The following is a 57671-nucleotide window of genomic DNA, read 5'->3' on the forward strand; positions in this document are numbered from 1 at the left end:
GGCGCCGGCGGGACTGGCGGGCTACTCAACAGCATTTTCACAACCTCCGGGGGCCACGGAGTCGGTGGCGCCGGGGGTGACGGCGGCAGCGGTGGCGCAGCCGGCAACGGAGGCAACGGCGCCAACGGCTCATACGCGATCAACAACGGCGTCGGAGGCCGGGGCGGCGACGGAGGGAACCCGGGCACTGGCGGCGCCGGAGGGGCAGGCGGCAACGGCGCCAAAGCCGGCAACGGCGCCCAAGGCTCAACCGGCCTCAGCCCCCACAGCGGCGGCAACGGCGGCAACGGCGGCCAGGGCGCTGACGCCTTCATTACGAGCGGAAACGGCGCTAACGGTGGAGCGGGCGGAAACGGTGGCGCTTACGGCAATGGTGGCGCCGGTGGTGCCGGCGGTAACGGCTTGTACGGCAGCCCCGCATTCTCCAGCATGACCCCCGGTAACGGCGGCAACGGCGGCGTAGGTGGGACCGGTGGTGCTGGCGGCCAGGGCGGAACGCTTGGCGGTGACGGCGGCGCAGGCGGCGCCGGCGGCCACGGCGGAAACGGCGCCGCGGGCGGTGACGCGTTCAAGGCCTCCGACGGATTCTTTGCGGGCTCCAACGGCCAAAACGGGGCCAACGGCGGCAACGGGGGCGCCGGGGGCGCCGGGGGTGACGGCGGCATCGGCGGAAGCGCGGTTGTCGGCAAGGCGGGCGCCCACGGTGCCGGCGGTGCCGGTGGCAATGGCGGCAACGCCGGAATCGGCGGTGATGGCGGCAACGGTGCCGACGGCACATGGAGCGTCAACAACGGCATCGGCGGCAAGGGTGGCAACGGCGGCAATCCCGGCACCGGTGGAGCGGGTGGCACCGGCGGCAGCAGCGGTGGTACCGCACACGGCGCAAACGGCACCGCCGGAACCGCTCCCACCAGCGGCGGGAACGGCGGCAACGGCGGTCGAGGTGCCGACGCCAGCACCGGCCCCGGCAACGTGACGGCACCCTCCGGCGCGGCAGGTGGCAACGGCGGCGACGGTGGGCTCTATGGCAACGGCGGCAACGGCGGCGCAGGCGGCAAGGGCGGCCAGGGCACCGCGGGGCAGTCGTCGGTCATCGGTGCACCGCCGGCGCCCGGCGGCACTGGCGGCACCGGAGGCACCGGAGGCACCGGAGGTGCTGGCGGCAAGAGTGGCGCGCTCGCCGGCACCGGCGGCAACGGCGGCGCGGGCGGTGCCGGCGGCACCGGGGGCAACGGCGGCAGCGGCGGGAAAGGGTTCGACGGATTCGTGCCAGGCGGCAACGGCGATGACGGCTTCGATGGCGGCGCGGGCGGCCGAGGTGGTCAAGGCGGGACGGGCGGGGCTGGCGGATCAGGCGTGAACGGCTCGGGCAAACAGGGCGTCGGCGGGAACGGCGGACAGGGCGGAAACGGCGGCATCGCCGGAGGCGGCGGCCGCGGCGCCGACGGCTCGTTCAGCAACGGCGGCAACGGCAATGGCGGCAACGGCGGCAACGGCGGCGACCGCGGTGCCGGCGGACAAGGCGGCAGCGGCGGAGCAGGCTCCGCCAAGGGCGCCGACGGCGACTGGGGCAGCTCCCCCACCAGCGGCGGCAACGGCGGTAATGGCGGCAATGGCGCCAACTCCACCAACCCCGACGTCGCCGGCGGCGCCGGCGGCAACGGTGGTCACGGCGGCCTCGACGGCAACGGCGGTAACGGCGGCAATGGCGGCAACGGCGCCAACGGCGGCAACGGCACCAACGGCACCGGCGGCGCCGGCGGCACCGGATCTGCGGGAGGCGCTGGCGGCGCAGGCGGCAACAGCGGAGTTCTACACGGCGACGGCGGCAACGGCGGCAAGGGCGGCATCGGCGGAAATGGTGGCACCGGCGGTGCCGGCGGCACGGGCAGCAACGGCGGCAATGGTACGGCCAGCAACAATTCCGGCGGTGCTGGCGGCAATGGAGGCACCGGCGGTCAAGGCGGTGCCGGTGGTGACGGCGGGACGGGTGGTTCCGCGGGCAAGACCCTCAACCTCAACGGCGGAAAGAACGGCAGCCAAGGAGCTGGTGGAGCCGGCGGCTCGGGCGGCAATGGCGGCACCGGCGGGAATGGAGGCAACGGCGGCAACGGCGCTGACGCAACGGTGGCGACGCCGGGGGGCGGCTCCGGCGGGCAAGGCGGTGAGGGCGGCGATGGCGGCAAAGCTGGTGCCGGCGGTAAGGGCGGGTCGGGCATCACTACGGGTGCGACCGGCAAGAGCGGCGTGCAGGGCAATGGCGGCAACGGCGGCAACGGCGGTGCCGGCGGCAAGGGCGATGTCGTTGGCGTCTTGGCTGCCACTGGGGGCAACGGCGGCGCTGGGGGCCAGGGCGGTGATGGCACCAATGGTGGCAACGGCGGCGCAGGCGGCAGCGGCGGCAACTCTCTCGGACAGTCCCTGTCCGAGCCCGGCGCAGGCCGGAATGGGGGCGTCGGCGGCAACGGCGGAGGTGGCGGTAAAGCCAACAACGGTGTGGGCGGTAACGGCGGTGCCGGCGGCAACGGCGGTCGTGGCAGTAACGGGGGAGGATTCCACGGCGCAGGGAACGGCGGGCGCGGCGGCGTCGGTGGGGCGGGCGGAAATAGCGAACTCGGCACAGCTGGCAACGGCGGTGCCGGAGGAACGGGTGGCGGTGGCGGCACCGGAATAGACAGCGTGTTCGGCATCACCCCGGGCGGCAGCGGGGGTAGGGGCGGTTCTGGCGGCAACGGCGGTGCTCTGACGTTCGGTTCATTCGCACTGCCGGGCGACCCCGGTGAGCCTGGGTACTTCGGCTCAGGCCCCGATGGCATCTTCGGTGGTAACGGCGGCGGCGGTGGATCCGGTGGAGCCGGTGCCAGTTGACGACAGGCCAGTCGCCGACGCCAGGAGCGCCGAAACCACGTCGACGACCACGGCACAGCTGTGAACTGCCCTCGGCAACCAGGGCTCACGCGTGCTATCGCGGTCGACGTCAGCGACATTTCCCGGGTGTCCCGGGTGGTATACCGCGCAGCCGCCGTTTGGCTCAACACGCCGATGCGTCAGACCCAAGACTGCATTTGCGCCGAACGTGTCGTCCACACCGACGGTCGGTGATGCCGGCCGTTGCTTCATGGTCCGGTGAGGCTCGGGCCAGGTGATCCTCTGCGAGGGGAAGCGCGGGCTGACCGGGCTGATGCCGTTGGCGCGGGCGGCACTGATCGCGCCGGGCGCAAGCATCGTCGGCAGGTGATGGGACTGGCCGCACTCGTTCCGGGCGCGCGCCTAGAACTGGCGATTGCTGAGCATCCTGGTCGCAGGTGACCGGTTACACGCCGACGCGCGGAATCACACCGGGCCTTTGCTGGACCACATGAGAACCGCCACCGCCGCCGATCATTCGCCCGGGCATCCCGCCGTTGGCTCCACCGCCCGTCGGCATCGGCATCATCGGCATCCCGGCGCCTGCACCGGCCGCTGCCTCGGCATTGGCGAGTGTCGCGGCGCCGCCCAGGCTCGTGCCCGGTAGCGCAGCACCCACCCGCCCGTCCGGCGCCGACCCGAGCCAGCCCTGCGGCACCGACAACCCACCGATCGTGCGCGCCTGACCCAGCCCAGCCGCTGCGCCGAACCCGGCGCCACTCCCCGGCTTGACGGCCTCCACCGCCGCGACGGCAGACATTGCCGACGGCTCCGAAGCGCCGGCCAGTGGGTCGGTTGCCGGCGCCCCGCCGCTGCTGAGACTGGAAAGCGGCGTCAACGCCGTGCCGACCGACGTCGACACCAGCTGAACGCCCTGCGACAACGCATCCAGCGGGATCGCCTGCGCCACCCCCGCCGCCTGTGAGGCCAACCCCGCAAGATCAGCGGGCAGTGCGGCGAACGGCGTCAAGGAGACGGCCACCGAGACCGCATCCGCGAGATAGCCCAGCATGGCGATGACATCCTGAACCCACATGTCGATGTAGACGAAATCCGCGGCCGCAATCGCCGGTGTGTTCTGGCCCAAAAAGTTCGTCGCGACCAGTGCCAGCTGCTGCATCCGATTGGCCGTCACCTCCGCCGGATGCACCGTCGCGGTCCGAGCGGTCTCGTACGCCGCAGCCGCGGCCCGGGCCTGCACGGCGGCGCCCTCGGCAATGGTCGACGTGGCTCCCAGCCACCCGGCGAATCCCGCCGCGATGCCGCCCATCGCCATCGCCGCGGCGCCGGCCCACCAGCCATCGGCGAGGTCCGAAATCACCGAGTCGAAGGAGGACGCCGATGCCCGCAGCTCAGCGGCCAACCCGTCCCAGGCGGCGGCCGCCGAGTACAACGGCCCCGATCCTGCCCCGGTGTACATGCGCGCCGAGTTCACTTCCGGCGACAGCATCTCGAACCCCATCACGTCCACCTATCCTTCGTCGTCCGCCGTCTCAGAAAATACATATTCGTATACGATACGTCAATACATTGTATGTTAGTATGCATCTGATACTCATATGAATCTTATGAAGGCGAAGGGCCGATGACCTCAGCAAGCACCGCGAAGGCGACGCGGGTAACCAAGCGCCGCGCCGAAACCCGGGGGCGTCTGATCGACGCGGCGATCGACGTGTTCGCCGAGAAGGGTTACGGCCAGGTGACCATCAGAGATGTGTGCACAGCCGCCGGCTACACCCGCGGGGCGTTCTACTCACAGTTCGAGAGCCTGGAAGAGCTGTTGTTCGTGATCTATCACCAATGGACGACTCAGATCGCCGAACAGGTGCGCGGCGCCGTCGAGGCCGGTGACCCCGTCAATGATCTGCCCGCGATCATCGCGCGCATCGTGGAGACGCTGCTGCTCGAACGTGAGTGGCTGTTGATCAAGGCCGACTTGTTAGCGGTGGCCGCCCGCAATCCGGCGTTGGCCCAGCGCTGGTCGGTCCATCGCGGCAAACTGCGGGTGACCATCGAGGAACTGCTTGCCGCCCGTGGCGCCGGGCCGCACGAGCCGATCGGTAGCGCGAGCGATACGGCCCAGGCCATCATCGCCCTCTACGACGGTCTGGCCACCCAGCTGTTGCTCGAAAACGACGAGGGTGCAGCCCGCGCCCGGCTCATCCAGATGCTCAATATGGTCCTGATGCCGACGCGCACCGCCCCTGAGATCCCTTGATTTGATGACACGGCGCCCCCCAATGTGGCACGTCACGTATCAGATGTGGCAATGTATCGGCTACATCTAATAAGGGGGTGCGCATGCCAACAGCGACTACCGCGGCGAAGCCGCCGCGCGTCACCAAACGCCGCGCCGAAACCCGCGCCCGCCTCATGGAGGCGGCGTTCCGGGTATTCGCCGAAAAGGGCTACGGACACGTGACCATCGAGGATGTGTGCGAAGCCGCCGGCTACACCCGCGGCGCGTTCTACTCGCAATTCGAGAGCCTCGAGGAGTTGTTCTTCCTGCTGTACGACCAGTGGGCGGGACGCACGGCGGACCAGGTCCGCGCCGCCATGGAGGGCGCCGACGCTGTCGTCGATCTGCCCGGAGTCGTGGAGCGCATCGTCGACACCCTGCTTCTCGAACGCGACTGGCTGTTGATCAAATTCGACTTCTTGCTGTATTCCGCCCGCAATCCCGAGCTGGCCCACCGCTGGGAAGTCCATCGCGCACAGCTGCGCAAGGTCATCGAGGAACGCCTGATCGCCAGCGGTATCGGCTTCCACAAGGCCATCGACAGCGTCACCGACACCGCCCGGGCAATCATCGCCGCGTATGACGGGGTGAGTGTCCAGCTACTGCTCGACAGGGACCAGGCCGCCGCGCGCGCCTGGCTCACCCAATTGATGAACGTGGTGCTCACTCGGGACTAAGCCGCCAAAACAGCCCTTCCGATGCGTTCCTGAATATGATACATTTGTGTATCGAATCGTTCGGGTGACGAACTCAGGCGCAGAAAGGCTGTCTCATGGACGCTGATGTCATCGTTATCGGTGCGGGTCTGGCGGGACTGGTCGCCACCCACGAACTGACCCGGCGCGGCAAGAAGGTCGCGGTGGTCGATCAGGAGAACGAGGCCAATCTGGGCGGCCAGGCCTTCTGGTCATTCGGCGGGCTCTTCCTGGTCGACACACCCGAGCAGCGGGTGCTGGGAATCAAGGACTCCTTGGAGCTGGCGTGGAACGACTGGTCGGGCAGTGCGGCATTCGATCGCCTCGACGACGAGGACGTGTGGGCGGCGAAGTGGGCCCGCTCGTACGTCGAATTCGCCGCCGGCGAAAAGCGGTCCTATTTGACCGACCTCGGCATCAGGTTCATGCCCACAGTCGGCTGGGCCGAGCGCGGGGACCTGCGCGCCGACGGCCACGGTAACTCGGTTCCGCGCTTTCACATCGCGTGGGGCACGGGCACGGGAATCGTTGAGCCCTTTGTGAATTCGGCTCTGGATGCCGCACAGGACAACTTGGTGACGTTCTATCACCGTCACCGCGTGGACGAGTTGGTGTTCACCGACGGCGCGGTCACCGGGATCAAAGGCACGGTGCTGGCGCCCGACGACGCGGTGCGGGGTGCGCCGTCCAACCGCAACGTGGTCGGCGAATTCGAGCTGTCGGCCCAGGCGGTGATCATCACCACCGGCGGGATCGGCGGCAACCACGAAATGGTGCGGCGGTACTGGCCGGAACGCATGGGCACTCCCCCCGCGTCGATGATCACCGGCGTTCCCGAGTACGTCGACGGGCGCATGCTCGACATCGCCCACGACAGCGGCGTCCGGCTGGTCAACCGGGACCGGATGTGGCACTACACCGAAGGCGTCCGGAACTGGGACCCGATCTGGCCTAAGCACGCCATCCGCATCATCCCCGGTCCCTCGTCGATGTGGTTCGACGCGCTGGGCCGACGGCTGCCCGCCCCCTTCCTGCCCGGCTACGACACCTTGGGCACGTTGAAGTATCTGCGTACCAACCCCGAGATCGCGAAGTACGACTACTCCTGGTACGTGCTGACGCAGAAGATCATCAAGAAGGAGTTCGCGTTGTCGGGCTCGGAACAGAACCCCGACATCACCGGGAAGAGCCTGATGAAGGTGCTGCAGCAGCGCTTCTTCAACAAGGACGCCACAGGTCCCGTCGAGGCGTTCAAGGCCCATGGCGCCGACTTCGTGGTCGCCGACAACATCGAAGACCTCGTCGCCAAGATGAACGCCCTGACCGACGAGCCACTGCTGGATCCGGCCGGGATCCGCGCGCAGATCGAATCCCGCGATCTGCAGATCGCCAACCCGTTCTGCAAGGACGTCCAGGTGCAGGGCATCCGCAACGCCAGGCGCGCGCTGGGCGATCGGCTCGGCCGGGTCGCTACGCCGCACCGCATCCTGGACCCCAAGGCCGGACCGCTGATCGCCGCCAAGTTGCACATTCTGACGCGAAAGACGTTGGGCGGCATCCAAACTGATTTGTCTTCCCGTGCCATGGGCAACCACGGTCAGGCCATCCCGGGCCTGTACGCGGCCGGGGAGGTCGCCGGATTCGGTGGCGGCGGCGTGCACGGATATAACGCGTTGGAGGGGACGTTTCTGGGCGGCTGCATCTTCTCCGGCCGGGCCGCCGGCCGCGGCGCCGCGGACGATCTCTGATCCGCGCGATTGGGGGGTGCGCCTCCCACCGCCATTGCGCTCAATCAGGCAAGATAGGCGCATGGACACTGGTGTGAACTCACCTCGGGTCTTGGTGGTCGACGACGACTCCGATGTGCTCGCCTCGCTGGAACGTGGGTTGCGGCTGTCCGGATTTGAGGTGTCCACCGCGGTCGACGGCGCCGAGGCCCTGCGCAGCGCTACCGAGACGCGGCCCGACGCGATCGTGCTCGACATCAACATGCCCGTGCTGGACGGCGTCAGCGTCGTCACGGCGCTCAGAGCCATGGACAACGACGTGCCCGTCTGCGTGCTGAGTGCCCGCAGCTCCGTCGACGACCGGGTCGCCGGCCTGGAAGCGGGTGCCGACGACTACCTGGTCAAGCCGTTCGTCCTGGCCGAGTTGGTCGCGCGCGTGCGGGCCCTGCTGCGCCGGCGCGGCGCCACCGCCACCTCGTCGTCGGAAACCATCACCGTGGGTCCGTTAGAAGTCGACATCCCCGGCCGGCGCGCCCGGGTCAACGGCGTCGACGTGGACCTGACCAAGCGGGAGTTCGACCTGCTCGCCGTGCTCGCTGAGCACAAGACGGCGGTGTTGTCCCGCGCGCAGCTGCTCGAACTGGTGTGGGGCTACGACTTTGCCGCCGACACCAACGTCGTCGACGTCTTCATCGGATACCTGCGGCGCAAGCTGGAAGCCAACGGTGGGCCGCGGCTCCTGCACACCGTCCGGGGAGTCGGCTTCGTGCTCAGGATGCAATGAGCGCGGCAGGTGCCCGATGGTGGCCGTGAACATCCTGTCCCGAATCTTCGCGCGCACGCCGTCGCTTCGGACCCGGGTGGTGGTTGCGACGGTTATCGGGGCCGCCATTCCGGTACTGATCGTCGGCGCCGTGGTCTGGGTAGGCATCACCAAAGACCGCAAGGAACGTCTGGACCGCCGGCTGGACGAGGCTGCGGGGTTCGCGATCCCGTTCGTCCCCCGCGGCCTGGACGAGATCCCTCGATCCCCCAACGATCAGGACGCTTTGATCACCGTCCGCCGCGGCAACGTTATCAAGTCGAACACCGACATCAATCTGCCCAAGCTGCAGGCCGACTACGCCGACACCTTCATCCACGGGGTGCGCTACCGGGTGCGCACGGTCGAGATCCCGGGCCCGGAACCGACCTCGGTCGCCGTCGCCGCAACCTACGACGCGACCTACGCCGAAACCAACAACCTGCATCGACGGGTGCTGCTGATCTGCACCCTGGCCATCGGCGCGGCGGCCGTATTCGCTTGGCTGCTAGCCGCTTTCGCGGTGCGACCATTCAAACAGCTGGCGGAGCAGACGCGGTCGATCGATGCGGGCGACGAGGACCCGAGAGTGGAAGTGCACGGCGCGAGCGAAGCCGTGGAGATCGCCGAGGCCATGCGCGGCATGCTGCAACGTATCTGGAACGAGCAGAACCGCACCCAGGAGGCGCTGGCCTCGGCCCGCGACTTCGCGGCGGTCTCCTCGCACGAGCTGCGTACCCCGTTGACCGCCATGCGGACCAACCTCGAGGTCTTGGCCACCCTCGACCTGCCCGATGACCAGCGAAAAGAAGTGCTGAGCGACGTGATCCGCACGCAGTCACGGATCGAGGCCACGCTGAGCGCGCTCGAGCGGCTGGCCCAGGGCGAATTGTCCACCTCCGACGATCACGTGCCCGTCGACATCACCGATCTGCTCGACCGCGCCGCCCACGACGCCACCCGCATCTACCCCGATCTCGACGTGTCCCTGGTCCCCTCCCCGACCTGCATCATCGTCGGGATGCCGGCCGGGTTGCGGCTGGCCGTCGACAACGCTATTGCCAACGCCGTCAAACACGGTGGCGCCACCCACGTTCAGCTCTCGGCGGTCAGTTCGCGGGCCGGAGTCGAGATCGCCATCGACGACAACGGCAGCGGGGTGCCGGAGCAGGAGCGGCAGGTCGTGTTCGAGCGGTTCTCCCGGGGCTCCACGGCATCGCATTCGGGGTCAGGCCTGGGGCTGGCTCTGGTCGCGCAGCAAGCACACCTGCACGGCGGAACGGCGTCGCTGGAAGGCAGCTCGCTGGGTGGGGCGCGGCTGGTGCTGCGCCTTCCCGGACCGAGCTAGGTTTTACGAGTGCTGTTGCGCCACGGTGTGAAGAACGCCCGGGCGGCGAACTCCTCGTCCTGGAACCAGACCTGGGCCTCCGTGTCCTCGTAGCCCTCATCGTCGGGCGAGTAGAACAACCGGGAATCCATGCGCCCCTTGATCGTCCACCCGTCCGGACCGCTGCCGTCGAGGTTGGCGCGCATGGACCCGGCGCCGTAAGGTGCGTACGGCATCAACGGCAGGACGATGGTCTCCGCCTCGCTGCTAGCTGGAATCTTCTCCGTCAAAGCGTCTTTGGGAACCGGCCTGCGCCTGGGCGTGGCGCCTTTCGGCCTGGCCTTCCTGGCCGCGGCAGTCTTCTTTACCGGCCTCTTGCGGGCGACGGGAATGCGTTCCGTCGCAGGGTCTTTGGCGACGGGGATTCGTTCCGTCACGGCATCGCCGGAGACGGGTCTGCGTTTTCTCGGTGGCGCCTTGGAGACGGCTTTCTTCTGCGCCGGTCCGGGTTTGGGGTTGGCTCTGGAGGCGGGCAGCTTCTTGGTAGGCGCTTCGGCGGCAGGCGCTTTCATCACCGGCTCGGGTTTGGGTCGCTGCCTGGGTTCGGCAAGTACCCAGGCCGGCATCTGGGTTCTGGCGGGCCGGGCTGTCAGCGTGAACGTCAGCACCATGCCCAGTCCGAATGACACGGCGGCCAGCCACCAGTGCACATGGGCGATCATCGCTTCACTCCGATCCCGGGCCACTGCGACGGAGGTCCAGGCCATTGCGGTTGCGGCAACGGGGTTTCCGGCTCGGGGTCTGATGATGCGGCATCTTCGGATTCGGACTTGTCGGGCCCGGGCCACTGGGACGCGGGACCGGGCCACTGCGGCTGGGCCAACTCGGGCTCGGGTGCCGCCACATCCGCCACTTCCGGCTCGGGCTCGGGCTCAGGCTCAGGCTCGGGCTCAGGCTCAGGCTCAGGCTCAGGCTCGGGCTGGGGCTCGGCAACCTCGGCCTCCTCGGCCTCCTCGGAGTCCCTCGTCTCCGGACCAGGCCACTGAGACGCGGCGCCGGGCCACTGCGGCTGGACCAACTCGGGCTCAGGCTCTGCCACTTCGGCCACTTCCGGCTCAGCCTCGGGCTCGAGCTCAGGCTCAGGAGCCTCGGCGACCGGCTCGGGCTCCTCGTCGTCCCTCGTCTCCGGCTCAGTCCACTGAGACGCGGCGCCGGGCCACTGCGGCTGGGCCAACTCGGGCTCGGGTTCTGCCACCTGAGCAACTTCCGGCTCTAGCTCTGGCTCAGGCTCGGGCTCGGGCTCGAGAACCTCGGCGACCGGCTCGGCCTCCTCGGAGTCCCTCGTCTCCAGACCAGGCCACTGAGACGCGGCGCCGGGCCACTGCGGCTGGACCAACTCGGGCTCTGCCTCTGTCACCTCGGCCACTTCCGGCTCTGGCTCAGGCTCGGGCGCGACCGATTCGGGTCCCAGCTCCGGCGCCCCGGCACCCTCAGCACGCTCGGCAACCTCAGCGGGCGGCTCTTGCGACTCCGGCCAGAGCAGCTGCTCGAACGTCTCCCCCTCCTGCCCGGCCGACGCGGGTACGGGCACCGGCAACTGTGGCTCGGGCGCTGTCTCGATCTCCGAGGTGGGGGCCGACTGGGAGATCTCGGGCAATGATTGGAGCGCCATCGTGTCGGGCTCGGCGAACTCCGGCTCAGCCGACACGGGCGCGGACTCGGACTCCGGCCTGAGTGGCTTGATCAGCACAGCGGCGATCCCGTAGGCAACGGCCGACCCGGCCACAAATGCGGCCAGGTAGACCACCCACTGGACCAGAAAACTCATGGTTGATTCCCCCTAGCCGACCACAAGTTCTGCGCGACGGTTCTTGGCACGCCCCTCGGCCGTGTCGTTGCTGGCTATCGGATTGGCCGAGCCCAGACCTTTGGCAGTGACGCGATCCCGGCTCACGCCGTTGGCGATGAGGAACTCGGCCACCAGGTTGGCCCGCTGAATGCTCAGCGGAATGTTGATGCCTTCGGCGCTCGCGTTGTCGGTGTAGCCGTTGACCGTGATACGTGCGACCGGGCAGGCCTTGAGCTGGTCGGCCACCCGGAGCAGGATCTGGGTATCGTCCTGGGTGAGACTCACCCCGTCGGTGCCGAACGCGAGCGGACCTCCGGTCATCTTGTTGAGGACCGCCTGCAGGTCCTTGCATGCACCGGGTCCGGGAGGCGGCACGGAGGTACCTGCCTGCGGAATATTCGGGGTGATCTGACCCCTGGCGACGATTGCGTTGGCGACGTTCACCCCGGGCCACGCGTTGACCACCGCCCGTTCCACGGCGTCCTTCTGATCGGGGGACGCGGTGCCGCCCAACGTGACGGTGTCCCGCTCGACCTTAAGACTGAAGTCGGGGATCGGCGCGCCGGCAGTGAAGACCGGTTCTGCCACGGCGAAGTCGAGGGTGCGCACCAGCGGGTCGATATGAATCTGGTCAACCACACTGACCCCGGGCGCCGTAAGCGCTTTGAGCGATTTCATCAGCGCCGCCTTGGCGGTGTCGTCCGGGACGTCGCCGATGAGCGTAATGCTGTTGCCGCTGCGGCTGACGGAGAGCAGCGACAGCGACAGCCGCGGAGCGTTGGACGTGTTCGGCGGACCGCCCGGCGTGGCGGTCAGCGTCGGCAGGTCACCGGTCGGACCGTTGACGCCCATCGGTCGTTCGTATGCGCCGAATCCGATCATCGCCAACAGCAGCGGAATGACCGTGACACCGATCAACCAGGGCCGGCCCGGCCGCTGACGGTGGTACCTCGGGGTGAGTTGAGCCTGGTTGATTTGACGGGCGGGCGCCGGCGCTTCGTCCACCCCCACATCTGGACCCACCATCGCTCCTTCACTCAAACCGCCGTTGTTTGCGCTTCCAGGCGATATGAGCCTACCGAGTCCACATACGATACCGAGGCAACGTGGGGCAGACTGATGTGATGGCCAACGGAAGCAAACCGACGGACAGCGACGCCCTGGCACATATCCGCGAGCTGGTCGCTCAGGAGAAGGCCCTGCGTGAGCAGGTGCAACACGGCGAGATCTCGACCGACGAGGAACAGGAGCGGTTGCGCGGCCTGGAAGTCGAACTCGATCAGTGCTGGGACCTGCTTCGGCAGCGCCGGGCGTTGCGCGAAACCGGCGGCGACCCGCGTGAAGCCGCGGTGCGTCCGGCTGATGAGGTCGAAGGCTACCTCAATTAGCGCGTGTCAATGGCTGACGCCGATCTCGATGTAGTCATCGTCGGCGGCGGTCACAACGGCCTGGTCGCCGCCGCCTATCTGGCCCGGGCGGGCCTTCGGGTACGGCTGCTCGAACGATTGCCGCAGATCGGCGGTGCCACCATATCGGCCCAGGTCTTCGACGGTGTCGACGTCCGGCTGTCGCGCTACTCGTATCTGGTGAGTTTGCTGCCGCCGCGCATTCTCGAGGACCTCGGAGCGGGCGTGCGGCTGGCCAGGCGCCCCTACTCGTCCTACACGCCGGACCCGGGTACCTCTGGACGCACCGGCCTGCTGATCGGCTCACCTCACAGCTTCGCCGCCATCGGAGCGGCCGACGATGAGGGCGGTTTTGCCGCTTTCTACCAGCGCTGCGGGCTGGTGACGCAGCGCCTTTGGCCCACCCTGCTCGAACCCCTGCGCACCCGGCAGCAGGCTCGTCGACTCGTGGTGGGTGACGGTGATCCCGAGGCGATGGCCGCGTGGCGTGCCATGATCGATGAGCCGATCGGGCACGCCATCACCGACGCCGTCGCCAGCGACGTGGTTCGTGGGGTCATCGCCACCGACGCGCTGGTGGGTACCTTCGCGCGCCTGGACGACACGTCCCTGCTGCAGAACATCTGCTTCCTGTATCACGTGCTCGGTGGTGGCACTGGTGACTGGCATGTGCCGATCGGCGGCATGGGTGCAGTGTCCTCGGCCCTGGCCGCCGCGGCCCGCCGCCACGGTGCCGAAATATGCACGGCCGCTGAGGTTTTCGCGGTCAATCCGGACGGCGAGGTGTCCTACCGCAGCGGCGGGGACGAGCATCGGGTCCGCGGCCGATTCGTCCTGTCCGGTGTCGGACCCGCGGTGCTGGCCGGCCTGCTGGGTGAGCCGGTGCCACCGGTGGCGCCGGGTCCACAGGTCAAGGTGAATATGGTGCTGCGCCGGTTGCCTCGCCTGCGCGACCGGAATGTGACTGCGGAACAGGCCTTCGCCGGCACGTTTCACGTCAATGAGACCTGGTCGCAGCTCGATGCCGGATACCTGCGGGCTGCGGCGGGCCAGCTGCCGGATCCCTTACCGTGTGAGGCCTACTGCCATTCGCTGACCGACCCGAGCATCGTGTCGCCGGCACTGTCCGGCGTGCAGACCATGACGGTGTTCGGCTTCCATGCCCCGGTGTCCGGTTCGCCCGAACCGGACCGGTGGCGCGAGCGGCTGGCCGACGCGGTGCTGGCGTCGTTGAATTCCGTTCTGGCCGAACCCATTCAGGACGTGCTGCTGCCCGACGCACACGGACGCCCGTGCTGGGAAACCACCACCACGCTGGATCTGCAGGACCGGCTGGGGATGACCGCGGGCAATATCTTCCACGGCGCGCTGTCGTGGCCATTCACCGACGACGACGATCCGCTGGACACCCCGGCGCGTCAGTGGGGCGTGGCCACCGCGCACGACCGGATCATGCTGTGCGGCTCAGGCGCCCGCCGGGGCGGGGCGGTCTCGGGCATCGGCGGGCACAACGCCGCGATGGCGGTGCTGGCCTCCCTTTAGCTGCGCGAGCTGGGGGCACCTCCCGCGAGCAGACGCTAAGGCCCCCGTTTCGGCGCGGAAACGGGGGCCTTAGCGTCTGCTCGGCGGAAATTAGCGACCGTCGATACCGACGTAATCGCGCTCGGTGTAGCCGGTGTAGATCTGGCGCGGACGCCCGATCTTGCTGTCACCCTCGTCGTGCATCTCGCGCCAGTGCGCGATCCAGCCGGGCAGCCGGCCCAGCGCGAACAGCACCGTGAACATCCGCACCGGGAAGCCCAGCGCGCGGTAGATCAGGCCGGTGTAGAAGTCGACGTTCGGGTAGAGCTTGCGCTCGATGAAGTAATCGTCGGTGAGCGCCGCTTCTTCCAGCTGCTTGGCGATGTCCAGCAGCGGGTCGCCGCCCAGCTTCGCCAGAATCTTGTCGGCCTGCTCTTTGACGATCCGGGCCCGCGGGTCGTAGTTCTTGTAGACGCGGTGACCGAAGCCCATCAGCTTCACGCCGGCCTCACGGTTCTTGACCTTGCGGACGAACTCACCCACGTCGTCGCCGCTCTCGCGGATCTGCTCGAGCATTTCGAGCACAGCCTGGTTGGCACCACCGTGCAGCGGACCCCACAGCGCGTTGATGCCGCCGGAGATCGACGTGAACAGGTTGGCCTGCGAGGACCCAACCAGCCGCACAGTGGACGTCGAACAGTTCTGCTCGTGGTCGGCGTGCAAGATCAGCAGCATGTCCAGGGCGCGAACCACCTCGGGGTCGGCGTGGTAAGGCTCGGCGGGCAGCCCGAACGTCATCCGCAGGAAGTTCTCCACGAGGGTGAGCGAGTTGTCCGGGTAGAGGAACGGCTGGCCCACCGACTTCTTGTACGCGTAGGCGGCGATCGTGGGCAGCTTGGCCAGCAGCCGGATCGTGGACAGCTCGACCTGGGTGTTGTCGGTGGGGTCCAGCGAATCCGGGTAGTACGCCGACAGCGCGTTGACGGTGCTGGACAGCACCGGCATCGGGTGGGCGTTGCGCGGAAATCCGTCGAAGAACCGCTTGAGGTCCTCGTGCAGCATGGTGTGCAGCTGGATGCGCTGGGTAAATTCGGCCAGCTGGTCGGTGGTGGGCAGTTCGCCGTAGATCAGCAGGTAGGAGACCTCGATGAACGTGGACTTCTCGGCCAGCTGGTCGATCGGGTAACCGCGGTAGCGCAGGATGCCCGCGTCGCCGTCGATGTAAGTGATGGCGCTCTTGCAGGACGCGGTGTTGACGAAGCCGTTGTCGAACGTGGTGTGCCCCGTCTTCGACAGCAGCGGACCCAGCGCAATGCCGTCGGCACCTTCGGTTGCATGGACGACCTTGAGGTCGATCTCGCCCCCCGGGTACTTCAGAGTTGCGGTGTCGTCGGTGTCGCCCACGAGAACCCCTTTGCGCTCAGGCTTGATATGGCTGCCCGCCCTAGGTCCGCCATCGGTGCACTAGGTGCGTATAGGTGAAGGTAGTCGTTATCTCGACGGCGTGCCCTCCCGGGGTCGGATCTGCATGTCAAGCGCCTGACAGAGGACCCCGAACTCTCCTCAACGTGCAGGTTGGCGTCCTATCCTTGGGCAATGACGGGGTGCGGGTCATGCGGTAATGACCTGCGGGAGCAGGCCAGATTCTGCGACCAGTGCGGCAGTCCCAGGACGTCTATGGGTGACACCGCCAAGTACAAGCAGGTGACGGTGCTGTTCGCCGACGTGGTGCGCTCCATGGACATCGCGGCCGTGCTCGACCTCGAGCGCCTCCGCGAGGTCATGACCGAGCTCGTACAACGCTCGGCGGCGGTGGCCCAGCGCTACGGCGGGACAGTCGAGTACAACGGCGACGGCGTGATGGCCCTGTTCGGCGCACCGGTCGCACTCGAAGATCACGCCCTGCGCGGCTGTCTGGCAGCCCTGGCCATCCAGCAGGAAGCCACCAGGCTGGCCGCCGAGGTGGCCCGCCGCGACGGCGTAAACCTGCAACTGCGGGTCGGGCTGAACTCGGGTCGCGTCATCGCCGGCGACATCGCCCTGGGCTACGCCGCGACCGGAGAGACGGTCGGATTCGCGCAACGAATCGAATCGGCGGCGGGCCCGGGTGAGGTGCTCCTGTCGGAGTCCACCGCGCGACTGGTCGAGCACGCCGCCGTTTTGGGCGAGCCCGACTGGGTGCCGATCAAGGGAGCCGACCAACCGGTGTGTGTGCGCCGGCTGCTTGCGCTCGGCCGGCGCGACGGCATGCGGGATCGCGCGGAGACCATGCTGGTGGGTCGGCGCTGGGAGATGGCCGCCTTGGACGCCATGGTGCAACGAGCGATCGGGGGCCGCGGCGGCGTGGTGACGGTGATGGGAGCACCCGGCATCGGCAAGAGCCGGTTGGCCCGCGAAGTCGCGGCGCTGGCCGCCGAGCGCGGCGTCGATGTGTACTGGACATTCTGTGAGTCGCACGCCTGCGACGTCTCCTTCGGCGTCGTGGCGCGGCTGTTGCGCGCGGCCAGCGGTGCTACCGACCTCGACGGCCAGGCTGCCCGCGCCCAGTTGCGGGCCACGGTGCCACCGAATATCAATCAGCAGGACCTGCTGTTGCTCGACGATCTGCTGGGCATCGCCGACCCAGCGATCCCGCTACCTCAGATCGACCCTGATGCGAGGTGGCGGCGGTTGACGGACCTGGTCAACACCACCTCGCTGGCACGGACTACGCCCGCGCTCTTCGTCATCGAGGACGCGCACTGGATCGACGCGGTCAGCGAATCAATGGTGGCCGACTTCCTCACGGTCATACCCCGCACCCCTTCGTTGGTGCTCATCACTTACCGCCCGGAATACCAGGGAATGCTGACCCGGCTACCCGGCGGCCAATCAATACCGCTTGCGTCCCTTACCGATTCGGACACCGCCGCGCTACTGGACGAACTACTGGGATCGGACCCCTCGGTGGGCGACCTGGCACCGGTCATCGCTGAGCGATCTGCAGGCAACCCGTTTTTCACCGAGGAGATGGTGCGCGAGCTGGTGCAACGCGGTGCGCTGTCCGGTGAGCGTGGCAGCTATGTCTGTTCCACCGGTATCGCTGAGCTCAGCGTGCCGGCCACGGTGCAGGCCGCGATCGCGGCACGCATCGATCGACTGGATCCCGGCGCCAGGCAGACGTTGAACGCGGCTTCGGTGATCGGGGCCCGCTTCGAAGCCGACCTGCTCGGCGCCCTCGGCATTCAGCCGCAAGTCGAAGAGCTGCTGCACACCGAGCTGATCGACCAGGTCCGATTCACCCGCAACGCCGAATACGCCTTCCACCACCCGCTGATCCGGGCCGTGGCCTATGAATCACAACTGAAGGCCGACCGCGCCGAGTGGCATCGCCGACTGGCGGTTGCCATCGAATCGACCAGCACCGTGACAGCCGAGCAGAACGCCGCGCTGATCGCCGAACATCTGCAGGCCGCTGGTGACCTGCCCGCGGCGTACACCTGGCACATGCGCGCGGGCGCGTGGTCGGCCAACCTGGACGCCGGCGCGGCTCGGGTCAGCTGGGAGCGCGCCATCCGCATCGCTGACCTGCTTCCCGCAGACGAACCCGATCACCTGGCAAGGAGGATCGCCCCTCGGACCATGTTGTGCGCGATCAGCTGGCAGGCGATTCAAGAAACCCGGGGACTTTACGAGGAACTGCGGGAGTTGTGCACGGCGGCCGGCGACAAGGTGTCGCTCGCCATCGGCATGACCGGGCTGGAAACCGAGCTCATGTTCGCTGCGCAGACGGGTGAGGGGTCACGACTGGCATCCGAACAGATGGCGCTGCTCGCGTCGATCGATGATCCGGCCCCGACAATTGGTTTGGCATTCATCGCGTTCAACAACTGGTTCGACGCCGGTGAGTTCGGCGAGATACTGCGATGGTCCCAGACCGTCATCGAACTGGCCGACGGCGACCCCGCCAAAGGAGCCGAATTCGGTTTCGGATCACCACTCGCGGCGGCGCTCGCCTGGCGTGGGGTCGCAGGGTGGTGGCTGGGCCGTCCTGGCTGGCGGCAGGACATCGACGCTGCCTATCTCGCCCGGCAATGCGATCCGACCTCCCAGGCGATGATCGCCTGCTGGACCTACGGGTTGGCGGTAACCTACGGAGCGCTTCGACCGGATGACGTCACGCTGAACAAGATCACGGCCGCCCTAGAATCCGCCGGGGGGTCCAGCAACGCAGCTCTCAGCATCGTCAGGTATGGGCTGGCGGCTGCGCTGCTACGTCGGGACACCGAGGCCGACCGCGACCATGGGCTGGAACTGATGATGCACGTCCACGACATGTGGACAAACGAGCCCATTCCGTTCCTGATCCCGGTCGCTGAGTTGTGGGTCGCGTGGGAACGGGCCCGGCGCGGCGATCCTGACGCCGCCATCCCGGTGATGCGCCACACGGTCGACGAGTTGCACAGGGCGGGTCGGCCCTTCTTCGGAGTTCTCGCCAGCGGCATGCTGGTGGAGACACTGATTGAGCGCGGGGCCGACGGCGACAGGGCCGAAGCGCACGCGGCGATCGACCAGCTGGAAAACCTGCACGCACATGAAGATTGGGCCATGCGCGAGATCACGCTGCTGCGTCTGCGCATGCTGATGACCAAGGCCGAAGGTGACGTCGTCGCCCATCGACACTTGGCGAACCGCTATCGGTCCATGGCGGAATCGCTTGGCTTTGAGGGACACATCGCCTGGGCCGAGACGGTCATCGCCGGTTCGGATGGCCGAATCCTCAGTGAGACGGTTATCGAGGATTCATAGGTTGGCGGTGCGGGCATGCCTTCCGCCATCCGAACAGGCCGAATTAGGTAGTCGACTACTCAAGCCAGCAGCCCCGCTTCGGACAAGGCTCAGTGGCGTGATAGCCACTGATTTTTCTGCAGCGGAACGCCACGATGTACGGCCCAATCCGACGAGCAGGCGGGTGAACTGACATGTCATATTTGGTCGCGACGCCTGCGATAATAAGTTCGGCTGCAATGGATTTGGCCTCGATCGAATCGGCGCTCGACGCAGCCAACGCGGCCGCGACCGCACAGACCACGGCGTTGCTGGCCGCGGGCGCCGATGAGGTCTCACTGGCGATCGCTGCGCTGTTTTCCGCCCACGGCGCGCAATATCGGGTGCTCAGCGCGCAGGCAACAGCGTTCCACTCGCAATTCGTACAACTGATGGGCGCGGGAGCGGGGGAATACACCGCAGCCGAGGCCGCCGCGGCGTCGCCCTTGCAGGCTTTGGAGCAGCAGGTGCTCAACGTGGTCAATGCCCCCACCCAGCTGCTGCTCGGACGTCCGCTGATCGGGAACGGCGCAAACGGCAAACCGGGAACAGGAGCAGATGGCCAGCCTGGCGGATTACTGGCCGGTAATGGCGGCGCGGGCGGGTCGGGCGGTATCGGCAAAAACGGCGGTAATGGCGGGGCCGCGGGGCTTTTCGGCAATGGCGGAGCCGGCGGTAATGGCGGGACGTTCGGTGGGGCAGGCGGCAAGGGGGGTTCCGGTGGCCTCATCTTCGGCAACGGCGGAGCCGGCGGGACGGGCGGTTCGGAAGGCTCGGTCGGTACCGGTGGCGCCGGGGGTTCGGCAGGCCTGTTCGGCAACGGCGGCGCAGGAGGCGCCGGCGGCAACCACACCAACGCCGTCGGCGGAGCCGGGGGTGCCGGCGGCGCGGGCGGGATTCTGTTCGGCTCCGGCGGTGCCGGCGGGGCGGGCGGCTCGATGTCCCCGGCCACTTCCAGCGGTGTCGGCGGCCTCGGCGGTGCTGGCGGTGCCGCCGGCCTGTTCGGATTCGGCGGCACCGGGGGAACCGGCGGATTCGGCGTCCACGCCGGGGTCGGCGGGCATGGCGGCACCGGCGGAACGCTGGCCGGTGACGGCGGAGATGGCGGCAGCGGCGCCTACGGGTTGAATCGCGGCGGCAAAGGCGGAGCCGGCGGCAACGGCGGCCTAGTCATCGGCTCGGGTGGCAATGGCGGCGGCGGTGGCGGAAGCCTCATGGGCGTCGTTCAGTACGGTGGTGCCGGCGGCGACGGCGGCAACGCGGGACTGGTCGGCAACGGCGGCAACGGCGGCAACGGCGCGGCCGTGGGCAATGTCGCTACCGCCGGTGGTCCCGGCGGGTTAGCCGGCCAGGGCGGTCTGTTGCTAGGCGCGGCCGGATCTCCCGGATTGTCGTCGTATCCCTGACCTGTGGGTGACGCTGACCTGTGGGTGATGCGTCGGCGTGCAGCATTGTGACGTGACTAGTCCCATGACACAACGGCTTCCGGATGCGGTATGGCCCAGGCGTGCGCTACGGAGCCGGCGTCACCGCGTGCTTGCCCGGCGCAAGTTGATTAGGGCGGCAAGCTCGTCGCGAGTCGTGGTTCCGGTCTTTGCCATCGCCCGATAGATGTGGCTCTCCACTGTCCGCACGGACAGCGACAGTCGCGCCGCGACGGCACGACTGGTCAGCCCTTCACCGATGAGCATCACGATCTCACGTTCGCGGCTGGTGAACGGCAAGGGCTCGCTGGCCTGCCGCAGTGCCGGGGTCTGGGCGCCGCCACACTGCTTAGCCAAGGCATCCGCGCGCGTCGCGCATCCCAGCGCCGATCCGCGCAGTCCTTGTCGGCGGTACACCAGGGCAGCATTGGCGGCGGCATCGACGGCAGCGACAACATCGCCGATACGCTCGAAGTCCGCTGACACCGACATCAATTCAGCGGCGTCACCGTCGGAAAGGGCTGCGGCGAACCGAGCCGCAAGGCTGACGCGCGGTCCGTCGACAACCGCCGCCAGCTCACGCAGTCGTTCGGCCCCGGAATGTTCACCAAACTGGGTGGCGGTTTGTAGACACAGGACTTCGGCCGCGAATTGACCTTTTGCCGATGCATTTTCCGCTGCGCACAGCAATACCTGGACCGCTTCGCTGACAGCACCCTCGCCGGCAACCACCCAGGCTCGGGCCAGGGCCCGTTCGTAGTCCAGCGACCGGAAGGGGCGACGCTGCTGTTCCAGCGTGGCAAGTGCCGTGGCCGCCTCGGCAACGGACCCGCTCAGCGCCAGGGCGGTGACGCGTGAAATTCGGTAGCGGTAGCCCCAGCCGAGGGCGTACGCCGCGGACAGTCCTATCACGGCCTGTTCGAGCAGCAGGCCCGCCGACGGCAGACGTCCCGCGCCGAGCGCAGCCCTGCCCGCGATGGCAGCTCCGAGCAGCTGCGCAGAGCCGGGCAGGTCGCCGGCTTGCCGGCGCGCGTGTTCGGCCACTTCGAGGGCATCATCGATTCGGCCCGCCAACAATAGTGCCCCCACGTGGGTGTCGGCGATATTGAACCTGATGTGCGGTATGTCGAACGACCTTGCCGCCGCGGCAATTCCTGCCTCTACGACGGTGAGGGCCTCGGTCGTGCGTCCGGAGTCGGCCAAGATGGTGGCCAGGATCCAGGCGATCTCAGCCCCGACGACAGCGGGCAACTCATCAAGCACCAGGGCCTCCGACGCGCGCAACGCCGCCTGCGGCTCGTCCGTCGCGAACCAGTAGACGGTGAGGAACGCGTCGATGTAGCTGCGGTCCCGCGGCGCCACGACATCCCCGACCTCGTCGATGATTTCTTTTGCGCGAGCGGGGTGACCGAGTGCCCAAAGCATGTTGCTGGCCCGAAGGAATGCAAGCCGTGCTCGCTCGCCGTCGCTCAACTGGTCGGTCTGCATCCCAGCCAGCACATCGTCCGCCTCCTGCCCTCGGCCCGACCACGAAAGGGCATGTGCGCGGATGAAGTTCGCCTCGGGCCCCGCCCCGGCTCGGTTCGCCGCTTCGGCCAATCGATTCGCCAGAGGGAGGTCGGCCAGCCAGACAGCGCCGTTGGCGGCTCTGACGAGGAGGTCGGCGTCCGGGGTGAGGTCGGAGTCAATGCTCAGCGTGGCACGGCGCACGACGACGTGCAGATCGTCGCGCTCCGGGCTTGCGGCAAGTTCGTTGGCCACCAGCCCGCGCAGCCGCCGCAACCGGGTTGGCACCGCCCGCCGGCGTCGAACCTCTCCATAGAGGGGATGGGCCAAACGCACCTGCACATCACCGTCTGCCGGCTCGAGCGTGATGAGTGCCCGCGTGTCGGCCTCTTCGATCGCCACCGGATCAGCGATGCGTCGCAGGTGCGCCAGCTCGATGGGCTCGCCCACGGCGACAACGTCGACCACATCGCTGACCGGGGCGGGCAAGGCTCCGATACGGGACTCGATGAGCTCGATCAGCCCGGGCGGCACCACCGGATCGCCGATCCAGCGCCAATAGCCGTCCTGCTGCAGCAGCCGGCCGTCAGCCACCTCCTGATCGACGATATTGCGCAGATACAACATGTTTCCGCGAGTCAGCTGCCAAAGTCGCTGCGCCGCAGGCGGATCCAACGGGCCATGTAATGTGGCGGACAGCAGCGCAGTCGTCGCCTCGAGTGTCAGTGGCCGCAATTCGAGCCTGCTGAACTGGCCGGTCATCCATATCTCTTGCACCGCGCCTGGAATGGGGTCACCCTCGCGAACAGTGAGCATCACCTTCGCCGAGCCTCTCTGCACGACCTGATGCAGGACGAAGATCGACAGGTCGTCGAGCAACTGGACGTCGTCGACAGCCAGCACGACCGTTCTCCCGGGGGGTGCCGCGGTCAGGGAGTCCGTGACTCCCCGCAGCAACTGGAGGGTGTCGGTGACCCCCGGCGTGGACCACGCTGTGAAAGCGCCCAGCGGAACCGCTCGTGCCGCTGATGCTCCAACCGCCCAACGGCATTCGCGCTGTCCAGAGGACGCTGCCGATAGTGCTTCACGCACGATCCGGCTCTTACCCACACCGGCCGCACCACTTACGACGACTCCGGAAACACCTGAAGTCGTCAGAGCGGCTTTGATAGTCCGCATCTCCTCCGAGCGGCCGACGAGCGGCCACGACAAGCGCACGTCCAGAAGCGTACGTGTGATCACCGCAGGCAGAGGCGCTATCGCGGCAACTGGTCATCCCGTGTTTACGCGGGATGGAAGTTGGCCGCCACAGCGGTGGATGCCTCGTGGTACCGGGCGGCGGCGCGCCGGGGACGCGACGCCGCGGCCGCCGGCGACATGACCCAGGCGGTGGCCCGCTTCGACGAGTCTCTCACGCTCTGGCGCGGAGTCCCCGAGCTGCCCGAAACGCGAAGCCGGGTAAACGTACTGCGAACGTGACACCAGGTGAGTTTCGTCGCCGATTCCCGCCGTGGTGTCACGTTGGACGAGCCAGGAACGGACTAGGGCTGCAACCGCTCGATCCGGCCGTCGATCACCCGAATCCGGTTGTGCAAGCGGTTTTCCCGGCCCTGCCAGAACTCCACCACCTCCGGGGCGATCAGATACCCGCCCCAATTGGGCGGAACCGGGATCTGCTCGGTGTCCGCGAAGCGTGCCGTCACCTCAGCGAGCTGGTCGAGCAACGCCGCGCGCGACGCGATCGGCTGGGACTGGCGTGACGCCCACGCCCCTAACTGGGAGCCGCGCGGCCGCTTGGACCAGTAGTCCTCGGTGTCCTGTGGATCGACCTTGCTCACCGCACCGCGGATGTGGATCTGCCGGCCCAGCAGATACCAGGGGAACGTCGCCGACGCGTACGGGGTGGCTGCCAGGTCGAGGCCCTTGGCCGAGTCGTAGTTGGTGTAGAACGAGATGCCCGTCTCGTCGGCGCTCTTGCACAACACCGAGCGACTGACCGGCCGGCCATCGTCGACGGTGGCCACCACCATGGCATTCGGCTCGGCGATACCGGCGGCCGCAGCGTCGCCAATCCACTTGTTGAACAACGCAAGCCAACCGTCGGCGAGCCAGTCCACATCGAGGTCCGGGCTACCGTCCTTCTCGACGGACCCGTACTCGACCCGCATCCCAGCCAGGTGCTGTCCATGAGGTTCGGTCACCGTCACAACGCTACTCGGCGGCTGTTACCAGCCGGTAGTAACCCGTGCGGACCGGGGTGCGAGAATTTGCCCCATGACAGTGGTCCCGGAGGATTTTGTCCCAGGTCTGGAAGGCGTCGTGGCCTTCACCACCGAAATCGCCGAACCCGATAAGGACGGCGGCGCGCTGCGCTACCGCGGCGTCGACATCCAGGACCTGGTGAGCCAGCGGGTCACATTCGGTGACGTCTGGGCCCTGCTGGTCGACGGCGAGTTCGGCCGCGGGTTGCCGCCCGCCGAGCCGTTCCCGCTGCCGATCCACACCGGCGATGTGCGCGTGGACGTGCAGGCCGGCCTCGCGATGCTGGCGCCCATCTGGGGGTACAAGCCGCTACTGGACACCGAGGAACCGGTCGCGCGCGACCAGTTGGCGCGGGCCTCGGTCATGGCGTTGTCCTATGTCGCACAATCGGCGCGCGGCATTTACCAGCCTGCCATCCCGCAACGCGTCATCGACGAATGCTCCACTGTCACAGCCCGTTTCATGACCCGCTGGCAGGGTGAGCCGGACCCCAGGCACATCGAGGCAATCGACGCCTACTGGGTCTCGGCCGCCGAGCACGGGCTGAACGCGTCGACGTTCACCGCCCGGGTGATCGCGTCGACCGGTGCCGATGTGGCCGCAGCGCTGTCCGGCGCGATCGGCGCGATGAGCGGCCCCCTGCACGGCGGGGCCCCGGCCCGCGTGCTGCCGATGATCGAAGAGGTGGAACGCACCGATGACGCCCGCGGACTGGTCAAGGGCATCCTGGACCGCCGCGAGAAGTTGATGGGCTTCGGGCACCGCGTATATCGCGCCGAGGACCCGCGTGCGCGGGTGCTGCGGGCCACCGCCGAGCGGCTGAAAGCGCCTCGTTACGAGGTTGCGGTCGCCCTTGAGCAGGCAGCGCTGGCCGAATTGCGGGAGCGCCGACCTGACCGCGCTATCGAGACCAACGTCGAATTCTGGGCCGCGGTGATCCTGGACTTCGCCGAGGTCCCGGCCAACATGATGCCGGCGATGTTCACCTGCGGGCGCACCGCCGGATGGTGCGCCCACATCCTCGAACAGAAGCGCCTGGGCAAGTTGGTGCGGCCGTCGGCGATCTACGTCGGCCCGGGCCCGCGCAGCCCCGAATCCGTCACCGGCTGGGACCGGGTCCTCACCAGCGCTTAGCCACGCGGGACGGTCCCTGTTCAGCTTCCTGCTGCATCTTGCCGATGTTCTTGTCGCGTTCCTTGTCGACCTCGGCCGGTAACGCTTGCACATGCGCCGGCAAGTGTCCTCCTACGTCTCCAGCAGGCAGATGATGGCGCGCGACTGAGCCGCCAGCCGTCAAGAGACCGGCGCCGGAGTGGCTGCGGGCTTCTTGTAGGTACCAAACAGCTTGTCGCCGTAGGTCATTACCACCGACAGGTTAGTGGGACGCTTCTCGGAGTGATGCAATTCGTGGCCGGATGCCGCAGGCAGCAGCCAGCGGGGATAGAACGTCATGTCATAGCCGCTGTGAGTGATCACCATGGCAGTGGTGTTGGCCACCGCGTAGGCAACGACGATCATGGGATGTGCGCCCAACACCAGCGGCGGCACATACAGGCACAGCATCACCATGAGGCCCTCGACCGGGTGCACCACGAAGTTGGTCCAAATGGTCAGCGGCGACTGGACCCGGTGGTGCATGTAGTGCACCTTCTGGAATACGAAGCGGCTGCCGTGCTCGAGCCGGTGCCACCAATAGGTCAGGAACTCCCCGATCACCATGAAGACGACCAGCTGAGTGACGAAAGCAATCAAAGTCGGTGCCGCCGTGGGAACTTCGGCCACCCACGGATGGAATATCCGGTGCAGGACGAAGAACGCCACGGCCGCCCCGACATAGTTCGACATGATCCGCAAACCCAGCCTGGTCGCCGCCTTGGCCGAGATTCTATGGTAGACAGCGACATCGAAGATCGAATAGACGACACCGGTGAACAGGACGACCGCCACCACCACAGGCAGGAAATACAACGGAAACTCGAAGAAACCGACCCCGAGGTTGCGCAGCATCCAGTCCCAAACTGGTTGTAATGCAGTCTGATTCACGTTCCTACTCCTAGTCGTGTGAGATGTCGGGCAACAGCCGCCAGGCGGCGAGGCGAAGTTCGTCGATGCACTGTTCGACGGTGATGTCACCGACGCCGAGCAACGCGAGATCGGCGAAAAACACCCGGCCGAGCACCGTCATCGCGGGGTCGAGGGATAGAGAGTCCGGCACGTTTTCGACGGCCCCGCCCAACAGGTCCAGAAACATCTGGCGGACACCGAGGCGGAACTCGTCCGCGACCGGACCCTGAGCCAGCACTGAGGCCATAGTTGCCCGCACCATCGGTAGGTCCGATGCGGCTTCCCGGACGACCTGTTCAATCGCGACGTCAACGGCGTTGGCGGCAGCCGCCGCCGCAACGGCCTGCGGAATGCGTTGTGCCACTTCGTGACCCCAGGCCAATGCCGCCTCGCACACCACATGCTCCTTGGATGCGAAGTAGCGGTAGGTGGTCGCCCTGGAAACGCCGGCGGTGCCGGCGATCTGCTCCATGCCCACGGCTTCGTGGCCATGCTCACGTATCAATCGGCGAGCGGCTGCGAGCAATCGCTCGCGTACCTCACGCTGACGCGCGTCCAGCGTGCGGTGAATTGTCAGCGTCGTGGGTCCCACGCGATCGTCCTTTGCCGTCGTCGGCCCGCGCTGAGACGGACGGTGATACAGATGTCTCAACTTTGGGTGAGACGACTGTATCAGCAGCAGTATCAGACGGCAAGGGTGACCGCTCGGCGGTCCGGAGCGTCAGATCGCGGTCTGGTTGTAAGAGGAGCCCCGGATCACTGAGGTGATCGCTCGCCCGAAACGGTGCTCCACCGCAGCGATCAGCTTCATCACCTGGGCCTGATCGGTGCTGTCGGCGGCCACCGCGTAAACCCGCGAGGCGCTGTAGCCGTGCACGACCCGGCTGAGCTGGCCGACGTGCCGGCCGGAGACCGCGACGGAATAGCCGGCGGCCAGCAAAGCCCGCGCGGCGAAGTAGCCGGCGTCCGAACCCGCGTCCATGACCAGAAACAGTTTGGGCTGATCCGCTGGCCGCGCCGGTGTCTCAGGCAGAGCGGGTGCGATGAGCGACATAGCACTCACGGTAGGGACCGGACCGGTGATGCAGAATCCACCGATCGGACAACCGGGGTGGAAATGGGCGTCACCCGATCGGGGGCATCGGCGCTCCTCCGATCGGCGCCGACCGCCTGTCGGGGGGTCGGGTTACGTTCGCGATGAGAATTGCCGCCCGGCTTGGTCTATCACTGTGAGCCCGGGCGGGCGATACCACCAATCTGAGGAGTGACCTATGGCCATCAAAGTCGAACCTGCAGTGATCCCCCACCTCGTCGTCGATGATGCGGCTGCCGCCATCGACTTCTACGTCAGGGCATTCGACGCCGTCGAACTGGCCCGGATCCCCGGCCCCGACGGCCGGCTGATTCACGACGCCGTGCAGATCAACGGCTCGATGGTGATGCTCAACGACGACTTCCCCGAGATGTGCAACGACCAGTCGATGACCCCGAAATCGCTGGGCGGCACGCCGGTCACCATCCACCTCACCGTCACCGACGTCGAAGCCAAGTTCCAGCGTGCGCTCGACGCCGGCGCCACGGTGGTGATGCCACTGGAAGACCAGTTCTGGGGCGACCGCTACGGCGTGGTCGCCGACCCGTTCGGGCACAACTGGTCGCTGGGCCAACCGGTTCGTGAGGTCAGCATGGAGGAGATCAAGGCGTCCATGTCGGCTCCGGCCGGCGGTTAGAGCGAATCCCGCAACCGGGCCAGCAGGCGTCGTCCCCGGGACGGCTGTTGCGGCGCGGCGGCCGCAGCGGCGAGCATGTCGGCGACGTCCGTGAATTTGCGGCGCGGACGTCCGTCGGCACTGCCGCGCGCCACCTCGGCGGCATCGATGGCGCGCCACCCCGCCGAGTCGACGACCCGGGGTTGGCGCGCTGCCACCAGGTCATCCAGCTCGGCGGGCCCGGCCGCCGGGTCGGCCAGGTGGCCGGCGTTGAAGTCGGCCACCAGGGCCTGCACGGTCTGCAAGGAGCACGACTTGTTGGTGCCGATGAAGCCGGTCGGCCCCCGCTTGATCCAGCCTGCGACATACGCGCCCGGGACCGGCCGGCCGGTGTCGGGGTCGACGATCCGTCCACCAGCGTTGGGGACGACTGCCGCGGCAGAGTCGAAAGGAAGATCGCGAAGAGGCTTGCCGCGGTAGCCAATTGAGGTGAGCACCAGACCCGCCTCGAGCCGGCGGTGTTCACCGGTCGCGGTGACCGTGAACTCGACCCCGGAGCTGCGTTGCTCACCGAGGATGCGTTGCGGGGTCAGCCCGTAGGCCAGCCGGATGCGCGGTCGCGACGCCGGGGCCGAGCCGTCGCCGAGCGTGCTGAGAATCTCGAGCTTGTGCCGGGTCAACGGATCGGTGACGCTGCCCAGATCCTTGCGCACCCAGCGCTGGTCGTCGGGGTCGAGCACCACATCGCAGGTGCCGGTGAGCCCGATCAGCTCGGGCAGCGTAAACGCCGAGTGCGCCGGTCCGCGACGGGCCGCGATCACCACCTCACGAACGGCCGACTTGCGGAACGCCTTCAGCGCGTGGTCGGCGATGTCGGTATGGGCCAGTTCGTCCGGGTCCGCGGTGAGCAAGCGCGCCACATCGAGCGCTACGTTGCCGTTGCCGATGATGACTACCCGCTCGTGGCTGAGATCGACCGGCAGATCGGCATATTCGGGATGCCCGTTGATCCACGCGACGAGTTCGGTGGCCGTGCCGACGCCAGGCAGATCCATTCCATCCACATCGAGGCGGCGATCGTCGGGCGCACCGACCGCATACAGCACCGCGTGGTGGTGATCCAGCAATTCAGCGTGGCTGACGTGCCGGCCGACCTCGACGTTGAGGTAGAAGCGGAAGCGGCGATGCCCGGCCACCCGATCGAACAATCGGGTGACTTTCTTGGTGTGCTGGTGATCGGGCGCCACCCCGGCACGCACCAGGCCATAGGGTGTGGGCAACTTCTCGAAGACGTTGACCCGCACGCCCTCTTGCACCAAGAGTTCGTCTGCGGCGTACATCGCCGCCGGGCCCGACCCGACCACGGCGACCGTCAGCGGCCTTCGCCGCGGTCGCACCTGCGCAGCCGGGATCACCGGCGCCAACTTGGAGGTCGGCGGCAACTTCACATCGGCGGATCGCTGCGGGTAGAACGACGCGTTGATCTCGGCGAACGGCAACTGGCGAATGTCCAATTTGCTGTCCGGGACGATAGCGCCCACCGGGCAGGCGCTGACGCAGGCGCCGCAGTCCACACAGGCCACCGGGTCGATGTAGAGCATTTCCGATGTCGCATAGCCCGGCTCGTCCGGCGACGGGTGGATGCAATTGACCGGACACGCGAAGACGCAGGACCCGTCATTGCAGCACGACTGGGTAATAACGTGCGGCATAGCGGAACTCGCAGACCGATCAGGCGGCCGGCGTCGTGGCCAGATGCGCGCGCTGTGGCTCACTGCGGTAGCGCGACGGGTTGCCGTCGATCTTGCAGATCCGCCACATCAGCCGGGCTGAGCGGTTCTCCATCAAGCCGGTGTCGTAGGCCAGCATCCGGACATCGGCGAACATGTCGCGCAACCACTTTCGCGACTCGGGCGAGCGGAAGAACAATTCCTTCTTCACCGAGCGTGGGATGTCGAACTCCTGCCAGAAAGCCTTCGGCGGAATCAGGATCGCGTTGCACAACGTCCGCATGGTCAGCGGGAAGAACAACGAAGTCCAGAAGCGTTGGCGCCGAGTTAAATTGGGCAACCGCCGACGCAGGAACTCGTGCGCGAACGAGATGTGGCGGGCTTCTTCGGCCACGTGGATGGCCATCACTCGCTCCATGACCGGGTGCAGCGCCTTGCCCTCCCGCAGCACCTGCTTCTGGGTGTGGTCGATCGGCTCCTCACCGGCCAGCACCCCGATGAAGAACGCCACCGGCAGTGGGCCGGCGACTAACGGGATCAGTGGCGAAATCCAGCGCAGCCGCCGCGGCATTCCCGGGACGTCGGCGCCCACACGGTTCACCATCTCCTGAAACATCATGGTGTGGTTGCACTCTTCGACAGATTCGTGCAGGCAGTAGCGGTATTCCGGAGAGCCGTTGGGAACCCAGAAGGTGTAGTTCATCAGCCCGCGAATCAGTATCGACTCGAAGTGCAGACCCACCTTGGCGACGTTGGCCTGCCGCCACATGCCGATCTTGATCTTCTTGTCCTCAGGCTGCGCCTGATACCAGGGATGCCGGCCCAACGGGTCGGTCGCCGGGAGGATCCACCGCGGATCGTTGTCAGTGACGGTGAATTCCGGTGAATCCCAATCGATATCGGTGTACGGGTTGAAGTTCCGCCGCACCGACCCCTCGGACAGTGTGGCGAGCATTTCCACATACTCTGCGTCGTCGCGCACCTCCATGTTGCGGCGCCAACGTCGAACCATGCGCGTCCTGGCAGTCGTAGCAACCATCAAAAGCCTCCCCAGCGAGGTTGAGATCCGGACGGATAAAGAAAACGGTACCGCCGGTACTGGTAATTATCCAGAGCGGAACGTGCGCTGTGGTCCACGCCGCATCCGAACATCGGTGTGTGCTGGATCACATATAGCCACGCGACCAGGCCTTATTCCGACCGCTTGGTTTTCGGTGCGCGGCCGCTTACTACCCTGTTCACCATGGCTGACCAGCTCACGACTTCCCTCGAGATTCCCGCTGACTTGAAACCGCGCGACGGCCGCTTCGGGTGCGGCCCGTCGAAGGTGCGCCCCGAACAACTGCAGGCGCTGAGCACCACCGCGGCACCGCTGTTCGGCACCTCGCACCGGCAGGCACCGGTCAAGAATCTGGTGGGACGGGTGCGCTCGGGTCTGTCAGAGCTGTTTTCGCTGCCCGAGGGATATGAGGTCATCCTGGGCAACGGCGGCGCGACGGCGTTCTGGGATGCCGCCGCCTTCGGGCTCATCGACAAGCGCTCGCTGCACCTGACCTACGGCGAGTTCAGCTCGAAATTCGCCTCCTGCGTAGCCAAGAACCCGTTCGTCGGCGACCCGATCATCATCAAGGCCGACGCAGGTTCCGCACCCGAACCCCAGTCCGACCCGTCCGTCGACGTGATCGGCTGGGCCCACAACGAGACCTCGACCGGCGTTGCGGTGCCGGTGCGCCGGCCCGCCGATTCCGGAGACGCCCTCGTCCTCATCGACGCCACCTCAGGTGCCGGCGGACTGCCCGTCGACATCAACGACGTCGACGCCTACTACTTCGCACCACAGAAGAATTTCGCCAGTGACGGCGGCCTGTGGCTGGCCATCATGAGCCCGGCCGCCCTGGCCCGCGTCGAGGCCATCGCCGCCTCGGGCCGCTGGGTGCCCGACTTCCTGTCGCTGCCCATCGCCATCGAGAACAGCCTCAAGAACCAGACCTATAACACCCCGGCGATCGCCACGCTGGTGCTGCTGGCCGAACAACTGGACTGGCTGCTGGGAAACGGCGGCCTGGACTGGGCTGTCAAGCGGACGGCGGACTCGTCGCAGCGGCTCTACTCGTGGGCCGAGGAGAAGTCGTACACCACCCCGTTCGTCGCCGACCCGGCGCTGCGCTCCCAGGTGGTGGGCACCATCGACTTCGTCGACGACGTTGACGCCGCCGCGGTGGCCAAGACGTTGCGGGCCAACGGCATCGTCGACACCGAGCCCTACCGCAAACTCGGCCGCAACCAGCTGCGGATCGCGATGTTCCCGGCCGTCGACCCCGACGACATCAGCGCGCTCATCAGCTGCATCGATTGGGTCGTCGAGCGGCTCTGACGTCGCGAACCGTCCAGCGTGTCAGTACCCGGTTACGGCGGTTGGCTGCATTAGAGTTCGCAGGTAACGATTCCGTTGCTGATCTGCACGGGGTCTGCGAGGAGAAGCCATGCGGGAACTCAAAGTGGTTGGGCTTGACCCCGACGGCAAATTCGTCCTCTGCGAGGGTGCCAGCTCAGCCGAGAAGTTCCGATTGCCCGCCGACGAGCGCCTGCGCGCCGTGCTGGACGGCGAGCCGCTACCCCCCGAACAACCGGCTCTCGACATCGTCGTCACGAACATGTTGAGCCCCAAAGAAATTCAGGCCCGAATCCGGGCCGGCGCGTCGGTCGAGCAGGTGGCCGCGGCATCTGGATCCGACGTCGCGCGGATCCAGCGGTTCGCCAACCCCGTGCTGCTGGAGCGATACCGCGCCGCTGAGCTGGCAACTGCTGCACATCCGGTCCTTGCCGACGGTCCCGCGGTGCTGAGCCTGCTGGAGACGGTGACGGCGGCGTTGGTGGGCCGGGGCCTGAGCCCGGAGAAGCTCACCTGGGACGCCTGGCGCAACGAGGACAGCCGCTGGACCGTGCAGCTGGGCTGGCAGGCCGGCCGGTCGGACAACGTTGCCCACTTCCGTTTCACGCCGGGTGCGCACGGTGGCACCGTCACCGCGATCGACGACGCGGCCAGCGAGCTCATCGACCCGGAGTTCAAGCCCCGCCAGCTTGCGCCGGTGGCGCGGCTGGCCTTCGAGGCCGCCGCAGAGCCGGCGCAGCCCGCGCCGCCGCAGCAGCCGAGTGCGCCGGCCGCGCCCGCCGAGCAGCCGGCGGGCAGCCGACGCGGCAAGCCGGCCATACCGGCGTGGGAGGACGTGCTGCTAGGGGTGCGTTCCAGCGGTCAGCGCTAGGGGACCATCGGGCGCCTCAGCCGCTCCCTAGTAGCGCCACCGCCAGTAGCGACACCCACGCTCCAGCCACCCCGACCGCTGCCCCCAGCACGAACCACCGCAACACCGGAGTGTGCCGCCAGCCCCACAACGTCGGTGCCAGTCCCCCGACCGCCACCACATTGAGGCCCACGGCCAACAGCGAATGCACCCTGATCAAGCCGAGGCTGAGCACCACGATCGCAGCCCCGGTGACTGCGGCGACGAAAGCGGCCACCGCCAAACCCGTTGCCCAGGGCACGGACTCATCGTTCACGTCGCGAGCCTAGCCCGAGCTGACCCGCTCGTAGAACGCCACCGCGGCCGCCGTCGCCACGTTGAGCGAGTCCGTGCCGCGCGACATCGGTATTCGCACCCGCATGTCACTGATCCGCAGCGCGGCCGCCGTCAGGCCGGGCCCCTCGGCTCCCACCAATACCGCGACCCGCTCGTCGCGCAGGTCGGCCATCGCCTCGCGCAGGCCGCGGGCGTCGCGCCGGGGAGTCATTGCCAACAGCCGGAAACCACGCTCACGCAGCCGCACCAGGTCGGCCGGCCAGTCGGTGGCTCGCGCATAGGGCACCAGCAACGCGTGGCCCATCGAGACCCGGACCGCGCGCCGGTAGAGCGGGTCGGCGCAACCACTGCCGAAAACTACCGCGTCCACCCCCAGGCCGGCCGCGTTGCGAAAAATGGAGCCCAGGTTTTCGTGGTCGTTGACGCCTTCGAGCACCGCTACGGTGCGCGCGCCGCCGACCACCTCGGCAACGCTGGGTTCGGCCACCCGGCTGGCGCTGGCCAGCACCCCGCGGTTGAGATGAAAGCCCACGGCCTGCGCCATCACCTCGGCCGAGGTTCGGTAATAGGGCGCCACGGCGCCCGCGAGGTCGTCACGCAGCTCAGCCAGCCTGCGGTCGGTGCCGAGCAGGGCACGGGGGGTAAACCTCGACGCCAACATGCGCTGCACCACCAGCACACCCTCGGCGATCACCAGACCTTTGCCGGTGGGCAGGTCAGGCCGACGGTCAACGCTGTTCAGGTCGCGGAAGTCGTCCAGACGCGGGTCATCGGGATCGGTGACGTCTTGAACATCGATATCCGGTGCACTCACGGGCTTTCGTCGACCAGGGTCGAGATCAGATCGGAAGCACTACGCAGGGTTTCGCGCTGGGCATCGTCCAGCGTTGCGAGCCGTTCGGCCAGCCACTCCTGACGGGCCTGACGGGCCGCCCTCACCAATTCGGCGCCGGCTGCAGAAACCGACACCAGCACCTGCCGGCCGTCGACGGGATGCGGGGCGCGATCGACCAAGCCCTCGTCGGCCAGGGAGGCGATCACTCGCGTCATCGACGGCGGTCGGACGCGTTCCCGGATCGCCAGCGCGCCGGGCGTCATGGCACCCTCGTTGGCCAGCGTGGTCAGTGCCGAGAGTTGGGTCAGCGATACCGGCGACGAGGCGTTTCGGAACCGGAGTTGGCGAGCCAGCCGCATGACCGCCAACGACAAGTCTGCGGCCAACCGCGCATTGCTGTCGGGCACAGCGCGAGGTTACAACCAAACAACAAAGACGGGTGTCAGAAACGGCGAACCACGCCCCCTCGCCGACAGGCCGATCATCACCGGCATCCCCGGCGGTATGTTGAGACGCGAGATGACTGACCAGCCCGCTCCCGAACCACCGCCGCTGCCCCCGGCACTGCTCGCGGTGTGGCCGATCATCGTGGTCGGCGCGCTGGGCTGGCTGGTCGCGGTGGCCGCCGCGTTCCTCGTGTCCGGTCTGGAGGCGTGGCGGCCGGTAACTCTGGCCGGCCTCGGGGTGGGTGTGCTGGGAACCAGCATTTTCGTGTGGCAACTGGCTGCCGCCCGCCGCGGCGCACGCGGAGCGCAGGCTGGTCTGGAAACCTTGGTCGATCACCAATAACTCAAGGAGGACGCATGGCCGCACCCCTGCTGCAAGCTTCAATCGACATCGAAGCGCCGCCCTCGAAAGTGTGGGAGCTGATCTCCGACTTCCGGCGGATGCCGCAGTGGAGTCCCCAGTGCCGGTGGATGCGACAGTTCGGGCCCCTGCGTAACGGGACCCGCACGCTGAACTTCAACCGGCGCAACCGCCTGTTCTGGCCGACCACGTCCACGGTCGTCGAAGTCATCCCGGAGAAGAAGCTGGCATTTCGGGTGGACACCAACCGCACCATCTGGAGCTACGAGCTCGAACCGCACGGCGAGGGCACCCGGGTGACGGAGAGCCGTCACGCCGAGAACGGCACCAGCGCCGTGTCCAACTTGACGGTGAACGCATTGCTGGGCGGAACCGACAACTTCGAGCGCGAATTGGTCGAGGGCATGAACGCTTCTTTGGCACGAATCAAGGCGGCCGCCGAGAAGGGCTAAGGCGGCTCGATCAATACCCGTTGACGAGCGATCGTCGCATGCCTTAATGTCAACCGTGGTTGACATTAAGGTCAAGCCGTCGTCCAGTCAGTTAAGGGGTAACGCGATGTCTCATGAAGAGTTGTTCGACGAGTGCGAAGCGTCATATGTGTTGTGCACCATCAGCTTCGGCACCAGCAACATGCCAGACTGAACCCGGATCCCCCGGTCAGTCGAAGACCTACGGTTCGGCGGGCTCCGCGGGCTCTGCGGGCTCGCCAGTCGGCTCCGAAGCCTCTGAAGCCTCGGCCGCCGGCTCGACAACCTCGACCGCCGGCTCCGGCTCCGGCCCGGGCTCGGGCTCGGGCTCGGGCTCGGGCTCCACAGCCTCAACCGCCGGCTCAACGACTTCCGGCTCGACCGCCTCTACCGCCTCGACCGCCGACTCCGGGGCCGGTCTGTCGACCACGTCGAGCACGCCGTCGTCGTACGGTTCGTACATCGGCGAACCGGTGCCCGCCGGAGCGGGCGTGTCGGAGTGCGCGCCGCAGCCGTAGAACTTGTCGACGACGTGCCCGTCGGCTGACAGCTCATTGCCGCAGACCCCGAACATCCCGCCGAGGGAACCGGCGAGCGGCAGGAAGAAGCCACAGTCGCGGCACACCCGCTTCGTCGCCCGCGACATCGCCGAGTCGGGCCCGTAGTCACCTTCGCGCCACCGCTCCGCCGCCTCGGTGCGCCCCCAGGGGCTCATCACCCAACGACGGCCGAGGCCGAGTTCGACGGCCACCTCGTCCACATACGGATCCCCGCTGGCGCTGTAACCCGGCACCAGCCGGGGGTCGTCCTTGGCCGGTGCCAGCAGGTCCCCGGGGCCCAGGTCACCCGGCCGCACCCGCTGATCCCACGGAATCCATTCCGGCGCCAGCAGGGCCGTCGGGCCGGGGATCAGCACCACCTCGCTGATGGTGGCGTGGTCTGCACCGGGGTAGCCGGCGACGACGACGGCCCACTGCCAGCCCTGGTAACCGGGCACGTGCGCCAAAAACCGGTGGGTCGCGGCGTTCGGGTCTTCGTAGCTGAAGCCCAGGTAGTCACCGACGGAGTCTGCCCCGCTGAACTCCGCAACCGCGGTCCTGGCCTGCTCAGCCGCACCCGTGAGCACCCCCGCGAGTTCCTCGGGCCACTCGGTCACGGTCGCTACGGAGGACTCCTCGATGGGTCCGGTCACAGTGTCACCTTAATGTCACCTTGCTCATGCCGTTCTTTCGTGCGCCCCCATACTGCCGGAAGACACGGTGACCGAGCCACACCGGTTTACTCCGCAGCGAGTCGGCATAGGACAGAATTAGATGGTGTCCGGACGGCGAGGTGATCATGGGGGCCGGATGGCCCCACCCCCGGGCCGCCGGAGCCGATCGGCGAATCAGCATCCGGGCATGGCCAATTACCCGGCAAGCGATCCCGCCCAGGACGATTACCGCCGGTCACGCCGTCCGCAACCGCCGCCCAGTGCCAACCGCTACCTGCCCCCGCTGGACCACGACACGCCACCCGAGCGCGACAGCGAACCCGAAGCACCCCGGTCCAGCGGTGAGCGGATCACCGTTACCCGAGCCGCGGCCATGCGCAGCCGGGAGATGGGTTCCCGCATGTACTGGATGGTGCAGCGCGCAGCCACCGCCGACGGTGCCGACAAGTCCGGACTCACAGCGCTGACCTGGCCGGTAATGGCGAACTTCGCCGTCGACTCCGCCATGGCCGTTGCCCTGGCCAACACGCTGTTCTTCGCAGCGGCCAGCGGAGAGAGCAAATCCAAGGTCGCGCTGTACCTGCTGATCACCATCGCGCCGTTCGCCGTCATCGCGCCGCTGATCGGCCCGGCGCTGGACAAGCTGCAGCACGGCCGGCGCGTCGCGTTGGCGTTGTCATTCGCGCTACGCACCGCCTTGGCGCTGGTGCTGATCATGAACTACGACGGCGCCAGCGGCAGCTTCCCGCCGTGGGTGCTCTATCCGTGCGCGCTGGCCATGATGGTCTTCTCCAAGTCGTTCAGTGTGCTGCGCAGCGCGGTGACGCCGCGCGTGATGCCGCCCACCATCGATCTGGTCCGGGTCAACTCCCGACTGACCGTGTTCGGGTTGCTCGGGGGGACCATCGCGGGCGGTGCCATCGCGGCGGGCGTGGAGTACGCGTGCACCCACATGCTCAAGTTGCCCGGCGCGCTGTTCGTCGTCGTGGGCATCACAATCGCCGGTGCCTTGCTTTCCATGCGGATCCCGAGCTGGGTGGAGGTGACCGCGGGTGAGGTCCCGGCCACCCTGAGCTATCACCGCCACAGCGACCACCTGCACCAGAGCTGGCAGGAGGAAAGCCCCAGGGTTGGCGGGAAACTGCGACAACCGTTGGGCCGCAACATCATCACCTCGTTGTGGGGTAACTGCACGATCAAGGTGATGGTCGGCTTCCTGTTCCTGTACCCGGCATTCGTGGCCAAGGCGCACGACGCCGACGGCTGGGTGCAGCTGGCCATGCTGGGGATGATCGGCGCCGCCGCCGCGATCGGTAACTTCGCCGGCAACTTCGCCAGCGCGCGACTGAAGCTGGGCCGGCCCGCGGTTCTGGTGGTGCGTTGCACCCTGGCGGTGACGGCGTTCGCCATCGCCGCCGCCGTCGCCGGAAATCTGCTCGTGGTCGCGATCGCCACGCTGGTCACCTCGGGGTCGAGCGCCATTGCCAAGGCCTCGCTGGATGCCTCGCTGCAGGACGACCTGCCCGAGGAGTCACGCGCTTCGGGGTTCGGACGTTCGGAGTCGACTCTGCAGCTGGCGTGGGTGCTTGGCGGGGCGGTCGGGGTGCTGGTGTACACGGAATTGTGGGTCGGCTTCACGGTCATCAGCGCGCTGCTGATCCTTGGGCTGGCTCAGACGATCGTCAGCTTCCGGGGCGACTCGCTGATCCCCGGCCTCGGTGGGAACCGGCCGGTCATGGTCGAGCAGGAGGGCCGGCGCCCCGGCGCCCCGACAACCGGAGTGATGCCGCGGTGAAACGCACTGTGGCCGCGATCATCGCGGCCGTCGTGGTGGCGCTGGCCGCCGGAGCCGGCCTGGGAGCATGGCTGCTCAGCCGCGACCGGGGCCCGCACTTCCCCGAGATCAGCGCCTACTCACGCGGTCACACCGTCCGGGTTGGCCCCTATCTGTACTGCAACGTGCTGAACCTCAACGACTGCCAAGCGCCGCAATCCCAGGGGGAACTGCGTGTGAGCGAACGTTTCCCCGTGCAGCTTTCGGTGCCCGAGACCATCGGCCGGGCCCCATGGCGGCTGCTGCAGATCTACGAGGACCCGACCAACACCGCGACCACCTTCTTCCGGCCGGACAGCCGCCTGGCGGTCACCATCCCCACCGTCGATCCGCACCGGGGCCGGCTGACCGGCGTGGTGGTGCAGCTGTTGACGCTGGTGGTCGACGACGGCGAGCTGCGCGAGGCCCCGCACGCGGAATGGTCTGTCCGCGTCGTCTTTTGACCTATGCGAGGCTCAGGCGCCGTGACCGGCCGGCACCCGCTCCGCCGCTGCCGGCGGCCCGGGCGGGGTGCCGTCACCGAATGGCCTGCCGCCCAACGCTTCCCGGCCGTGCGGCGTGAGCCAGCTGGACAGGTCGGGGCCCTTGGGCACGACGCCGGTTGGGTTGATGTCGGAATGCACGATGTAATAGTGCTGCTTGATCTGAACGAAGTCGGTGGTGTCGCCGAAACCCGGGGTCTGGAACAGGTCTCGCGCATAGGCCCACAGCACCGGCAGCTCTGACAGCTTGGACCGATTGCATTTGAAATGCCCGTGATACACCGGGTCGAAGCGGGCCAGCGTGGTGAACAGCCGCACATCGGCCTCGGTGATGGTGTCTCCGACCAGATATCGCTGCTGCGCCAGCCGGTCGTTGACCCAGTCCAGCGCGGCGAACAGCCGGTCATAGGCCGCTTCGTAGGACTCCTGGGAACCGGCGAACCCGCACCGGTACACCCCGTTGTTGATCTCGGTGTAGATCCGCTTACTCACCTCGTCGATCTCCGCGCGCAATTCTTCGGGGTAGAGTTGCGGCGCTCCGTCGCGGTGGTAGGCCGTCCACTCGGTGGAGAAGTCGAGGGTGATCTGCGCGAAGTCGTTGGTGACGACGGCACCGGTCGCGACGTCGACGATCGCCGGGACGGTGATGCCCTTGGGATAGTCAGGGTCACGCTTGAAGTAGGCGTCCTGCAGACGGGGGATCTTCAGCACTGGGTCCACGCCGCCGGGATCCAGGTCGAACGTCCAGCTGCGCTCGTCATGGGTCGGGCCGCAAAACCCGATGGACAGAACGGATTCCAACCCCAGCAGCCTGCGCACGATGATGGTCCGGTTGGCCCACGGGCAGGCGCGGGCGACGACGAGACGGTACCGACCGGGTTCCACCGGGTAGCCGTCGCGGCCGTCGGCGGTGATGCGGGTGGTGATGTAGTTGGTGTCGCGGTTGAATTCGCCCTTGCCGGCCACGTATGCGGACATACGCTACAGAGCCACTTCTGCCGAGGGTGAGACGAATCGCCGGGCCAGGTTGGTCTCGGTGGATTCTCTGGCTTCCCACTCCACGATCCAGGGCCCCGTGCCCTCCGACTGATCCAGGATGCCGCTTTCCAGCCAGGTGTATCGACCGTCAAGCACGTTGTTGGTCAGCGCCACGTCGCCGCTGTCGGTATTGGACCACAACGCACCAAAGAGTGCCTCGATCCGCAAAGTCGCTTGCTGACAGAACATTTCGGCCAACTCGTAAGCCTGTTTGCCGATTTCCGGGTCGGCGCCCCGTTGTGCCTCGGCCCGGACGCAGGCAGCCGACATCGCAAACAGTTCGGCACCGATGTCGACGATGCGCCCGAGGAAGCCCTGCTTCTGCTCCAGCTTGGCCTGCCAGCGCGCCATCCCGTAGAACGTGTTGCGGGCCAGCTTGCGGCTCGAGCGCTCGACGAACCGCAAATGGGATGCCAGCGTGCCGAATTCGCTGAATGCGGTGGGACGTTGGCCTTCGCCGAAGGCCAGTTTCGGCAACCACTTCGCGTAGAACCCGCTGGCTCCGACGGCCGCTGCCGCTTTCTGACGGAAATCCGAGTCGGGTTTGGCGAGGTCACCCGCGGCATTGAGATGTGCGTCGACGGCCTCTCGGGCGATGAGGAGCCGCATGATCTCGCTGGCTCCTTCGAAGATCCGGTTGATCCGTAGGTCGCGCAGCGACTGCTCCACCGGCGCGGCCCGCTCTCCGCGCGCCGCGAGCGAATCCGCGGTCTCATAGCCGCGCCCGCCACGGATCTGCATCAGATCATCGGCTATCACACAAGCCATTTCACTGCACCACAGCTTGGCCAGCGCCGCCTCGATGCGGATGTCGTTGCGTCCTTCGTCGGCCATCTGGCCGGTCAACTCGACCACCGCATCGAGCGCGTAGGTGGTCGCAGCCATGAACGCGATCTTGCGCGCGACCGCTTCATGTTTGCCGATCGGCTTGCCCCACTGCACCCGTTCCCGCGACCATTCGCGGGCGATCTTCAGCGACCACTTCGACGACCCGGTCACCATCGCCGGCAACGCCAACCGCCCCACATTCAGCGTCGTCAACGCGATGCGCAGGCCGTCGCCCTCACGCCCGATCAGATTCTCAGCCGGAACGCGGACCCGGTGCATCCGAGTGAGGCCGTTCTCGATGCCGCGCAGGCCCATGAACTGATTGCGCCGCTCCACGGTGATTCCAGGCGAATCCGCCTCCACGACAAAGGCACTGATGCCGCCCCGGTGCCCGTCGCTCTTGGGAACCCGCGCCATGACCACGAGCAACTCAGCGACCACTCCGTTGGTGGTCCACAGCTTCACACCTTCGAGCTCGTACGCCTGGCCGCCCTCGACGGGCGTCGCGGTCGACGCCAACCGTGCCGGGTCGGAGCCGACGTCGGGCTCGGTCAGCAGGAAAGCCGAAATCGCTCCAGCGGCACAGCGCGGCAGGAACTTCCGCTTCTGCTCGTCCGACCCGGCGAGCTTCAGCGGTTCGGGCACACCGATCGACTGGTGTGCCGACAACAGCGCGCCGAGGCTGGGATGAACGGTCGACACCAGCATGAGCGCCCGGTTGTAAGCGACCTGCGACATATCCAGACCGCCGTACTCCGCGGAGATCTTCATACCGAAGCAACCCAGCTCGGCCAAGCCCCGAACGTATTCATCGGGAATCCGCGCCTCGCGCTCGATGACACCGCCGTCGAACCCGGTCAGCAGTTGTCGAAGCTTGTCCAGGAAATCGGCGGTGCGGACTTCGTCCGACTCGGTCGGTGTGGGGAACGGATGAATGAGCGCCAACGGGAAGCGTCCCAGAAACAGCTCTTTGGCAAAAGATGGCTTATCCCAGCCACTTTCCCGGGACTCCTCGGCTACGGCTCTGGCTTGCTCCTCGGTGACCTGCGCTTGCTGTGCCATCGCCGCCTCCTCGCTGACGCGTCCCGATGGATCGTCTATACCCGATTACCGCACGGGTACGCCCTGCGCAGCAAGCATTTACGCCTCGAACTCGCGGGCGACGGCCTTGACGACCTCGGAGATCTGGCGGGCGGTCTTGCGATCTGGGTAGCGACCCTTGCGCAACTCGGGCTGCACGGTGCTCTCCAGCAACGTGATCATGTCCTCGACCATGCCGTGCAGCTCGTCGGGGCTGTGCTTGTGCTCAGCCGGCGCCTCGCGACGCGGTCGTGCGGCCGACCGGGCCAGGCTCGGCGGTGGGTCGATCAGCTTCAGGCTCAACGCCTGCGGTCCACGCCGGCCGGATGCGATGCCGAACTCGACCTTCTGCCCCGCTTTGAGTCCCTCGACACCCGCGGGCAACGCCGAGGAGCGGACATAGACGTCCTCGCCATCCTCTTGCGACAGGAAGCCGAACCCCTTCTCGGAGTCGTACCACTTCACTTTGCCGGTCGGCACTGCTCTCACCTGCTTGTCTGACGGATCACTGGTATGCGACATAGAAGACGCGTCCCGCCTGCACAGGACGCGATGACGATCACAGATCCTACTCGGGTGCTTGCCCGCCGAGCACCCCGGTTTAGCGGGTACTCGGTAGGCTGGCATTACCGCTGGAGGAAAGATGCGCCTGATCCTGAACGTTATCTGGCTTGTTTTCGGTGGCCTCTGGCTGGCCCTCGGCTATCTGCTGGCGGCGCTGGTGTGCTTCCTGCTGATCGTCACCATCCCGTTCGGTTTCGCGGCGCTGCGAATCGCGTCATATGCGCTGTGGCCCTTCGGCCGCACCATCGTCGAGAAGCCCGGCGCCGGGACGGGCGCGCTGGTCGGCAACGTCATCTGGGTGCTGCTGTTCGGGCTGTGGCTGGCGATCGGGCATCTGGCGAGCGCGATCGCCATGGCCGCGACGATCATCGGGATTCCACTGGCCGTGGCAAACCTCAAACTGATCCCCGTGTCGCTGGTTCCACTGGGTAAAGAGATCGTTCCCACCGACGCCCGGGTGGCCGCATGACGCTGACCGCGTTGGGCGTACCGACGGTGCCCGCTCAGGGCGCCGCGACCGAGCCCATAGCAGGCCCCCGAGACGGACCGCTGCTGGACAGCTATGGTCGCGTCGCCACCGACCTGCGCGTCTCGCTCACCGACCGCTGCAATCTGCGGTGCAGCTACTGCATGCCCGAGGACGGCCTGAACTGGTTGCCCGGCCACCAGCTGCTCACGTCCGACGAACTGGCCCGGTTGCTGCGCATCGCGGTCAGCCGGCTGGGCATCACCAACGTCCGCTTCACCGGTGGCGAACCGCTGCTGGCGCGACACCTCGAGGACGTCATTGCCGCGGCGGCCGGGCTGACCAATCGCCCCGAGATCTCCTTGACCACCAACGGGGTGGGGCTGGCACGACGGGCGGCGGGCCTGGCCGCCGCGGGACTTGACCGAGTCAACGTCTCGCTGGACAGCGTCAACCCGGCTCACTTCGCGGCCATCACGCGCCGCGACCGGCTTGACGACGTGATCGCCGGCCTGGCCGCGGCCAAGGCCGCCGGTCTGCAGCCGGTCAAGGTCAATGCGGTCCTGGACCCCGCCACCGGCCGTCAGGACGTCGTCGAACTGCTGCGTTTCTGCCTCGAGAACGGCTACCAGTTGCGGGTCATCGAGCAGATGCCGCTCGACGCCGGGCATCAGTGGCGTCCCGGCGCGGCGCTGAGCGCCGATGACGTCCTTTCGGCGCTGAGCCCGCACTTCCGCCTCGAACCCGACCCGGCACCGCGCGGTTCGGCACCTGCTCAGCTGTGGCTGGTCGAGCCAGGCGCGGACACCCCGGGTGGCAAGGTCGGCATCATCGCATCGGTTTCCCAGGCGTTCTGTTCCACGTGCGACCGCACCCGGCTGACCGCCGACGGCCAGATCCGCAGTTGCCTGTTCTCGAGTGTGGAAACCGACTTGCGCGGCCTGTTGCGCAGCGGCGCCGACGACGACGCGATCGAGGCGGCCTGGCGCGCGGCGATGTGGGCCAAACCGGCCGGCCACGGGATCAACGAACCCGGCTTCATTCAGCCCGACCGCCCGATGAGCGCCATCGGTGGCTGAGCGTCCCGCTGCGGCGTCCTCAGGCGCCGTTGAGATCGAGGTGACGGTCCGCTACTTCGCGGCGGCCAGGGCCGCAGCAGGCATCGAGTCCGAGACGCTGGTGTTGCCAACCGGCACGACCGTGGCCGAGTTGGTTAAAGAGCTGGCCAATCGGGGTACACGCCTGGCAACAATTTTGAGCCGATGCTCGTATCTGCTCGACGGAATTGCAGTTCGAGATGAGGCCGCGGCGTTATCCGCCGGCGACACGGTTGACGTACTCCCCCCGTTCGCCGGCGGATAAAAAGTGTGAGTTATCTCACGTAACGGAACGATAACAACCCGGCCACGCTCCGATGTCGGGTGTTATGAGCTGCGCAAACGCGGCCGCTTCCTGGCGTTTTGAGCTCCCGGTGTGACGAAAACGCCGATCAACGTCACACGTGACGGGATCGCCGTAACCCGCTACCGTCTCGGGAGGCTCGTCAAACCCAACCCGAGCGATGAGCCCTCCTTCACCTACAGCGCGCTGAGCTCCATCCGGTAGGCGAGGGATTCCGACCCGCGGATGGAGGCGGGGGACCCACCAGGTCCACCGAGATCGGACCGGGGCTGTTACGGCCCCTTGGGGTGAAGCCAACGTCGTATCAATGGTGAACGACTGGCCGGGTGACCTCTCCCATCCGAACCCGACAGCTGACCTCGCAAGCGTGTTACCGAGAGGAATTACTGAGCGTATGACTGGACGTCACCGCAAGCCCACTACCTCGAGCGTCAGCGTCGCCAAGATCGCCTTCACCGGTGCGGTCCTCGGTGGCGGCGGCATCGCCATGGCCGGTCAGGCCGCAGCGGCCACCGACGCCGAATGGGACCAGGTAGCCCGTTGCGAATCTGGCGGCAACTGGGCGATCAACACAGGTAACGGGTTCTACGGCGGCGTGCAGTTCGCGGCCGGCACCTGGGCCTCGCACGGCGGCGGCGAGTACGCCCCCTCGGCCCAGCTGGCCACCAAGGATCAACAGATCGCCATCGCCGAGCGCGTGCTGGCCACTCAGGGCCGCGGCGCCTGGCCGGTGTGCGGGACCGGCCTGTCCGGCCCGTCACCGCACAACCCGGCTCCCCAGTCGGCCGCCTGGGACCGCCAGCCGATCGACGCTCCCGCACTCAACGGTGAGCAGATTCCCGACGCGCCGCCGCCGGTCGAGGCTCCCGCACCCGAGGTGCAGCTGGCCGGCAACGACCTGGCGCTGGCTCCCGCTCCGGCCGACCTGCCGCCCGCTCCGGCCGACCTGCCGCCCGCTCCGGCCGACCTGCCGCCCGCTCCGGCCGACCTGCCGCCGGCCCCGGCCGACCTGGCTCCCGCCCCCGGCGACCTGCCGCCGGCTCCGGCCGACGTGCCGGCTTCGCCCGCCCCTGTGGTCGTGGACACCGCCTTCCAGCCGGCTCCTGCGCCCGCCGATGTCACGCCGCCGGCTCCCGGCGACGAGAACGCACCCGTGGAGATCCACCAGGTCGCGGAGGTCGGCTACCACCAGCAACTGTGGCAGGCCATCGTCGGCCAGGACATCGCCGGCAACGACGCGCTGGACGCCCTGGTAGCGGCTCCGGTCAGCTAGTGGCTCTGGTCTGATCCGACGGGCTCACGCCCGCGGATCAGGCCGAACCCACCCATTCTTCCGACCCGTCGTCGAAGAACTGGTGCTTCCACACCGGCAATCGCTCCTTGATGGCGTCTACCAGGCGCGCACAGGTGGCGAACGCCTCCTGACGGTGATCGGCCGCGACGGCGGCCACCAGAGCCGCTTCTCCGATACGTAGGGCGCCGATACGGTGGCTGGCGGCCACGGCCCGTACCCCGTCGGCGTGACCGGCGACTTCGGCGACGACCTCGCTGAACACGTCCGCCGCCGACGGGTGTGCGGAATACTCCAGCCGCACCACTGGGCGGCCGCCGTCGTGATCGCGGATCATGCCGACAAAACCCACCACCGCTCCGGCGGACTGGTGATTCACCAGGGCCTCATGTTCGGCAAGGGAGATCGGCTGGTCGGTCACTGCGGCGCGCAGGACCGTCGTCATCGCGGGTGATCCCCGCCGGCGAGCTGTTCGAGAGCGTGGATGAGCACGCCGTCGAGCACGCCGAGACCGTCTCGCACCCCGCCCGGTGAACCCGGGAGATTGACGATCAGCGTCTTGCCTGCCACCCCGCACACCCCGCGGGACAGCACCGACGTCGGCACCTTCGGCAAGCCGGACTGGCGAATCGCATCAGCCAAGCCGGGAATCATGTAGTCCAGCACCGCCACCGTCTGCTCCGGTGTGCTGTCAGTGGGCGCGATTCCGGTTCCCCCGGAGGTGATGATCACATCGACTTCGGCCTCGAGCCCGTCGTGCAGCGCGTCACCCACCTCATTGCCGTCGGCCACGACCCGGGGCTGAGTCGGGAGAAACCCGCGCTGTTCCAGCCACTGGGCGATGATGGGTCCGCATTCGTCGGCGTACACACCCGCTGAGGCGCGGGTCGAGGCGATGACGACGCGCGCGGTCCGGCTCACGGCCGGGTCCAACTTCCGCTGCGGCCGCCTTCTTTGCTCAGCACCCGGATATCGTCGACGCGTGCGGCCGGATCGACCGCCTTGATCATGTCGTACAGGGTCAGGGCCGCCACACTGACAGCGGTCAAGGCTTCCATCTCCACCCCCGTTCGGTCGGTGCTGCGCACCGTCGCTCTGATCTCAACATCTGACGCGCCGACGGTGAAGTCAACATCGACCTTGGTGAGCGCGAGCTGATGGCACAGCGGGATCAGGTCGCTGGTGCGTTTGGCGGCCAGGATGCCCGCCACCCGTGCGGTGGCCAGCGCATCGCCTTTGGGCAGGCCACCGGCGGATATCAGCGCGACCACCTCAGCAGTCGTGCGCAACAGGCCGGCTGCCACAGCGGTGCGCCGTGTGGTCCCCTTTTCGGTGACGTCGACCATGTGCGCCGCACCGCGCTCGTCCAGGTGTGACAGCGCCGACCCGGGGGCCGCAGAGCGCTCTTCAAAGGCCCCAGCCCCCGACATCCCGACGACTACCAGGTGGCGACCGTCACCGGATGGACATACGGCAACTCCTCGGCAGGCACCGGAAACACCACTTCGCCGAACGGCGAGAGTGCACCCGTGCGGTCTGTCACGAGTTCGCTCACCGCATGGTCGTCCGGGTCCGTCGTGGGCCAGCCGGGGTCCACATACTTCGCTTTGCGCGCCTTTGAGTCAGCCACGCGCTCTATTCTGACACCTCCGGCCAGCGTCCGCGGCGGAAGGTTGAACCTCACGCCTAGGCTTGATCAGCGATGACCGAACACACCCCGGATATCCCGCTGGGGTCCTGGCTGGCCGACCTGCCCGACGAGCGGCTGATCCTGCTCTTGGAGCTGCGGCCGGACCTTGCCCAGCCGCCACCCGGCAGCATCGCGGCGCTGGCCGCGCGCGCTCAGGCGCGTCAGTCGGTCAAGGCCGCCACCGACGACCTGGATTTCCTGCGGCTGGCGGTGCTCGACGCCCTGCTGGTGCTGCAAGCCGACGCCGAACCGGTCCCGGTCACCAAGTTGACGGCCCTGCTCGGCGACCTTGCTCCGGAGGCCGACCTGACGGCCGCACTGGACGACCTGAGAAACCGCGCCCTGGTCTGGGGAGCAACCGCGGTGCGGGTGGCCGCCGACGCCGCAACCGCGCTGCCGTGGCATCCCGGGCAGGTGACGCTCGAGGACCGCACGCATACCGGGGAGCAGATCGCCGCACTGATCGCCGCGGCCGACGAAGCCCAACGCGACGTCCTGGAGAAGCTCCTCGAAGGATCCCCGATGGGACGCACCCGCGACGCGGCGCCAGGCGCGCCGATGGACCACCCGGTGCCACAGCTGCTGGCCTCTGGCCTACTGCGGCGCGTCGACGCCGAGACGGTGATCCTGCCCCGCCACGTCGCCCAGGTGCTGCGCGGCGAGTCGCCCGGTCCGGCACAGCTAACCGAACCCGACCCCGTCGCGTCGACCGTCAAACCCGCCGACGCCGACGCCGCGGCTGCCGGCGCGGTCATCGACCTGCTCCGCCAGGTCGATGTGCTCCTCGAGAACCTCAGTAACGCACCGGTTTCCGAGCTGCGCAGCGGCGGTCTCGGTATTCGCGAGCTCAAGCGATTGGCCAAGGTGACCGGGATCGAAGAGGCCCGGCTGGGCCTCATCCTGGAAATCGCCGCCGCGGCGGGGTTGATAGCCAGCGGGATGCCCGATCCCGATCCGGCCCACGGGGAAGGGCCCTATTGGGCGCCCACCACAGCGGCCGACCGGTTCCGCACCCTGGCCGCCGCCGACCGTTGGCACCTGCTGGCCACCACCTGGCTCGACTTGACCTGCCGCCCGACGCTGATCGGCAACCGCGGTCCTGACGGCAAACCTTTTGGTGCGCTGTCGAATTCGTTGTTCTCCACCGCGGCACCGCTGGATCGGCGGCTGCTGCTGGAGTTGCTTGCCGGGTTGCCGGCCGGCGGCGGTGTCGACGCTAAGACAGCCTCGGCAGCGCTGATTTGGCGACGGCCGCGCTGGTCCCGGCGGCTGCAGCCTGAACCGGTCGCGGACTTGCTGGCCGAGGGCCACGCGCTGGGCCTGATCGGGCGCGGGGCGATCAGCACGCCGGGCCGCGCGCTGCTCGAGGACGAGGCGGACCCCACGGCGGTCGTCGACGCGATGACCCGGGCGCTGCCCAAACCGATCGACCATTTCCTGGTTCAGGCGGACCTGACCGTGGTGGTACCAGGCCCGCTGGAAGGTGACCTCGCCGACGACCTCGCCACCGTCGCCACCGTCGAATCAGCAGGCGCGGCAATGGTTTTCCGGGTCAGCGAACAATCGATCCGGCATGCGCTGGATATCGGCAAGACCCGCGACTGGATGCAGGCGTTCTTCGCCGATCACTCCAAAACGCCGGTTCCGCAAGGTCTGACTTATCTCATCGACGACGTGGCCCGCCGGCACGGTCAGCTGCGAATCGGAATGGCGTCGTCTTTCGTGCGCTGCGAAGACCCGGCGCTGCTGGCGCAGGCGGTCGCGGCGCCGGCCACCGAAGGGCTCCACCTACGGGCGCTGGCCCCGACGGTGGCGGTGTCACCGGCGACCATCGGCGAGGTGCTCGCCGCCTTGCGGTCGGCGGGATTCGCCCCCGCCGCCGAAGACTCCTCCGGTGCGATTGTCGATGTGCGCACCCGCGGCGCGCGGGTACCCGCACCGCCGCACCGCCGGGCGTACCGGCCGGTCCCCCGTCCCAGCAGCGAAACACTGAACGCCGTCGTGGGGGTGCTGCGCAGGGTGACCGCGGCCCCGTTCGGCAACATCCGCGTCGACCCTGCGGTGTCGATGTCGCTGCTGCAGCGCGCCGCCAAGGACCAGGAAACGGTGCTCATCGGCTATCTCGACGCCGCGGGGGTGGCCACCCAGCGGGTGGTGTCCCCGATCGTCGTCCGGGGCGGCCAGCTGGTGGCCTTCGACTCGGGGTCCGGTCGGATGCGCGACTTCGCCATCCACCGCATCACATCGGTGATGTCGGCGGACGAAGGATAATGAACGTTGCTCCCCGCCAGCCGCTTGCCGGGGATGCAGCGATAGGAGGAACACCGCCCATGACAGACGGGCCGTTGATCGTGCAGTCCGACAAGACGGTGCTGCTCGAAGTGGATCACGAAATGGCCGGCGCGGCGCGCGCCGCCATCGCGCCGTTCGCCGAACTGGAACGCGCACCCGAGCACATCCACACCTATCGCATCACGCCCCTGGCCTTATGGAACGCCCGCGCCGCCGGTCACGATGCCGAGCAGGTGGTCGACGCGCTGGTCAGCTCCTCCCGTTACGCCGTGCCGCAACCGTTGCTGGTCGACATCGTCGACACCATGGCGCGCTACGGCCGCCTGCAACTGGTCAAGCATCCCGCCCACGGCTTGACGCTGGTGAGCTTCGACCGGGCCGTTCTCGAAGAAGTCCTGCGCCACAAGAAGATCGCGCCCATGCTGGGCGCGCGCATCGACGACGACACGGTCACCGTCCACCCCAGCGAGCGGGGCCGGGTCAAGCAGATGCTGCTCAAGATCGGCTGGCCGGCCGAGGATCTCGCCGGCTATGTGGACGGTGAGGCGCACCCGATCAGCCTGGAACCCGACGGGTGGGAATTGCGCGACTACCAGCAGCTTGCGGCCGACTCGTTCTGGGCCGGCGGCTCGGGGGTGGTGGTGCTGCCCTGCGGCGCCGGCAAGACGCTGGTCGGCGCCGCCGCGATGGCCAAGGCTCAAGCCACAACGCTGATTCTGGTCACCAACATCGTGGCTGCCCGCCAGTGGAAACGGGAGTTGGTGGCGCGCACCTCACTGACCGAGGACGAGATCGGCGAATACTCCGGCGAGCGCAAGGAGATCCGGCCCGTCACCATCTCGACCTACCAGATGATCCCCCGCCGCACCAAGGGCGAATACCGGCATCTGGAGCTCTTCGACAGCCGGGACTGGGGCCTGATCGTCTACGACGAGGTGCACCTGCTGCCGGCGCCGGTGTTCCGGATGACCGCCGATCTGCAGTCCAAGCGCCGCCTGGGCCTCACGGCCACGTTGATCCGCGAGGACGGCCGCGAGGGCGATGTGTTCTCGCTCATCGGGCCGAAGCGATACGACGCGCCGTGGAAGGACATCGAGGCTCAGGGCTGGATCGCACCGGCCGAATGCGTGGAAGTACGGGTCACCATGACCGACAACGAGCGGATGATCTACGCCACGGCCGAGCCTGAGGAACGCTACAAGCTGTGTTCGACGGTGCATACCAAAATCGCTGTGGTCAAATCGATTCTGAAGAATCACCCCGGTGAGCAGACGCTGGTGATCGGTGCCTACCTCGATCAGCTCGACGAGTTGGGTGCCGAATTGGGGGCCCCGGTGATCCAGGGGTCGACGAAGACCCGGGAACGCGAGGATCTCTTCGACCAGTTCCGGCGTGGTGAGATTTCCACCCTGGTGGTGTCCAAGGTGGCCAACTTCTCCATCGATTTGCCGGAAGCCTCTGTCGCGGTTCAGGTTTCGGGGACTTTCGGGTCGCGCCAGGAGGAGGCGCAGCGGTTGGGCCGGCTGCTGCGGCCCAAGGCCGACGGGGGCGGCGCCATCTTCTACTCGGTGGTGGCGCGCGACAGCCTGGATGCCGAATATGCCGCGCACCGGCAGCGGTTCCTGGCCGAGCAGGGCTACGGTTACGTCATCCGCGACGCCGACGACCTGCTCGGCCCGGCGATTTAGTGGCGCGAGCAGACGCCAAAGCCCCCAGGAGCGTGTGCTCCATGGGGCTTTGGCGTCTGCTCGCCAGAGGGCTAGAGCGACAGGATGGTGGCCGACGCGGTGCCCGGTGCGCCGTAGACCTGCGCCAGGCCCACCCGCGGGTTGCCTGGCACCTGGCGATCGCCGGCCTCGCCACGCAGCTGTCGCACCAACTCATGCATCTGCCGAAGCCCGGACGCACCGATGGGTTCCCCGTTGGCGATCAGACCCCCGTCGGTGTTGACCGGGATCGAGCCGTGAATCTCCGTGGCTCCGTCGGCAACCAGCTTTTCCTGTTCGCCGTCGGCGCACAGACCCGTTTCGGCCATGTGGATCACCTCGGCGCCGGCGTCGGTGTCCTGTAACTGAGCCACGTCGACATCCTCGGGCCCGATGCCGGCCGCCTCGTAGGCGGCCTTGGCGGCATACACGGTCGGCGAGTCGTCACCGTCCAGCGGCGCGAACGTCGCATGCACCTCATAGGCGCCGTAGCGGCGGGTGCGAATCTCGCAGGCCCGCACATACACCGGTTTGTCGGTGTATTTGTGCGCCATGTCGGCCCGGCACATGATCACCGCCGCAGCTCCCTCGTCGGGCGCACAGAACATGTACTGGGTGAGCGGATAGTTCAGTACCGCCGAGTTGAGGATTTCCTCTTCGAGAATCGCCTTGCGGCGGAACGCATTCGGATTGATAGCGCCATTGCGGAAGTTCTTGGCGGCCACCTTGGCCAGCGTGGCCTGGGAGATGTTGTGGTCGTGAATGTACTTGTTGGCTTTCATGCCGAAGAACTTCGTGGTGACGAACTGCCCGTTCTGCGCATACCACTGCGGCAGGGCCAGTTTGGCGGGATCATCGGTGAACGCGCCCCGCGGGTGCTTGTCCAGACCGATCGCGATCCCCAGGTCATACTTGCCCAACCGGATCGTGTCAGCGGTCTGCTGGACGGCACTGGCCGCGGTGGCACACGCATTGAAGACGTTGGTGAACGTGATGCCGGTGAGCCCGACCAGGCGGGTCACCGCGTCCGGGTTGGACACCTCGTGACTGCCACCGAAGCCGAACTGAATGTCCTGCCATGCCACGCCGGCGTCGGTCAGCGCGAGCTGAATCGCTTCGGCGCCCATCTCCATAGCGGTCTTGTCGAACCTGCCGAAGGGATGCAGGCCGACGCCGATAATGGCGACATCATTAGTCATCGGATGACTCCTTTTCGGTGCGCGGCAACCCGCTCTCAGACCGGCTGGAAAGCGAAGGTCATGATCTCGGTGCCCTCGTCGTCCCGATTCAACGGCACCATGGTGAGCTCGACGTCCTGGCCGAACCGCAGCTTGGCGGGATCATTTTCGGTGAGCCGGCCCTCCACCCGGATCACGTCGCCGAGTTGCACCAAACCCACCCCGAACGGCACGAAGTCCTTGCCGACCGGCCCGGCGTACGGCGCACCGGGTGCGAAGCCCTGGGTGGTCCAGGCGACCAGCGTGCCGCGTCGGGGCAGCAGCACGTCGGCCATCTCGCTGCCGCTGCAGCGCGGACAGTGCCGCTGCACGGGAAATGTCGTGGCTCCGCAGCCGGCGCAGCGGCTGCCGATCAGCTGCGGATTCTCGTCGGGCCAGGTGGTGATTTCAGGGGCCAACGCCTTCTGCATCGGGGGTCCTCCGGCGGAGCACGAGAATAATGCGACTCACTGAACGGTACAACAGCGTTACACAAAAATGGAAACTGCATTCTCGCACGCCCTGGCCGAGACGGATCGTTCGGTGCCGCCGCAAATAGGCACCAATTACGATTTGGCCATGTCCCTTGAGGTAGGCCAGGAATTCGCTGGGTACACCATCCTGCGAATGCTGGGTGCCGGCGGAATGGGCCGGGTGTATCTGGCGACCCATCCGCGCCTGCCGCGCGAGGACGCGCTGAAGGTGCTGGCGGCGGAGTACACCGCCGATCCCGAGTACCGGACCAGGTTCGCCCGCGAAGCCGACTTGGCGGCGGGCCTCTCACATCCCCATATCGTGCGCATCTACGACCGCGGCGAGAACGACGGCCAGTTGTGGATCTCGATGGACTACGTGGCCGGCACCGATGCCTCCCACCTGCTGTATGAGCGCTATCAGCGCGGTTTGCCCATCGACGAGGTCATCGCCATCATCTCCGCGGTCGCCTCGGCCCTGGACTACGCCCACCATCGCGGGCTGCTGCACCGCGACGTCAAACCCGCCAATATCCTGCTCACCGAACCCGACGGCGGACAGGCCCGTCGAATCTATCTGGCGGACTTCGGCATCGCGCGCCGAATCGATGACGCGACGGCCATCACCGCCGTCAACGTGGCCGTCGGCACCGTTGCCTACGCCGCGCCGGAGCAACTCAAGGGAGAGCCCGTCGACGGGCGTACCGACCAATATGCACTGGCATGCACGGCTTACCACCTGCTCACCGGCGCTCCGCCGTTCACCGACAGCAGTCCCACGGTGGTCATCACCCAGCAGATCAGCTCGCCGCCGCCCTCCCTCGGCACCCGCCGCCCGGAGTTGGTCGCGCTGGACCCGGTGTTCGCCACCGCGATGTCGAAGGACCCGAACAGCCGTTACGCCAGTTGCAGCGACTTCGCACTGGAACTGACCAAGCACTTTGCGCCGTACGACTACGACACCCCGATCAACCTGCACGCCAGGCAAACTCAGCCCTCGATCGCCCTGCTCAAGTCGACCGAGGAGGGCCCGAAAGGATGGGTGCGGCGGCCGGCCGTGTTGCTCAGCATCCTCGTGGTGATCGCGTTGCTGATCGTCGGCGGTGTCTTTGCCGCCAGCACGCTCACGCCCTCCCGCAAGCAAACCGCCGCGCCGCTGGGGTCGCCGCCTGCGGCTCCGCAGGCCACGCCCGGGGCCGCGCAGGGACCGTTCACCGGCACCTACCGCGCTGATTTCGCCCCGGTCACGTTCCTGGACGGCAAACCGGTTCCCGACGCGCGACCCACAACGGGCACCTACGGTGTGCGCTCGATCTGCGGCGGCGCCGGCTGCGTGGCAACCGCGTCGCGCCTGAAAGGTGAGAGAGTATTCGCCTCGACCATGGTCTTCGACCAGCTGGGCAGTAGCTGGGTGGCGGTGGCCCTGTCCACCCAACCGTGCAATGCCAACACCAGCGAGATCTGGGAGGTCTTCACGCTGGAGGCGCGTCCCGACGGAACTCTGGTCGGCGATCAAACGCGCACCGCCCGTAACAACTGCCAGGAGCGACGAAGCGTGACCTTCACCCGCACCGGTGACGCCCCGTCGGGGCTGCCCGACCCGGCGACACTTCCGCCGCGAGTGCCCTCGGCGGCCGAAGCGTTTCACGGCCACTATCAGCAGACCCGTACGTTCGCGGGCCAAAGTCCCAAGCCGATGGGCGATTCCGCGATCGTCACCAACTGTCTACGTACCGGTGATCGGTGCATGAGCTACTTCCACAACGATTTGGGTGATGTCCCGCTGATATTCGCCGGCGGTGGCTGGACGTGGGACGACGTGAGTAGCGGCAAGTGTCCCGACGGTAGCCCGACGACTCTGCGGATCAGCGCCACTTTCCCGCTGCCACAACCGGCAGCGGATCCGCTGATGTCGCTGGAGGGCCACGGGCACTGGGCTCAGACCGGAACCTGTGCGGTCAACGTGGATCTTGACGACACCTTCACTCGTACAGGCGATTAGCACCGTGTCACTGCATGTCGGCCAAGCGTTCGCCGGATACACGATCCAGCGTGTGCTGGGCGCCGGCGGCATGGGCACGGTGTATCTAGCGACGCATCCGCGGTTGCCGCGCCAGGATGCGCTCAAGGTGCTGCCCGCCGAGTTCACCGATGACGCCGAGTACCGGGCGCGGTTCACCCGCGAGGCAGAGCTGGCCGCGGGCTTGTCTCATCCGCACATCGTCGGAGTTCAGGACCGGGGCGAATTCGACGGTCAATTCTGGATTTCCATGGATTACGTGGCCGGCACGGATGTGTCCCGGTCCCTGAAAGAGCAGTACCCGTCAGGCATGCCCGTCGAAGAGGTGCTGACCATCGTCGACGCGGTCGCAACCGCACTGGATTATGCGCACGACCGCGGGTTGCTGCACCGCGACGTCAAGCCGGCGAACATTCTGCTGGCTGATCCCGACGGGCAGGACCGCCGCATCTATTTGGCCGATTTCGGCGTCGCGCGACGCATCGACGATTCGGCCGGGCTGACCGAAACCAACGTGGCGGTCGGCACCGTGGCCTATGCCGCGCCGGAGCAACTCAAGGGCGAACTGGTCGACGGGCGTGCCGACCAGTATGCCCTGGCGTGCACAGCTTTTCATCTACTGACCGGCGCGCCGCCGTATCCGGACGATAATCCCGCCGTCGTCATAACCCACCATCTGTACGCTCCACCCCCGTCGCTGAGCGCTTGCAAGCCCGACCTGCGCGGCCTCGATCCGGTGTTGATGCGCGCCATGGCGAAGGAACCATCCGGCCGGTTCGCCACCTGCACTGAGTTTGCCTCCGCGCTGCGCAGGCACTTCGAGAGCGGCCCCGAGATCACCGGGGCGGACCAGTTCGTCACCGCGCCCTTTGTCCGGCCGCCCCGCAAGCGATCAGGTGCTCTGATCGCCGCACTGGTCGGGGTCGTATTGCTGGTCGGCGGCGGGATCTTCGCGGGATACAAGCTTATGCACAGACCGGCTGCGGTCGCCGCCAAGCAAACCACTACTGCCACAACGTCATCTGCGCCGGGGAGCACAACGACCACGACCTCGGACGTGCCGCTGACCGCGGGACCGTTGAATGGGACTTACCGAGCGGATTTCGGCGCCGCCACCGGACTCGACGGCGACGGGACCGGCGGGGGACCCTTCTCCACCACCTACGGGATCCGCTCGGTATGTGGCGGCACGTGCGTCGCGACGGCCACGAGACTGGGCCGAGGCAGCGATATAGCCAAGACAATGGTGTTCGACGAAGTCGACGGCCGCTGGCTGGCCGTGGCGACCCTGAACGACGATTGCCTTAAATCGCCCTCCGAATTCTGGCTGGCGTTCACGGTGCAACTGGATCCAGATGGCACTCTCAACGGCGAGATGACCCGCACCAGCGCCACCAATTGTCGCGACAAGAGACCGGTAATCTTCACTCGCACCGGTGATGTCGACATGGACGCCGTTGCCGACCCAGCCACCATGCCGCCGCGGGTGGTGTCGCCGGCGGAGGCGCTGCACGGCCACTACCAACTACTGCGGACCTACCCCACGTCGTCTATTCCGACGCAACCCGCTGAGACCGCCGTCACCACGACCTGCCTGCGCACCGGCGACCGCTGCATGAGCTATTTTTACGGGAAAGCGGGCGACAACCCCCTGGTATTCCAGAACGGCATCTGGGCGCTGACAGCGGACGCCGATTACCCGTGTCCGGCCGGCGGCACACTGCATTTCAACGCCATCGCCGAGTTTCCCCTGCCGCAACCGCCGGAAAACCCCATTCAGCGGCTCAGTGGGCACGGGCACCAGCAGCAGACCGGCGCGTGCGCCGCCGTCGACACGCCTTTCGACCAAACCTTCACCCGCACCGGCGATTAGCTCAGAGCGGGAATCACTTCCCGCTCGAACAACTCGATCCCGGAACGGTCATAGGCGGCCTCGGGGAAATAGCAGATCGCGTATTCGCAGCCAAGATCGCGAACCTTGGTGAGCCGCTCGATCACCTGTTCTGTGGTACCCATCGCCGAATCCGGCATGCCCCCGACCATCGAATCCGCCACCGCGTCAGGCACATAGCCCGCCAATCGGCCGCGCACCCGCTGCTTGCGGTCATCGACCTCGGCTTCCGAGGCGCCGACCACGGCGGTGAAGTTGGCCGATCGCACGATCGCGTCGTAATCGGTACCCAGCTTGCGGCAGTGCTCGGCCAGCACCTGCGACTTGTGGGCGAATGCTTCCGGTTCCGGCGTGAAGTTGGTGTACTGCGCATAGGCGGCGGCGATACGCAACGTCACCTTCTCACCCCCGCCGGCAATCCACAGCGGAAGACCATTGGGTTGCAACGGTTTCGGTGCAACAATCGCGCCGTCCACCTGGTAGTGCCTGCCGTCGAAGCTGACTCTGCCGTCACGCCAGGC

53 protein-coding genes, 1 pseudogene and 1 riboswitch (1 of these 55 running past the window's edge) are annotated in these 57671 nt (G+C 67.3%); of the genes and pseudogenes, 28 read left to right on the forward strand and 26 right to left on the reverse strand.

Going from position 1 to position 57671, the window contains the following annotated elements; all coding sequences use genetic code 11:
* Positions 1-2868 (forward strand): cytochrome (locus AWC08_RS36540; RefSeq protein ID WP_159459997.1); only part of this gene is annotated, 2868 nt, incomplete at its 5' end.
* 445 nt (positions 2869-3313) lie between these two features.
* On the opposite strand, the gene AWC08_RS15875 is transcribed toward AWC08_RS36540, so the two are convergent.
* Entirely contained in the window at positions 3314-4369 is a 1056-nt protein-coding gene (locus AWC08_RS15875) for a PPE family protein (RefSeq protein ID WP_174900773.1), read from the reverse strand.
* A 123-nt stretch (positions 4370-4492) separates the two neighbouring features.
* On the opposite strand from AWC08_RS15875, the gene AWC08_RS15880 reads away from it, so the two are divergent.
* The 5 genes from AWC08_RS15880 (at position 4493) to prrB (ending at position 9718) form a co-directional block, all read left to right on the forward strand.
* A complete protein-coding gene (locus tag AWC08_RS15880) occupies positions 4493-5125 on the forward strand; it encodes a TetR/AcrR family transcriptional regulator (protein WP_069433998.1) in 633 nt (210 codons plus the stop codon).
* 83 nt (positions 5126-5208) lie between these two features.
* A complete protein-coding gene (locus tag AWC08_RS15885; RefSeq protein ID WP_065133501.1) occupies positions 5209-5823 on the forward strand; it encodes a TetR/AcrR family transcriptional regulator in 615 nt (204 codons plus the stop codon).
* Between the two features lie 95 nt (positions 5824-5918).
* Positions 5919-7589: an FAD-binding dehydrogenase gene (locus tag AWC08_RS15890; RefSeq protein WP_069433997.1), complete on the forward strand. Its 1671-nt coding sequence runs from the start codon at positions 5919-5921 to the stop codon at positions 7587-7589.
* A 61-nt stretch (positions 7590-7650) separates the two neighbouring features.
* Positions 7651-8352, forward strand: coding sequence for a two-component system response regulator PrrA (prrA, locus tag AWC08_RS15895; protein WP_036364553.1), 702 nt, complete (start codon positions 7651-7653; stop codon positions 8350-8352).
* Positions 8353-8377: 25 nt separating this feature from the next.
* On the forward strand, positions 8378-9718 hold the full coding sequence (gene prrB, locus AWC08_RS15900; protein WP_065133507.1) for a two-component system sensor histidine kinase PrrB: 1341 nt from the start codon (positions 8378-8380) through the stop codon (positions 9716-9718).
* On the opposite strand, the gene arfC is transcribed toward prrB, so the two are convergent.
* Genes arfC through arfA form a run of 3 tightly spaced genes read right to left on the reverse strand, consistent with a single transcriptional unit; the run spans position 9715 to position 12569 of the window.
* Complete coding sequence (gene arfC / locus AWC08_RS15905; protein ID WP_069434002.1) at positions 9715-10416, reverse strand: channel accessory protein ArfC, sunset domain variant; 702 nt, start codon at positions 10414-10416, stop codon at positions 9715-9717. The two genes, prrB and arfC, sit on opposite strands and share 4 nt — an antisense overlap.
* Complete coding sequence (gene arfB, locus AWC08_RS15910) at positions 10416-11525, reverse strand: channel accessory protein ArfB (protein ID WP_069433996.1); 1110 nt, start codon at positions 11523-11525, stop codon at positions 10416-10418. The genes arfC and arfB overlap by 1 nt, the downstream gene beginning before the upstream one ends.
* A 12-nt stretch (positions 11526-11537) precedes the next feature.
* A complete protein-coding gene (gene arfA / locus AWC08_RS15915) occupies positions 11538-12569 on the reverse strand; it encodes a channel-forming protein ArfA/OmpATb (RefSeq protein ID WP_069434001.1) in 1032 nt (343 codons plus the stop codon).
* Between the two features lie 101 nt (positions 12570-12670).
* On the opposite strand from arfA, the gene AWC08_RS15920 reads away from it, so the two are divergent.
* Positions 12671-12934 carry a DUF2630 family protein gene (locus AWC08_RS15920; protein WP_065133498.1) on the forward strand — a complete coding sequence of 88 codons (264 nt, stop codon included), beginning with the start codon at positions 12671-12673 and terminating at the stop codon, positions 12932-12934.
* A 3-nt stretch (positions 12935-12937) separates the two neighbouring features.
* Positions 12938-14494, forward strand: a complete 1557-nt coding sequence (locus AWC08_RS15925) for a phytoene desaturase family protein (protein ID WP_142283616.1) — start codon at positions 12938-12940, stop codon at positions 14492-14494.
* Between the two features lie 90 nt (positions 14495-14584).
* Here the strand turns inward: AWC08_RS15925 and AWC08_RS15930 are convergent, their stop codons facing one another.
* Positions 14585-15877, reverse strand: a complete 1293-nt coding sequence (locus AWC08_RS15930; protein WP_065133496.1) for a citrate synthase — start codon at positions 15875-15877, stop codon at positions 14585-14587.
* A gap of 192 nt (positions 15878-16069) precedes the next feature.
* Between AWC08_RS15930 and AWC08_RS15935 the strand changes: the two genes are divergently transcribed.
* Positions 16070-19261: an adenylate/guanylate cyclase domain-containing protein gene (locus tag AWC08_RS15935; protein WP_069433994.1), complete on the forward strand. Its 3192-nt coding sequence runs from the start codon at positions 16070-16072 to the stop codon at positions 19259-19261.
* A gap of 173 nt (positions 19262-19434) precedes the next feature.
* Positions 19435-20685, forward strand: a complete 1251-nt coding sequence (locus AWC08_RS15940) for a PE family protein (protein WP_085087966.1) — start codon at positions 19435-19437, stop codon at positions 20683-20685.
* A gap of 120 nt (positions 20686-20805) precedes the next feature.
* Here AWC08_RS15940 and AWC08_RS15945 read toward each other — a convergent pair whose 3' ends face one another.
* Positions 20806-23427, reverse strand: coding sequence for a helix-turn-helix domain-containing protein (locus tag AWC08_RS15945; protein WP_069434000.1), 2622 nt, complete (start codon positions 23425-23427; stop codon positions 20806-20808).
* 96 nt (positions 23428-23523) lie between these two features.
* On the opposite strand from AWC08_RS15945, the gene AWC08_RS39645 reads away from it, so the two are divergent.
* Positions 23524-23688, forward strand: coding sequence for a BTAD domain-containing putative transcriptional regulator (locus AWC08_RS39645; RefSeq protein WP_159459998.1), 165 nt, complete (start codon positions 23524-23526; stop codon positions 23686-23688).
* A gap of 62 nt (positions 23689-23750) precedes the next feature.
* Here the strand turns inward: AWC08_RS39645 and pdxH are convergent, their stop codons facing one another.
* Complete coding sequence (gene pdxH / locus AWC08_RS15950; RefSeq protein ID WP_069433992.1) at positions 23751-24377, reverse strand: pyridoxamine 5'-phosphate oxidase; 627 nt, start codon at positions 24375-24377, stop codon at positions 23751-23753.
* Between the two features lie 106 nt (positions 24378-24483).
* Here pdxH and AWC08_RS15955 point away from each other — a divergent pair, with 106 nt between their 5' ends.
* The gene (locus tag AWC08_RS15955; protein ID WP_065134874.1) at positions 24484-25605 is read left to right on the forward strand and encodes a citrate synthase 2; all 1122 of its coding nucleotides are present in this window, start codon (positions 24484-24486) and stop codon (positions 25603-25605) included.
* A 159-nt stretch (positions 25606-25764) separates the two neighbouring features.
* Here the strand turns inward: AWC08_RS15955 and AWC08_RS15960 are convergent, their stop codons facing one another.
* The 3 genes from AWC08_RS15960 to AWC08_RS15970 all read right to left on the reverse strand — a co-directional run bounded on the left by AWC08_RS15960 (position 25765) and on the right by AWC08_RS15970 (position 27589).
* Positions 25765-26514, reverse strand: a complete 750-nt coding sequence (locus AWC08_RS15960; protein ID WP_142283618.1) for a sterol desaturase family protein — start codon at positions 26512-26514, stop codon at positions 25765-25767.
* A gap of 10 nt (positions 26515-26524) precedes the next feature.
* Positions 26525-27127 carry a TetR/AcrR family transcriptional regulator gene (locus tag AWC08_RS15965; protein ID WP_159459999.1) on the reverse strand — a complete coding sequence of 201 codons (603 nt, stop codon included), beginning with the start codon at positions 27125-27127 and terminating at the stop codon, positions 26525-26527.
* A gap of 129 nt (positions 27128-27256) precedes the next feature.
* Positions 27257-27589 carry an SDR family oxidoreductase gene (locus AWC08_RS15970; protein ID WP_069433990.1) on the reverse strand — a complete coding sequence of 111 codons (333 nt, stop codon included), beginning with the start codon at positions 27587-27589 and terminating at the stop codon, positions 27257-27259.
* Between the two features lie 217 nt (positions 27590-27806).
* Here AWC08_RS15970 and AWC08_RS15975 point away from each other — a divergent pair, with 217 nt between their 5' ends.
* Positions 27807-28265: a VOC family protein gene (locus AWC08_RS15975; protein WP_069433989.1), complete on the forward strand. Its 459-nt coding sequence runs from the start codon at positions 27807-27809 to the stop codon at positions 28263-28265.
* Here AWC08_RS15975 and AWC08_RS15980 read toward each other — a convergent pair.
* Positions 28262-29956 carry an FAD-dependent oxidoreductase gene (locus tag AWC08_RS15980; protein WP_069433988.1) on the reverse strand — a complete coding sequence of 565 codons (1695 nt, stop codon included), beginning with the start codon at positions 29954-29956 and terminating at the stop codon, positions 28262-28264. The two genes, AWC08_RS15975 and AWC08_RS15980, sit on opposite strands and share 4 nt — an antisense overlap.
* A gap of 19 nt (positions 29957-29975) precedes the next feature.
* Complete coding sequence (locus tag AWC08_RS15985) at positions 29976-31013, reverse strand: AurF N-oxygenase family protein (RefSeq protein WP_142283619.1); 1038 nt, start codon at positions 31011-31013, stop codon at positions 29976-29978.
* A 204-nt stretch (positions 31014-31217) separates the two neighbouring features.
* Between AWC08_RS15985 and serC the strand changes: the two genes are divergently transcribed.
* Together serC and sepH are read left to right on the forward strand one after the other, a co-directional pair.
* Positions 31218-32348, forward strand: a complete 1131-nt coding sequence (gene serC / locus AWC08_RS15990) for a phosphoserine transaminase (RefSeq protein ID WP_069433986.1) — start codon at positions 31218-31220, stop codon at positions 32346-32348.
* Positions 32349-32457: 109 nt separating this feature from the next.
* Positions 32458-33237 carry a septation protein SepH gene (gene sepH / locus AWC08_RS15995; RefSeq protein WP_069433985.1) on the forward strand — a complete coding sequence of 260 codons (780 nt, stop codon included), beginning with the start codon at positions 32458-32460 and terminating at the stop codon, positions 33235-33237.
* 16 nt (positions 33238-33253) lie between these two features.
* Here sepH and AWC08_RS16000 read toward each other — a convergent pair whose 3' ends face one another.
* From AWC08_RS16000 to AWC08_RS16010, 3 genes are read right to left on the reverse strand one after another with little or no spacing between them, the layout of a single operon-like run.
* Positions 33254-33532, reverse strand: a complete 279-nt coding sequence (locus AWC08_RS16000; RefSeq protein WP_065134664.1) for a DUF2537 domain-containing protein — start codon at positions 33530-33532, stop codon at positions 33254-33256.
* Positions 33533-33541: 9 nt separating this feature from the next.
* Positions 33542-34366: a TrmH family RNA methyltransferase gene (locus AWC08_RS16005; RefSeq protein WP_085087969.1), complete on the reverse strand. Its 825-nt coding sequence runs from the start codon at positions 34364-34366 to the stop codon at positions 33542-33544.
* Complete coding sequence (locus AWC08_RS16010; RefSeq protein WP_065134662.1) at positions 34363-34794, reverse strand: Rv0880 family HTH-type transcriptional regulator; 432 nt, start codon at positions 34792-34794, stop codon at positions 34363-34365. The genes AWC08_RS16005 and AWC08_RS16010 overlap by 4 nt, the downstream gene beginning before the upstream one ends.
* 112 nt (positions 34795-34906) lie before the next feature.
* Here AWC08_RS16010 and AWC08_RS16015 point away from each other — a divergent pair, with 112 nt between their 5' ends.
* The 3 genes from AWC08_RS16015 to AWC08_RS36545 are packed head-to-tail and all read left to right on the forward strand — an operon-like array spanning position 34907 to position 35839.
* Entirely contained in the window at positions 34907-35176 is a 270-nt protein-coding gene (locus AWC08_RS16015) for a DUF2530 domain-containing protein (RefSeq protein WP_065134661.1), read from the forward strand.
* Positions 35177-35190: 14 nt separating this feature from the next.
* On the forward strand, positions 35191-35646 hold the full coding sequence (locus AWC08_RS16020) for an SRPBCC family protein (protein WP_065134660.1): 456 nt from the start codon (positions 35191-35193) through the stop codon (positions 35644-35646).
* Positions 35647-35701: 55 nt separating this feature from the next.
* Positions 35702-35839, forward strand: a complete 138-nt coding sequence (locus AWC08_RS36545; protein ID WP_156781297.1) for a hypothetical protein — start codon at positions 35702-35704, stop codon at positions 35837-35839.
* Between the two features lie 237 nt (positions 35840-36076).
* Here AWC08_RS36545 and AWC08_RS16025 read toward each other — a convergent pair.
* A pseudogene (locus AWC08_RS16025) lies at positions 36077-36856 on the reverse strand (DUF3027 domain-containing protein); the annotation flags it as partial.
* Between the two features lie 157 nt (positions 36857-37013).
* Between AWC08_RS16025 and AWC08_RS16030 the strand changes: the two are divergent.
* A complete protein-coding gene (locus AWC08_RS16030) occupies positions 37014-38672 on the forward strand; it encodes an MFS transporter (RefSeq protein ID WP_069433504.1) in 1659 nt (552 codons plus the stop codon).
* Complete coding sequence (locus AWC08_RS16035; RefSeq protein ID WP_065134657.1) at positions 38669-39154, forward strand: DUF2771 domain-containing protein; 486 nt, start codon at positions 38669-38671, stop codon at positions 39152-39154. The genes AWC08_RS16030 and AWC08_RS16035 overlap by 4 nt, the downstream gene beginning before the upstream one ends.
* A 12-nt stretch (positions 39155-39166) precedes the next feature.
* Here the strand turns inward: AWC08_RS16035 and AWC08_RS16040 are convergent, their stop codons facing one another.
* The 3 genes from AWC08_RS16040 to AWC08_RS16050 all read right to left on the reverse strand — a co-directional run bounded on the left by AWC08_RS16040 (position 39167) and on the right by AWC08_RS16050 (position 42619).
* Positions 39167-40171: a glutathione S-transferase family protein gene (locus AWC08_RS16040; RefSeq protein WP_065134656.1), complete on the reverse strand. Its 1005-nt coding sequence runs from the start codon at positions 40169-40171 to the stop codon at positions 39167-39169.
* A 3-nt stretch (positions 40172-40174) separates the two neighbouring features.
* On the reverse strand, positions 40175-42121 hold the full coding sequence (locus AWC08_RS16045) for an acyl-CoA dehydrogenase family protein (RefSeq protein WP_065134655.1): 1947 nt from the start codon (positions 42119-42121) through the stop codon (positions 40175-40177).
* 78 nt (positions 42122-42199) lie between these two features.
* On the reverse strand, positions 42200-42619 hold the full coding sequence (locus tag AWC08_RS16050) for a cold-shock protein (protein ID WP_055580606.1): 420 nt from the start codon (positions 42617-42619) through the stop codon (positions 42200-42202).
* Between the two features lie 163 nt (positions 42620-42782).
* On the opposite strand from AWC08_RS16050, the gene AWC08_RS16055 reads away from it, so the two are divergent.
* From AWC08_RS16055 to AWC08_RS16070, 4 genes are all read left to right on the forward strand, one after another.
* Positions 42783-43172 carry a YccF domain-containing protein gene (locus AWC08_RS16055; protein WP_065134654.1) on the forward strand — a complete coding sequence of 130 codons (390 nt, stop codon included), beginning with the start codon at positions 42783-42785 and terminating at the stop codon, positions 43170-43172.
* Positions 43169-44248, forward strand: a complete 1080-nt coding sequence (gene moaA / locus AWC08_RS16060) for a GTP 3',8-cyclase MoaA (RefSeq protein WP_069433505.1) — start codon at positions 43169-43171, stop codon at positions 44246-44248. Before AWC08_RS16055 ends, moaA begins: the two co-directional genes overlap by 4 nt.
* Positions 44241-44531: a MoaD/ThiS family protein gene (locus AWC08_RS16065; RefSeq protein ID WP_232007844.1), complete on the forward strand. Its 291-nt coding sequence runs from the start codon at positions 44241-44243 to the stop codon at positions 44529-44531. Before moaA ends, AWC08_RS16065 begins: the two co-directional genes overlap by 8 nt.
* Before the next feature lie 249 nt (positions 44532-44780).
* Positions 44781-44955: riboswitch (cyclic di-AMP (ydaO/yuaA leader) on the forward strand.
* Positions 44956-44964: 9 nt separating this feature from the next.
* A complete protein-coding gene (locus AWC08_RS16070; RefSeq protein ID WP_069433506.1) occupies positions 44965-45843 on the forward strand; it encodes a transglycosylase family protein in 879 nt (292 codons plus the stop codon).
* A gap of 37 nt (positions 45844-45880) precedes the next feature.
* Here AWC08_RS16070 and AWC08_RS16075 read toward each other — a convergent pair whose 3' ends face one another.
* From AWC08_RS16075 to AWC08_RS16090, 4 genes are read right to left on the reverse strand one after another with little or no spacing between them, the layout of a single operon-like run.
* Entirely contained in the window at positions 45881-46306 is a 426-nt protein-coding gene (locus AWC08_RS16075) for a molybdenum cofactor biosynthesis protein MoaE (RefSeq protein ID WP_065134651.1), read from the reverse strand.
* A complete protein-coding gene (locus AWC08_RS16080; RefSeq protein ID WP_372513490.1) occupies positions 46303-46782 on the reverse strand; it encodes a MogA/MoaB family molybdenum cofactor biosynthesis protein in 480 nt (159 codons plus the stop codon). The genes AWC08_RS16075 and AWC08_RS16080 overlap by 4 nt, the downstream gene beginning before the upstream one ends.
* The gene (gene moaC / locus AWC08_RS16085) at positions 46779-47291 is read right to left on the reverse strand and encodes a cyclic pyranopterin monophosphate synthase MoaC (RefSeq protein WP_069433508.1); all 513 of its coding nucleotides are present in this window, start codon (positions 47289-47291) and stop codon (positions 46779-46781) included. Before moaC ends, AWC08_RS16080 begins: the two co-directional genes overlap by 4 nt.
* Positions 47292-47299: 8 nt before the next feature.
* On the reverse strand, positions 47300-47491 hold the full coding sequence (locus AWC08_RS16090; RefSeq protein WP_414855569.1) for a hypothetical protein: 192 nt from the start codon (positions 47489-47491) through the stop codon (positions 47300-47302).
* Between the two features lie 72 nt (positions 47492-47563).
* Between AWC08_RS16090 and AWC08_RS16095 the strand changes: the two genes are divergently transcribed.
* Complete coding sequence (locus AWC08_RS16095) at positions 47564-49822, forward strand: helicase-associated domain-containing protein (RefSeq protein ID WP_069433509.1); 2259 nt, start codon at positions 47564-47566, stop codon at positions 49820-49822.
* A 59-nt stretch (positions 49823-49881) separates the two neighbouring features.
* Entirely contained in the window at positions 49882-51531 is a 1650-nt protein-coding gene (locus AWC08_RS16100) for a DNA repair helicase XPB (protein ID WP_085087972.1), read from the forward strand.
* Between the two features lie 71 nt (positions 51532-51602).
* On the opposite strand, the gene AWC08_RS16105 is transcribed toward AWC08_RS16100, so the two are convergent.
* The gene (locus AWC08_RS16105) at positions 51603-52748 is read right to left on the reverse strand and encodes a thiolase family protein (RefSeq protein WP_069433511.1); all 1146 of its coding nucleotides are present in this window, start codon (positions 52746-52748) and stop codon (positions 51603-51605) included.
* A 35-nt stretch (positions 52749-52783) separates the two neighbouring features.
* The gene (locus AWC08_RS16110) at positions 52784-53197 is read right to left on the reverse strand and encodes a Zn-ribbon domain-containing OB-fold protein (protein ID WP_065134645.1); all 414 of its coding nucleotides are present in this window, start codon (positions 53195-53197) and stop codon (positions 52784-52786) included.
* Positions 53198-53345: 148 nt separating this feature from the next.
* Between AWC08_RS16110 and AWC08_RS39070 the strand changes: the two genes are divergently transcribed.
* The gene (locus AWC08_RS39070) at positions 53346-55241 is read left to right on the forward strand and encodes a serine/threonine-protein kinase (protein WP_069433520.1); all 1896 of its coding nucleotides are present in this window, start codon (positions 53346-53348) and stop codon (positions 55239-55241) included.
* Between the two features lie 4 nt (positions 55242-55245).
* Positions 55246-57132: a serine/threonine-protein kinase gene (locus AWC08_RS39075; RefSeq protein WP_069433512.1), complete on the forward strand. Its 1887-nt coding sequence runs from the start codon at positions 55246-55248 to the stop codon at positions 57130-57132.
* On the opposite strand, the gene AWC08_RS16125 is transcribed toward AWC08_RS39075, so the two are convergent.
* Positions 57129-57671, reverse strand: the 3' portion of a protein-coding gene (locus AWC08_RS16125; RefSeq protein WP_069433513.1) for an LLM class F420-dependent oxidoreductase. 441 nt of this gene lie beyond the right edge of the window; only the last 543 of its 984 coding nucleotides appear in the window; the start codon falls outside the window, past its right edge; it ends in the stop codon at positions 57129-57131. The genes AWC08_RS39075 and AWC08_RS16125 overlap by 4 nt on opposite strands.

Origin of the sequence: Mycobacterium gordonae, from assembly GCF_002101675.1 — a bacterium.
Lineage (GTDB): Bacteria > Actinomycetota > Actinomycetes > Mycobacteriales > Mycobacteriaceae > Mycobacterium > Mycobacterium gordonae.

Coding starts and splice junctions, on each gene's coding strand:
- AWC08_RS16110 (WP_065134645.1), bottom strand. CDS start 53,197: ATGCAGAAGGCGTTGGCCCCTGAAATCACCACCTGGCCCGACGAGAAT.
- AWC08_RS15935 (WP_069433994.1), top strand. CDS start 16,070: ATGACGGGGTGCGGGTCATGCGGTAATGACCTGCGGGAGCAGGCCAGA.
- serC (WP_069433986.1), top strand. CDS start 31,218: ATGGCTGACCAGCTCACGACTTCCCTCGAGATTCCCGCTGACTTGAAA.
- AWC08_RS16030 (WP_069433504.1), top strand. CDS start 37,014: ATGGCCCCACCCCCGGGCCGCCGGAGCCGATCGGCGAATCAGCATCCG.
- AWC08_RS16075 (WP_065134651.1), bottom strand. CDS start 46,306: ATGACGACGGTCCTGCGCGCCGCAGTGACCGACCAGCCGATCTCCCTT.
- sepH (WP_069433985.1), top strand. CDS start 32,458: ATGCGGGAACTCAAAGTGGTTGGGCTTGACCCCGACGGCAAATTCGTC.
- AWC08_RS16015 (WP_065134661.1), top strand. CDS start 34,907: ATGACTGACCAGCCCGCTCCCGAACCACCGCCGCTGCCCCCGGCACTG.
- AWC08_RS15880 (WP_069433998.1), top strand. CDS start 4,493: ATGACCTCAGCAAGCACCGCGAAGGCGACGCGGGTAACCAAGCGCCGC.
- AWC08_RS15985 (WP_142283619.1), bottom strand. CDS start 31,013: ATGGTTGCTACGACTGCCAGGACGCGCATGGTTCGACGTTGGCGCCGC.
- AWC08_RS15890 (WP_069433997.1), top strand. CDS start 5,919: ATGGACGCTGATGTCATCGTTATCGGTGCGGGTCTGGCGGGACTGGTC.
- AWC08_RS15980 (WP_069433988.1), bottom strand. CDS start 29,956: ATGCCGCACGTTATTACCCAGTCGTGCTGCAATGACGGGTCCTGCGTC.
- AWC08_RS15885 (WP_065133501.1), top strand. CDS start 5,209: ATGCCAACAGCGACTACCGCGGCGAAGCCGCCGCGCGTCACCAAACGC.
- AWC08_RS16070 (WP_069433506.1), top strand. CDS start 44,965: ATGACTGGACGTCACCGCAAGCCCACTACCTCGAGCGTCAGCGTCGCC.
- AWC08_RS16055 (WP_065134654.1), top strand. CDS start 42,783: ATGCGCCTGATCCTGAACGTTATCTGGCTTGTTTTCGGTGGCCTCTGG.
- AWC08_RS39070 (WP_069433520.1), top strand. CDS start 53,346: ATGTCCCTTGAGGTAGGCCAGGAATTCGCTGGGTACACCATCCTGCGA.
- AWC08_RS15940 (WP_085087966.1), top strand. CDS start 19,435: ATGTCATATTTGGTCGCGACGCCTGCGATAATAAGTTCGGCTGCAATG.
- AWC08_RS15920 (WP_065133498.1), top strand. CDS start 12,671: ATGGCCAACGGAAGCAAACCGACGGACAGCGACGCCCTGGCACATATC.
- AWC08_RS15875 (WP_174900773.1), bottom strand. CDS start 4,369: ATGGGGTTCGAGATGCTGTCGCCGGAAGTGAACTCGGCGCGCATGTAC.
- AWC08_RS16045 (WP_065134655.1), bottom strand. CDS start 42,121: ATGGCACAGCAAGCGCAGGTCACCGAGGAGCAAGCCAGAGCCGTAGCC.
- AWC08_RS16105 (WP_069433511.1), bottom strand. CDS start 52,748: ATGACTAATGATGTCGCCATTATCGGCGTCGGCCTGCATCCCTTCGGC.
- AWC08_RS15955 (WP_065134874.1), top strand. CDS start 24,484: ATGACAGTGGTCCCGGAGGATTTTGTCCCAGGTCTGGAAGGCGTCGTG.
- moaA (WP_069433505.1), top strand. CDS start 43,169: ATGACGCTGACCGCGTTGGGCGTACCGACGGTGCCCGCTCAGGGCGCC.
- AWC08_RS16095 (WP_069433509.1), top strand. CDS start 47,564: ATGACCGAACACACCCCGGATATCCCGCTGGGGTCCTGGCTGGCCGAC.
- moaC (WP_069433508.1), bottom strand. CDS start 47,291: ATGTCGGGGGCTGGGGCCTTTGAAGAGCGCTCTGCGGCCCCCGGGTCG.
- pdxH (WP_069433992.1), bottom strand. CDS start 24,377: ATGCGGGTCGAGTACGGGTCCGTCGAGAAGGACGGTAGCCCGGACCTC.
- prrA (WP_036364553.1), top strand. CDS start 7,651: ATGGACACTGGTGTGAACTCACCTCGGGTCTTGGTGGTCGACGACGAC.
- AWC08_RS16100 (WP_085087972.1), top strand. CDS start 49,882: ATGACAGACGGGCCGTTGATCGTGCAGTCCGACAAGACGGTGCTGCTC.
- AWC08_RS16040 (WP_065134656.1), bottom strand. CDS start 40,171: ATGTCCGCATACGTGGCCGGCAAGGGCGAATTCAACCGCGACACCAAC.
- AWC08_RS15970 (WP_069433990.1), bottom strand. CDS start 27,589: ATGTCGCTCATCGCACCCGCTCTGCCTGAGACACCGGCGCGGCCAGCG.
- AWC08_RS16020 (WP_065134660.1), top strand. CDS start 35,191: ATGGCCGCACCCCTGCTGCAAGCTTCAATCGACATCGAAGCGCCGCCC.
- arfB (WP_069433996.1), bottom strand. CDS start 11,525: ATGAGTTTTCTGGTCCAGTGGGTGGTCTACCTGGCCGCATTTGTGGCC.
- AWC08_RS15975 (WP_069433989.1), top strand. CDS start 27,807: ATGGCCATCAAAGTCGAACCTGCAGTGATCCCCCACCTCGTCGTCGAT.